The organism is Cylindrospermopsis sp. CR12, assembly GCF_001432185.1.
Classification (GTDB): domain Bacteria; phylum Cyanobacteriota; class Cyanobacteriia; order Cyanobacteriales; family Nostocaceae; genus Raphidiopsis; species Raphidiopsis raciborskii.
Map to the genome: position 1 here is coordinate 57,672 of NZ_LMVE01000042.1, position 54,955 is coordinate 112,626.

Genomic DNA, 54,955 nt, shown 5'->3' on the forward strand with positions numbered 1-54,955 from the left:
AGAACTAAATTGACGGGGGAAGCAAACGGAATGGAACCTTTGAGAATCTTTCTACCTAACCAAGCAGTGAAAGGATTAAGACTATAAACAACTACTTGAGGAACATTGGCCAGGGCCAATTCTAAATTGGCCGTCCCCGATTTAGTAATTGCTAAGTCAGCAGCAGCAAAAATTTCCCTCTGATTCCCAGAAAATATTCTGGCCTTTAACCCATATTCCCTAATTGCTCTGGTAATTTTTCCCCGAAATTTTTCTAAAGATAAGGGTATAAGAAAACTTACTTTTGATAGTTGGGATTGTATATTTTTCCCAGCTTGAAAAATTGCAGGTAGTAAGTATTTTAACTCTTGATGACGAGAAGCAGGCAAAAGAGCGATCGCCAATTCTTGCTCCTTAATACCCAATATTTTTCTGGCACTTTCACGACTGGGTGTGTTCGCCATTTTATCTACTAAGGGATGGCCCACCCAATTAACATTAGCTCCGTTTTCCTCATAATATCTCGCCTCTTGGGGAAAAATTGCCAACAACTTATGAGTAAAACTAACGATTTTCTTAGTTCTATCTAAACTCATTGACCATACCCATTCCTGGGGAGCAATGTAATATACTATGGGAACCTGAGGAAAATGCTGCTGCATATAACTACCAATTCCCATATTTGGTGTCATATAGTCAATTAACACTGTTATATCCGGGGGATTTTTTTTTAAATAGGCGATCGCCTGTCTTTGCACCCTAATAGTTGGTATAATATATGGCAATGCCTCAACAATTCCCATGGAACCAATACCACTAGTATCTCCCAAAACTCTCGCCCCAGCTTTAGCCATTTGGGATCCACCTAGTGCTACTATCTCTAATGGCAAGCCCAAAGTAGCAGCTTGATTTTTCAGTGCTGTAATTAACATAGCACCCTGTAAATCTCCCGAAACTTCCCCAGTACTGATAAATACTCGCATGAACTTTAGATTTTAAATGAGGTAGACATTCTAGGTGCTCTGGCATTTCAGCCAAATGATGAGTACTTATTAAAGTTTATGAATATAAGTAAACTCATCATTCATAATTTGTCAAGACTAGCTAAATAGCCAATCACAACTCATTATTGTCACTACCTTTGGTGGCACTTTTCCCTGGAATCAACCCCCTTCTTCCTGGCATTTGTGAAAGTAGCAAGAAACGACGTAAATGTTTTAGCTGTGATGTATCCCCCAATAGTTCCAACTCAGATAAAGCATCCTTAAACAACACATTAGAGCAGTAGAGAATACGAAAAGCCTTTTTCAGTAGTTGAAACTCATTCATCGGCATTCCTGACCGCTTTAATCCCACCAGATTGAGTGATCGGATGCGGGATGGATTTCCCTCCACTAACATATAGGGAGGAACATCCCGATCAATACGTGTCATACCTCCAATCATGGACATACCACCAATGTGGACAAATTGGTGCACACCCAAAACCCCACTAAGTCTAGCTCGGGACTCAATATGTACATGACCAGCCAAAGCTACAGAGTTAGCAATAATAACTGAGTCTTCAATTATACAATTGTGACCCACATGGACGTAAGCCATTAGCAGATTACCATTACCAATAACGGTGGCTTCACCATGACCGGTAGCCCTGTTAATAGTCACATACTCACGAATGGCATTATTATCACCAATCTTAACCCAAGATAGTTCCCCCACATATTTCAGGTCTTGGGGTTCCATACCGATTACAGCGCCTGGAAAAATGTGATTTCCCGATCCAATTTTACATGGTCCTTCCACCACCGCATGGGCACCAATAACGGTTTCTGGTCCGACTTGAACATTCGCTCCAATCACAGCATAGGCACCTACTTGCACCGTTGAGTGGAGTTCCGCGTTAGGATGTATTACAGCAGTTGGATGAATAAGTGTCTTCAAGGGTGACTCTCCAGAACTGGTTTCATAGAAAAAGTGTCGGGCAAAATAAGTGATGTGTGAGGAAGGCGAATTTGAGATGTGAATGAGATTTGAAATTAGGGAGCAGGGATGACAAAATATTTATTAATTAGAATGATGCACTTCACGGCTGCATCTAAATACGCAGGTTTTTATCGATCCGAATTTTAACTAATTAAAGAAAACATTAGTTCTCCCTCGGCGGCGAGATTTCCGTCAACTTCAGCTCGACCCTGCATTTTTCCAAACCGACGTTGTTTGACAGATAACAGTTCCACAGTCATAATTAATTGGTCACCGGGTACCACCTGACGACGAAACCGCACTTTGTCAATACCTACAAATACAAATAGTCCTTCGGGCATATTAGGCATTTGACTCATAACAACCCCTCCAACTTGAGCCATAGCTTCCACGATTAGAACCCCTGGCATTAGGGAACGTCCGGGAAAATGTCCCTGGAACTGAGGCTCGTTAAAAGTAACATTTTTGATACCTACAGCTAACTTTCCCGGAATATAGTCAACTATTTTGTCTACTAGTAAAAACGGGTAGCGATGGGGTATTAGTTGCTGAATCTCTTCTATGGTGAAAGTTGTTTTAGTTGCTGATGTATTAGTGGTTTGGTCTTCTCCTTGAGATGTAGTCACTTGGATAAAATTGGTTTGGCTGAGGGTTGACATTGGCAATGGATTTGATTGAGATGTGGGAAGCTAAATTAGCCTAGATAATAGCGTATAATCTTAAAGTTTACTTAATTTTTAGCACAACTTTTCAGACACTTTCTAAAATTTTGCGTGCTAACTGGATATGGAGGTGATGACTAGCTTTGTAGGCTAGAAAGTGGCCCTTGGGAAACTGTCCTAATAGGCTGATATCACCTACCAGATCGAGGATTTTATGTCTGACTGGTTCATTTATAAACCTTAATGGTGGATTTACCCAGCCATCCATTCCGCAAACCAGGGCGTTTTCTAGACTACCACCTTTGATTAAACCAGATTTTTGCAAGTGTTCAATTTGATGTAATAGGCCAAAGGTTCGAGCTGGGGCAATTTCGGTGACAAAGGAATGGCAAAGGACAACACTGTGCCATTGATTGCCAATTGCTGGCACGTCAAAATCAATTCCGTAGCTAAAACGTGTATCCTCTCCGGGTAGGACACAAACAAATGCGTCCTTTTCATAAACGTAGATAGGTTCCTTAATTACTATGGCTAAATATTCATTACTAACAGGTTGTGAAGTTATTCCTACAGCAGCAATACTATTAGTCCATACTTGGGCAGAACCATCTAAAAGGGGCACTTCGGATCCGTCAATTTCAATCCGGGCATTATCTACACCCATAGCAGCCAGGGATGCTAGTAAATGCTCTACTGTGCGTACATGGGCATTTCCCGTGCCTAATTCAGTAGAGAGAAGAGTTTGATTAACTGCGGCGATTTCAGCGGGAATAATTGGCAAATCAGGTAAATCTACCCTTACAAAGTAGCGTTTGCTCCCGATGGGAGCTGGTAGTATTCGCACGGTACTATTTACACCACTATGAAGTCCCACACCCGTTTGGCAAATTTCAGCAGCTAAAGTATGTTGGTGCATTTGTAAACGCCAGATAAATTCCAGTTAGTTATGATAGGATCAAATTATCCCTTAGAACCGCTCCAGATGATTGACTGATGGATGGTGTGGGGGTGGGAACCGGGGATTTTTTTTCTCGCTTGGGCCAGAATCCTAAAAATCCGGCCGCCAAAACTACAGCCAACAAAATTAATAGCTGTATGGGGATTTTGCGGTTATGATCCTTACTATATGGATTTTCAGGAATCACCCGAGTTGATTGGGGGAAATAATTTACATCCCTTGCTTGGGAATTACTACCCGTTATATTCACTGTTTTACTGAAACTAATGGGCGGAATTTTTGCCTCTAGCACTGTATTGGGCTCTTGATATTGAACTTGATAATGTAACAGAGCAATAGTGACATTATCATGCCCATTCTTAGTATTGGCAATTTCTACCAGTCGAGACGCCGTAGTTTCTAAATTAGACTCCCCGCGCAAAACAGGTAGAATTTCGGTTTCCCAGTAGTCTTCTACCCGATCAAAATCCGTCAGTCCATCGGAACTGAGGAGAAAAATACCATCCTCATCTAGAATAAACCGCTCACAGGTGGGAGAGAGTAAAGCGCTATTACCCATACCCAATGCCTGAATTAAGGAACCTGAACCACGATGTTGTATGGCTTCACGGTAAGTAGCATAACCTAAACGCACCTCACGAGAAGCCACATCATCATCCAGAGTCACTTGATAACAACCATGATGGGTAATCCAATAAGCACGACTGTCTCCCACATGGGTAATGTACATCTGATGAGCAATGGGTATGGCCATGACTAGGGTGGTTCCCATTCTCTGACGACCTTGACGGTGATCAATATCGTTCTGCTGGCTGATCTTATCGTTTGCTAGTGCTACTCCTTGTTCTAACATTTGGACAACTGTTGATAAATCTCTATAGTTGTCTGCACTTTCCTGGATTGTTAATATTTCCTCTACTTGTGGTACAATGGTTTTTACTGCTAAATCGGATGCTACATTTCCCCCCTCATGTCCACCAATACCATCACAAACAATAGCTAAACCATCCTTGGGGGAAGATGGACTAACTACAATGCCTGGAGGCGGATAGCAGGAGTCCTCGTTTCTTTGACGACTTGGACCTGGATCTGTTTGAGTCAAAATCTTTGTGTCAATGCTTGAAGTGTTTTTTTGCAACTTATCTATTTGTGATAGCGCTTGGTCCAAAGTTATAGTTAAATGTTCAGACGAACTAATTTCTTCTTTAATCAAAGATTCACAAACTTGCTCGAGCAAGTCCACTAAGCATGGTTGAGCACTTGCTAAAAGTTGTTGCCAATTTTTCCCTAACTGTGACAGGTTTATCGGTAATCTGTCACTGCGTAATTCTAGGAGTTTAACTAAACCCCCTTGTACTCTAATTAAGTCCCAGCTTAACAAACTACTAGCAACCCCTTGCTCGTACAAGGGTTGCCACAGTTTCGCCATTTGCCACAACCAATTGATTTGTCGTATAGAAGAAGCTTTACCCCAAGCTGTGATTAGGTCACTCCATAAATGTACTCGCTGGTTTTTGTTATCATGGATTAGGGGTATGGCTTCTAAAAGTATTGTATTGGTTCTAGGTTCTTGTTCAGTTATAGAAAGAACCCCATAAATCTGTGGTACGTGCAGGCGGTAAGGGATGAGTTTTAGATAGGGTTTTATTTGATCTAAATAAACTAACTCAGGTGCTTGGGGTGGTAATCCAGGTTTGAGGTCCAAAATTATCGACCTCTCAATGATTACATAACGGTCTCCCACAATTTCACCCGGATTACCCAGATCATGGACCCCCACCGTCCACAGATAACGCTTAGGCAAGGGTGTGGAGCATCTCTGACAAAACCTGTGGTTTAGAGGATTGGGGGCTTGACAATATTCGTTTGGGCAGAAAAGCATTGCTACTTCATTTTCCATATTTCTCGCACCAAGCAGCGACTAGCAATTATTCAAGAGTATGGTTAGGAGATGGTACACCCAACTTTTTAGAGCCTGGTTTTACCAGAGCCCTAATTTTGTTGATGGGTTAGAAACTTTCATTTACCTTAACTCATCAACCATGAATGGAAGCAAATTTTTATCTCATGGATTGTCATTCGCTGCAACTTGGGGTAGTCCCATGCTGTAGTTGGTGACGCGAGCAGCAAGATTGTAGCTAATCTCACCTTTTTGTAACAGCGATCGCACAAAATGCTCTAAATCTGAACCAATCCGACGTAAATTATAGTCTGTTAGGTCTACACCTTCTGAAGATTCTACAATTTCATCAAATTTACGATATACTTTCTGTAGTGCATCTTCGCTCCAGTTAAATTCGTTATCTGGATCAACGTCTAAAGTAAGAACCTGGTTACTAGGGACTAATTCCTCTTGGTTTATTTCCGCCGCAAAAATGCGGATATGACGGGTTGTGGACTTGAGCAGTATTGGGTTATCCATAATTAGGTCTAGGATTTTGGTTAATCACACTGCAATTATTTTAACTGCTGTGCCCGATCTTAATTGTTTGGATTTGCCAAATAGATTGATTAACAGAATCGGTAGGACTTCGCTTATATATATCAAATATTGCTAGGTTTGATGTTACTTTTATTACAAATTTTAATACATGTACCAAATGACACTGATTTTGTTTAATAAAACTGTTCTTAGACATCAAATTGTATTACCTGTATAGACTTTAAAAAATGAATTTAAATATAATTACTAGTTGATAAAGTGATATATTTTCCCAGTATTGACGTTTGGATAAAGTTGTTGTACAAACTTTTAAAAAGGTAGGATGAGTTCTTGCAGAACCTAAATTATGTAGAACTTAAAAATCCCATCATGCTTTACTACTTCAACATACAACACTACACAAGGAGGGGTAAAATTGGAACAGTTAAAAGCGATTTTTCATCACTATGGAGGGCGGAATGGAAAAGAAATTTAGCGGATGAGTAAACTAAAATTACCTCTTCGCTGTGTTTGAGAAAATATTGAGAAAATATAAAGATTTTTTTGGTGGATATTTTGGCTCCCCACCTGTATGAACACCGTTTCTAACCCAGTAAAGGAATCCTCACAACTATGAACTCCAAAGCATTACCATGCCAGGTCAATAATCTCGAAGTCGGTGTTTATGAATGTGAAATTCACCTTAAGTTTCGCTTAATAGAAGAAAAAAGTTTGTTGGGAGATCGTGAACAGCTTCTACAAGTCTTCTTAGACGCACTTACAGAGGGATCGGATGAATTTTTGGAAATGCTACAAGCATCTGTTAAAGCTCAGGAGATCTCTGAATTTAAGGCCTCTCCTCAAATGAGAAGACAACTGATGCGGTTGAGAAACTCTTTGGATAATACCCAGCAGTAGCCAAAACTCAAGGACAGGTTGCACCTCACCACAATTATTATCACTGAATTATCACCCATAAATTAGTTTAAGTGATAACCTTTATGACCAAGCAAGCATCTACAATTATTAGAGTATTCATTAACATGGCAAACGGGGGACAGGCGATTCAGTCCCCAGGTTCTTTGATACTAACTTACTTTTTTTTAGCAGCCGCTTTTGCTGTTTTTGCCGCTTTTTTGGCTGCTTTTTCTGCTTCCATTGCCGCTAATTTAGCTTGTTGCTTTTCTTCCTCGATCTTAGTCAGATAGTAGTGATAATCTCCTAGATAAACTCGAAATTCTCCATCTCGAATTTCTACAATTTTATTTGCCACCTGGGAGATAAAGTAACGGTCATGAGACACTACTATAGCTGTACCATCATAGTTTTGTAGTGCTTCTTCCAGCATTTCTTTAGCGGGAATATCTAGGTGATTAGTGGGTTCATCCAAAATGATCAAATTAACTGGGCATAATAGCATCTTTGCCAATGCCAGTCTTGCTTTCTCCCCTCCGCTTAGGGCCCCTACTTGTTTGAAAACCGTATCCCCGGCAAATAAAAACCTTCCTAGCAACGTACGCACTTCCTCATTTTTCCAATCAGGAACTTCATTATGAATAGTCTCCATGACGGTTTTATTTAGATCCAGGGCCTCCGCTTGATTCTGTTCAAAATAACCTGGAATAACATTATGGTCTCCTAGTTTAACAGTTCCTTCCGTGGGAATTTCCATACCCGTAATTATTTTTAACAAAGTGGATTTTCCTGCTCCATTGGGTCCTAGGAAGGCGATCCTGTCTCCCCTTTCAATAAGTAAATTCGCCCCTAGAAACAGGATTTTGTCTCCATAGGTGTGGGTAAGATCTTTAATTTCTACCACTTCCCTACCACTGCGCGGTGCAGGTGGAAAACGAAAATGTAGGGTTCTCACCCCTGTAGTTGGTGCTTCAATTCTTTCAACTTTCTCCAACTGCTTTTCTCTGCTTTTTGCCTGGGTGCTGCGAGTAGCACTAGCGCGAAATCTGTCTACAAATGCTTGCTGCTTTTCTATTTCCTTTTGTTGACGTTCAAAGGCACTTAACTGAGACGCTTCATTCTCAGCCTTTTGTTGGAGATATGCAGAATAGTTACCTAGGTAGGTAGTAGAAACCCCTCGTTCAGTTTCCACAATTTGTGTGCAAAGTCGGTCTAAAAACTCCCGGTCATGGGAAACAATTACCATGGGGGTGGTCAAACTCCTGAGGTAATTCTCTAACCATTCAATGGTTTCTAGGTCTAAGTGGTTTGTCGGTTCGTCTAGTAGTAATAGGTCTGGCTTTTGTAAGAGGATTTTGCCCAAACTCATGCGCATTTGCCAACCCCCCGAAAAAGCACTCACCAGACGATCCCCATCTTCTACCTGAAAACCCATTTCTGGCAGAATTTTACCAATGCGAGCATCTAAATTATAACCATCTAGAGACTCAAACTGACGTTGTAATTTGTCTAACTTATTAATTAGTTTGTCTAATTGTTCTACGGTCGCTGTTTCCATGTCACGTTGCACTTCATATAGTGCTAACTGCACCGCATTAGCTTCTTTGAAAACAGTCCAAAACTCTTCCTGAACTGTTCGTGTGGGATCTACTTCAAACTCCTGGTTAAGATAGGCTATGTGCAAACTAGCAGGACGAATTATCTGACCAGCAGTGGGCTCTATTTCCCCAGAGATAATTTTCAATTGGGTAGACTTTCCCGCACCGTTAACGCCCACTAAACCAATGCGATCGCCCGGTTTGACTTCCCAGTTAATATCTTGTAGAACTTCACCTGTCGGGTAAATTTTACTAATGTGTTCCAGTCTTAACATGAAATATCTCTCGAATAAGGAATAGAAGATCAAAAAAGCGAAACTTTGAGGTCATTTTCAATCTTAACAAAAGTTAACAACATATTGATTGGTTTGATTCTCAAGGTCAGAATTGACCAGATCACTGGTGGGGGAATTTGGATAATGTAAAAGCTACAACACACCCAAATCACTGACATACCAATTCAAATTACAACAATGAACAATCCGATCAGTAATAAGACCCGTTTTTTATTTTATATGTTTAGGCTGCAAATGTTGAGTTTGTTTACGCTGTTCACTCTTAACGGTTGGATGGAGTTGGCGTTAGCCAATTTATCCCCTAAAGCTACGCTCTATAAGTGGCTATTTCATGTCAAATCACAACAGATAGAAATAAACCTTTCTAACAAGACTAAACCGGAGTACTTCTACCTTGAACAACCTTCTCGGTTGGTGATAGATTTACCTAATACCCAACTGGGCAATGTGGAAACCCAAAAAACCTATTCTGGTAGAGTTCAGAAAATTCGCCTTTCCCAATTTAGCTCTCAAATTACCCGTATGGTGATTGAATTTAAGCCCGGGACAGTGGTGGATATGAACGCTATGGGGGTGCAGAGCGGTCACCAGTCCAAACGCTGGATATTACGCCCGGTATTTTCCCATGATCAAACCACCACCAAATCTTTCCCCTCTTCTAGTTTGCCATCAGCAATTACTAACCCGACGCTTAATCACCAACAACCCTTTATTATGGTGCCGCCTCCCAATCGAGGCACTTCTGCACCTTCTCAATTCTTGATTATGCCCTCTAACACCAAAACGACCCCTTCAAATCAAGGTTTTCAAGTTCCTGTTATTGAATTTGGTCAACCAATACCTTTCTTGAGGTAAAAAAATAACTATCAATCAATAACTAGAATCGGTCTGTTTCCTGATTAGGCGCTACTGCACCTGGTTGAGATAAGAAGAAATTTTGACCCGCCTCATTTTGATATATACATCTAATATCGGGCTTTTCACTGTCCAAATTGCCGGTAAATCCAAAAGTATTCAGACGATTTTTACACTCTCTTACCTGATCAGATGTGACCAATTTCTTGTTTTCTAAAATAGCCCAGTTATTTTGGCGGATTACACACCCAGGACGAATATTTGGTTGTGATACGTAGACATTAAATGGGTTAAGAGTGACAAATAATCGGGCATCCATCACCATTGCACTGGCCCCATACTGAACACAAATTTCTGGATTTGGGGCTTTTAAATCAATAAATTCACGGCTAGCTACGTTTGAGGGCGCAAGGGTGGTGGTAGAGCTAAAAGCAATGCCAATGCCAATACCCAAGACCAATACTCCCCCTAAAATAGCAATGGTGGTTAAATTAAATATGGGAGATTGAAAAATAGAGGGTTTGGAACTTGTCGCCGTTCTAGGAGTTGATTTACGTCTCATTTTTACTTAACCACTTGCTTCAATTTGCGGATCTGGACCCGAACCTGGCCAACGGCGAATAGGTTCGCCGGTAATTAAATACAATTAAATGTGATTAACTGCAATTAACTGGCAAGTAAGGTTTTTTCTAGGGGAGTCCAACGAAAATAGCGATCGCCACCCCTTTCAATCACTACCTTGACCCGTGGTTCCAACCGGGGTAAATTGGTGAAGTATTCCACTTCCTGATCGGAAAGAATATTGCCCTCAATTACCCACAATAACAATCCTTTGGAATTGGGGGGTAGTTGGGCTAAATGGGAGGAGATTAACGGAGGTAGATATTGTACCTCACCTACCGCTGCACCATTGCTGGTACTCTTTTTGCCCAAATGGGGAGGTCTAATTCCGTGAACCCCCATCAAATAGGCTGCTACGTCTCCTAAACCTCTAGCCGTAATATGAAGGTTAACATATCCTGCAGCCCTGAGACGACGACGATAGCGACCTTCATATCCTCCTTCCAAGGGAACAAATACACCCAAGGAACCAAATTTTTCCAAATCCCGGATGAAACCGCTGCCAGTGGTAATTAGTGCCATAGATTTTTCTCCCACCTATATATTTCTATATATTTCTATTATTCACCTTAATGGTAGATTAGGATAGGTTGGGAAATTGGATTTTGGCAATATTAACCATTTATTCGCTGCCAAAATATCTTTGATTAACCACTGGACAAAACCAGGTTTATGGATTATACTATTAGATCGTAACTAAAACCTCGCCATTAGTGGTCTTCTCAATTTAGCCGCCTTGGAAAAAAGCACCGCAAAACCTTGAGTCTTTGTGGTGAAAAAACCAAAAAGCTGCTAAAATGGAGACAATTTAGGTAAGACTAGGTAAAACTCAAGCGAAGGCCCCTAACCCACAGCCAAAACGAAGTTGAGTTAACAAAGTTGAGTTATAGTTCGCTCCGGCCAGCCCTAAAAGGGCAGATCCTCAAACAATAGTTTAAGGTGTTAAGAGCAACCTGAAAGTTATCAGGAAATGGATACTGAGCATCACTGCTTAAGTCCTGTTGCGAACGGAGAGTGCCAGAGCAGTGAAACAAAGTAACCCATTGCTGCACAAAAGCAAAGCTACAAGCTTTTGCACTGATACCAGAAATAATGCCTTGCAATCAAAAAGGTAATTATCACTGTTCTGGTGGATAAAAAAGAGAAACAATAGACGGATTCACCAAACAGTAGGCTCACAGTTTGTTACGTCACTAGTAAATTGCACTGTCTAATGTCAGTACAATTTTGTTATGGACGTAGTAAAATCCTCTGAAGATCCGCTCCCAAGGTCAGCAACTAGATTAAGGAGAACCAGTTACTGTGTCTGTAGGTATTCTCGGCACCAAGCTGGGCATGACCCAAATTTTTGATGAAGCGGGAGTATCCATTCCCGTGACCGTCATCCAAGCTGGTCCATGCACTGTTACACAAGTTAAAACCCAACCCACGGATGGTTATTGTGCCATTCAGGTTGGCTATGGGGAAGTAAAACCGAAAGCGTTAAACAAACCCAAGTTAGGTCACCTGGCAAAGTCATCAGCAGGTCCAGTGCGGTATTTAAACGAGTATCGGACTGACGCGGCGGGTGATTATGCCCTAGGACAGGAGATAAAGGCAGATATTTTCAGCGTAGGTCAGATTGTAGATGTGATTGGGACGAGTATCGGTCGTGGTTTTGCGGGTAACCAGAAGCGCAATAACTTTGGCAGGGGACCAATGTCCCATGGTTCCAAAAACCATAGAGCCCCTGGTTCCATTGGAGCGGGTACAACCCCTGGTCGTGTTTATCCTGGTAAAAGGATGGCAGGAAGATTGGGAGGTAGTCGCGTCACCGTTCGTAAACTGACCGTGGTGAAAGTAGATGCGGAACGTAACCTGATATTAATCAAGGGAGCAATTCCTGGCAAACCCGGTGGCTTAGTCAACGTAGTGCCCACGACTAAAGTTGGTAACAAATAGTTTTAGTTGATTAGCTGTCAGTAAAACTGACAACTGACTACTAACAAAGGACAAAAAAATGGTTGAGAGTACAGTTAAGAACTGGCAAGGAGAAGAGGTTGGTCAAACCAGCTTCGAGTTGCGAGTTGCCAAGGAAGAGACAGCGTCCCACATAGTGCACCGGGCCCTAGTTAGACAAATGACCAATTCTCGCCAAGGTACAGCCAGCACCAAAACCCGTGCAGAAGTGCGAGGAGGCGGTCGCAAACCTTGGAGACAGAAAGGTACTGGTCGCGCCCGAGCAGGTTCTATTCGTTCACCATTATGGCGTGGCGGTGGTGTGATCTTCGGACCAAAACCGAGGGATTTTAACATCAAGCTTAATCGTAAAGAGAGACGTTTAGCACTGCGCACAGCTTTTGTTAGCCGTAGAGAAGATTTGATAGTTGTAGAAGAGTTTACAGACCAACTACAACGTCCTAAGAGTAAGGAATTGGTGGCAGCACTAGCTCGTTGGGGAGCAACAGCGGATCAAAAAACCTTACTAATTTTGTCAGAAATTGGGCAAAACACGGAGACTATCAGTCTTTCAGCCCGTAATGTGGAAAACATTAAGGTGATTGCGGCTGACCAGTTAAACGTATTTGACTTGTTGCACGCTGACAAGATTGTAGTTACATCTTCAGCATTAACCAAAATTCAAGAGGTGTACAGTGCCTAAACTTGAACCCCGCAACCTACCAGACTTAGTGCGACATCCCATCCTGACGGAAAAAGCCACCATCATGATGGAGCAGAACAAATATACATTTGAGGTCACTCCTAAGTCTACTAAGACCCAGATTAAAGCAGCCATTGAAGATTTGTTTCAGGTTAAAGTCGTTAAAGTAAATACTGCCCTACAACCCAGGAAAAAGCGTCGTGTTGGGAAGTTTACTGGCTTTAAACCTCAGTACAAAAAAGCTGTGGTGACTGTTGCATCTGGGGATGAAGTAAAAATCAGACAAGTTCTGTTCCCAGACGTTTAAGAATTTGAGATTGGATTTGAAGCTGAGTAAGTTACGTCTAATATCTAATAGATGTACTAGATATATTTAAGCAGCAATTAAAAATCCCCATCCAACTCAAAAGCCTCCCATACTAAAATCCAAAATCCAAAATCGTTTATGGGTACTCGTTCCTATCGCCCTTACACCCCTAGCACTCGCCAAGTCACTATTTCAGACTTTGCGGAGATCACAAAAACCGAACCTGAAAAATCACTGACTGAATCAGTGCATAGACCCAAAGGTCGGAATAATCAAGGGCGGATAACTAGCCGTCGTCGGGGGGGCGGACACAAACAACTATACCGGATTATCGACTTTAAAAGAGATAAGCGGGATATAACCGCCACAGTTATAGCAGTTGAATATGATCCTAACCGGAATGCGCGGATTGCCCTAGTAGAATACGAAGACGGCGAGAAGCGGTATATATTACATCCCAATGGCTTGAAGGTGGGAGCAAAGATCACTGCTGGGCCCCAAGCACCTTTTGAAGACGGTAATGCCCTACCCCTAAGTAATATTCCCTTGGGTACTAACGTACACAATGTGGAAATGACACCAGGAAAAGGTGGGCAAATAGTGCGTGCAGCTGGAGCAACAGCCCAGTTGATGGCAAAAGAAGGTAACTATGTCACCTTAAAGCTGCCATCCGGGGAAGTGAGAATGGTGCGCCGGGAATGCTACGCCACCATTGGCCAGGTGGGCAATACGGATGCCAGAAACCTGAGCGCAGGAAAAGCTGGTAGAAATCGCTGGAAAGGTCGTCGTCCCAAGGTCAGAGGTAGTGTGATGAACCCTGTAGATCACCCCCATGGTGGTGGAGAGGGTAGGGCACCTATTGGTAGATCGGGTCCGGTTACCCCTTGGGGTAAACCAGCTCTGGGTGCTAAAACCAGAAAGCGTAAAAAAGCTAGTAGTAAATTGATTGTACGTCGTCGTCGTAAGTCTTCTAAACGGGGACGTGGCGGTCGTCAGTCTTAGGATGTAAATCCAACAAATCCAAAATCTGAGATTGAACTATGGGTCGTTCTTTAAAAAAGGGTCCTTTTGTCGCTGATCACTTACTCAGCAAGATTGAAAAGCTCAACGCCAATAATGAAAAGCAAGTTATTAAGACTTGGTCGAGGGCTTCTACAATTCTGCCACTTATGGTAGGTCATACTATTGCAGTTCACAACGGTAAACAACATGTGCCAGTGTTTGTGAATGAGCAAATGGTGGGACACAAGTTGGGAGAATTTGCTCCCACTCGTAGCTACAGGGGCCACGGAAAAACTGACAAAAAATCGGGGAGATAGTTATGTCATTAGTCATTGGCCCCAAAAATAGCTGGTGACAAGTGGCCCTAAACGGAGTGAATTATGGCAACGTATACTACAGAAGTTAAAGCGATCGCTCGATACATCCGCGTTTCTCCCTATAAAGTGCGGCGGGTGTTAGATCAAATTCGGGGGCTATCTTATCGGGAGGCACTAATTATCCTGGAATTTATGCCTTATCGTGCTTGTGAACCAGTGTTAAAGGTATTAAGAAGTGCCGCTGCGAATGCTGAACATAACGCTGGATTAGACAGGGCGAGTCTAGTAATCACCCAAGCCTATGCGGATCAAGGTCCAGTCCTGAAAAGATTCCAGCCTAGAGCCCAGGGGAGAGCTTACCAGATTCGTAAACCGACCTGTCATATTACTGTTGCTGTGGGAGAAGCTGCTCAATGAGTCAGATAAGGTTACAACCACAGCTACAAATAATTGGGTTGTGTGAGTACAGTCAGAAATTTTAGAGGAAGCATTTGTGGGACAGAAAATTCATCCAGTCGGGTTTCGTCTGGGTATAACACAAGAACATCAATCCCTTTGGTTCGCAGTTCCCGGTCGCTATCCGGAACTGCTGCAGGAAGACCACAAACTCCGTCAGTACATAGAACAAAAGCTGGGTAGAAACGCTCAAAATAATGCTGGTCTCTCGGAGATCCACATTGAGCGTAAAGCTGACCAAGTTGATTTAGAGCTGCGGACGGCCAGACCCGGTGTGGTTGTAGGCCGGGGTGGACAGGGTATAGAAGCCCTGCGTACTGGACTCCAGCAATTGTTGGGCAGTCACCGACAAGTGCGCATCAACGTTGTAGAAGTGCAAAAAGTAGATGCGGATGCCTATTTAATTGCTGAATATATTGCTCAACAGCTGGAAAGACGCGTTTCTTTTCGTCGCGTAGTTCGCCAGGCGATTCAAAGGGCCCAAAGAGCAGGAGTACAGGGAATCAAAGTGCAGGTGAGTGGTCGTCTCAACGGTGCGGAAATTGCTCGGACTGAATGGACTCGTGAAGGCAGAGTACCGTTACATACCCTACGGGCTGATATCGACTATTCCTATTGTACAGCTCAAACGGTTTACGGGATTTTGGGTATTAAGGTTTGGGTGTTCAAGGGAGAGATTATTCCCGGACAAGAAGACATTGTCTCCCAACCAGTGACCAGAGAGCGTGAACCCCGTCGTCGTCAACAACAACGCCGTCGCCAGCAATTTGAAGACCGGTCAAATGAAGCGTAATTAGGTGACTAGAACAAAACCAGTCGCAACCAATTACCAACTACCAATCGACAAACCATGTTAAGTCCTAGAAGAACGAAATTCCGCAAACAACAACGCGGACGCATGGAGGGTCTAGCACACCGTGGTAGCACCCTGAATTTTGGGGATTTTGCCCTGCAAGCCCAAGAACCATGTTGGATCACCTCTCGCCAAATAGAAGCCTCCCGTCGGGCAATGACTCGTTATATTCGCCGGGGTGGTAAAATCTGGATTCGCATCTTCCCAGATAAACCTGTTACCATGCGTCCCGCAGAAACCCGGATGGGTTCTGGTAAGGGTAATCCGGAATTTTGGGTGGCGGTGGTCAAACCAGGTCGGATTCTGTTTGAAATCGCTGGTGTGTCTGAAGAAATAGCTCGTGAAGCTATGCGCTTGGCCGCTTATAAGTTGCCAATTAAAACCAAGTTTATTGTTCGCTCTCAACCACAGGAGCAGGAGTAGGTTATGCCTCTTCCCAAGATTTCAGAAGCTCGAGAATTAAGTGATGAAAAACTAGCTGAGGAAATAGTGAGTTTGAAAAAACGACTATTTCAACTGCGATTACAAAAGGCTACTAGACAGTTGGAAAAACCCCACCAGTTTAAACATGCCCGCCAGCGTTTAGCTCAATTACTAACAGTAGAGACAGAGCGTAAACAGGCAAGTAGTCAACCGACCCAAGAAAGCAACTAGAAGATTATGGCAATCAAAGAACGAGTTGGCTTGGTAGTTAGCGATAAAATGCAAAAAACTGTGGTGGTCGCCGTGGAAAACCGGTCTTCTCACCCTAAGTATGGTAAAACCGTGGTTAAAACCCGGCGCTATAAGGTTCATGATGCGGAAAACAGCTGCAAAGTGGGCGATCGCGTTCGTATTCAGGAAACTAGACCCCTGAGCAAAACCAAGCGTTGGCAAGTGACGGAAATCCTCAATGTCAAGGCTTGATGAATGGTTGTTGTTTAGGTTGTTATTTGATTAACAACTTTTATCGGGAGATTAATTGTGATTCAACCCCAAACCTACCTCAATGTTGCCGATAACAGCGGTGCCCGCAAACTAATGTGCATAAGGGTACTGGGTGCTGGCAATCGCCGTTATGGTGGCGTGGGCGATAGAATTATCGCCGTTGTTAAGGATGCCCAACCCAATATGGCTGTGAAAAAGTCTGATGTGGTGGAAGCGGTAATAGTTCGTACTAAAAAGAGCATTAACCGTGACAGTGGCATGAGTATTCGCTTTGATGATAATGCAGCAGTAATTATCAACAAAGAAGGTAATCCCAAAGGTACACGGGTATTTGGACCGGTAGCTCGGGAATTACGGGATAAAAACTTTACAAAAATAGTTTCTCTTGCTCCGGAGGTGCTGTAATGGCCAAGGTAAAACCCAAGGTATTCCATAAAATGCACGTCAAAACCGGTGATACTGTGCAAGTGATTGCTGGCAAGGATAAGGGTAAAGTAGGCGAGGTGATTAAAGCATTACCTCAAGACAGCAGGGTGATTGTTAAGGGTGTTAACATCAAGACCAAGCACGTTAAACCTCAACAGGAAGGCGAATCTGGTCGGATTGTAAGCCAAGAGTATCCCATTCACAGCTCTAATGTGATGCTCTATTCTACTAAGCAAAACATTGCTAGTCGTGTCTGTTACACTTTTACCGAAGACGGCAAAAAAGTGCGCATGCTGAAGAAAACAGGTGAGATTTTGGATAAGTAGGTGAATGGCAACAACTAGACTCAAAACTTTATATGGCCAAACAATTGTCCCCAAACTAACCCAACAGTTTCAGTATACTAATGTGCATCAAGTACCTAAAGTGCTGAAAGTTACTGTTAACCGAGGTTTGGGGGAGGCGGCTCAAAATGCTAAGGCCTTAGAAGCGTCTTTAAGTGAAATTGCTCTAATTACTGGTCAAAAGCCAGTGGTGACCAGAGCAAAAAAGGCGATCGCTGGCTTTAAAATTCGTCAAGGCATGCCCGTGGGCATTATGGTGACTCTCCGAGGCGAGCGGATGTATGCTTTCTTAGATCGGTTGATTAGTTTGGCCCTACCCAGAATCCGGGATTTTCGCGGGGTTAGTGCCAAGAGCTTCGACGGTCGAGGTAACTACACCCTAGGGGTGAGAGAACAACTAATCTTTCCAGAAATCGAGTACGACAGGATCGATCAAATCCGTGGTTTAGATATTTCAATTATCACCACAGCCAAAACCGACGAAGAAGGTCGTGCTTTGCTTAAAGAAATGGGAATGCCCTTTCGGGATCAATAAGTTCATCTAAAGAGGGAACGATGGCCGCTAACGACACAATTGCAGATATGCTGACGCGCATCCGCAATGCTAACCTGGCAAGGCATCAAACAACGGAAGTGCCAGCAACAAAAATGACTCGTAGTATTGCTAAGGTTCTACAGCAAGAAGGGTTTATTTCCGAGTACACTGAAGCGGGAGAAGGGGTAAAACGTAACCTAGTTATTTCCCTGAAATACAAAGGTAAAAGTCGTCAACCTCTAATCACGACTCTAAAACGTGTAAGTAAACCTGGGTTGCGAGTTTATTCCAACAAAAAGGAACTGCCAAGAGTCCTAGGTGGTATTGGGATCGCGATTATTTCCACCTCTAGTGGAATTATGACTGACCGGGAAGCGCGTCGCCAGAACCTGGGTGGTGAAGTGCTTTGCTACGTTTGGTAAAAATAAGCTCAGGAGTTCGGGAGTAGGGCAACCCAGGCTAATTCCAGATGACTCATACTCACAACTCATAACTGACAAAGGACAAAATTCATGTCTCGTATTGGTAAACGTCCAATTACTATTCCCGCCAAAGTACAGGTGGCAATAGATGGTACAAAGGTGGTGGTTAAGGGTCCCAAGGGGGAGCTTTCCCGTGATCTACCCGCCCACGTCACAGTTTCTCAATCTGGAGAAACATTGTTAGTCACCAGACGTGATGATACACGCACTTCCCGACAAATGCACGGTTTAAGCCGGACTTTGGTAGCCAATATGGTGGAGGGAGTTTCCCAAGGTTTTCAACGCCGGTTGGAAATTCAAGGGGTAGGCTATCGGGCTCAGGTGCAGGGTGCCAATCTGGTATTGAATATTGGTTATAGCCACCAGGTGCAAATCGAACCACCAGCGGGAGTTCAATTTGTTGTTGAAAATAACACTAATGTCATTGTTAGTGGTTATGACAAAGAGGTGGTGGGTAACACGGCAGCTAAAATTCGTGCTGTTCGTCCCCCGGAACCATATAAAGGTAAAGGTATTCGTTATGCCGGTGAAGTGGTAAGACGTAAAGCCGGTAAGACTGGTGGTAAAGGTAAGAAGTAAACATGAAACTTACTCGTAGAGAATCAAAACAACGTCGCCATAGGCGGGTACGTGGTAAAGTTAACGGTTCCCCAGAACGTCCACGTCTATCAGTGTTTCGCTCTAATGAGCACATTTATGCTCAAATTATTGACGATACACAACATTGCACACTAGTAGCAGCATCAACAGTAGACCCTCAATTGAGGTCTGATTTGGCCTCTGGTGCTAACTGTGATGCTTCAGCCCAAGTTGGTAAGTTAATAGCAGCGCGCTCCTTAGAAAAGGGTATTACTAAGGTCGTATTTGATCGAGGTGGTAATCTTTATCATGGTCGTATTCAGGCTTTAGCTGAGGCAGCACGGGAAGCAGGTTTGGATTTCTAAAGTTTTCTGTGGGGAAAAAGTCCCAACTGACAACTGACAACTGACGTTGAGAGAAAAGTGATTATGGCAACGGGTCGTCGTAAGGCAAGTAAAGCGAAAAAAGAAGAAACCAACTGGCAAGAACGGGTGATTCAAATCCGTCGTGTCAGTAAGGTGGTCAAAGGTGGTAAAAAACTCAGCTTCCGGGCAATTGTCATCGTTGGCAACGAACGTGGTCAGGTGGGTGTGGGAGTTGGTAAGGCTTCCGATGTGATCGGAGCGGTGAAAAAGGGTGTCGCAGATGGCAAAAAGCATCTGATTGAAATTCCCATCACTAAGTCTAACTCTATTCCCCATCCCATTGATGGTGTTGGTGGTGGAGCTAAGGTGATTATGCGCCCAGCTGCACCAGGTACTGGTGTAATCGCCGGTGGTGCAGTTAGAACTGTATTGGAATTAGCTGGAGTACGTAATGTTCTGGCTAAACAACTAGGTTCTAATAATCCTTTAAATAACGCTAGAGCTGCTGTTAATGCTTTATCTACACTGCGAACATTTGCTGAAGTCGCTGAAGATCGGGGCATTGCAGTAGAGAATCTCTATATTTAATCATGCTTTATGCGGGATTTTCTAAAGAAAATCCATAGCAAAACCAGAGGATCAATACTAAATCTAAACACCCAAATCAACATGAGACTGAACGATGTTAAGCCTCAAAAGGGCTCTAAAAAACGCCGTAAGCGTGTAGGTAGAGGTATTTCTGCCGGTCAAGGCGCTAGTGCGGGTCTGGGGATGCGGGGTCAAAAGTCCCGCTCTGGTAGCAGCACTAGACCAGGTTTTGAAGGGGGTCAACAACCTCTTTACCGTCGAATACCCAAGCTCAAAGGTTTTCCTGTAGTCAATCGTCGGGTTTACACTACGATAAATGTAGAGAAGTTGGCTTCCCTACCTGCTAACTCGGAAGTAAATCTGGCCTCTTTAAAAGAGGCAGGTATTCTTACCTCCGTTAAAGGACCTTTAAAAGTATTGGGTAATGGGGAATTGGGTGTTCCACTCAAGGTGCAAGCTGCTGCTTTCACCGGTCAAGCTCGGAGCAAAATTGAGGCTGCTGGTGGTAGTTGTGAGGTTTTAAGCTGAAGACATGCTAGTCAACTAGCTGCCCCGGTTCACTATCAAGGTAAGACTTTATGATCAGTCGAGACAAAGCCCCAACGGCTCAAGAAACTTTTATGCAAATGGCGCAAGCAGCTGGACTGAGAGGAAGGCTGCTTGTCACGGTCGGGATTCTAATTTTGGTGCGATTGGGCATCTTTTTGCCAGTTCCCGGAATTAACCGCGAAAGATTTGCAGAGGCCATATCTGGAAATAATGCCATTTTCGGTTTGTTGGATATATTTTCGGGAAGGGGACTATCCACCTTGGGTGTTTTTGCCTTGGGTATTCTTCCCTTCATCAATGCGTCTATTATTATCCAATTGTTGACTGCTGCTATTCCTTCTTTAGAAAATTTACAGAAAAATGAAGGAGAAGCAGGAAGGCGGAAAATATCTCAGATTACCCGATACGTGTCTTTGGGTTGGGGAATTCTTCAGAGTACGGCTTTTTCAGCTTTATTCCTACAGCAGTTTGCCCTCAATCCAGGCCCCATTTTTGTGGCGGAAACCGCAATAGCCTTGACTGCTGGTTCCATGTTTGTTATGTGGGCATCCGAGTTGATTACGGAGCGGGGGATTGGTAATGGTGCATCTTTGTTGATTTTTGTCAATATTGTGGCTTCCTTACCTAAGTCCCTGGGTGACACTATTGACTTGGTGCAGGTCGGTGGTAGGGAAATTGTGGGACGGGTGATTGTTTTGGTGTTGGTGTTTGTAGCCACCATTATTGGTATTGTGTTCGTCCAGGAAGGTATACGCCGAATTCCAATTATTTCTGCACGTCGTCAAGTAGGTCGGCGAGTCCTGGCAGAACAAAGAAGTTTTCTGCCCTTACGTTTGAATCAGGGCGGTGTCATGCCGATTATTTTTGCCGCTGCCATTCTCAGTTTGCCTTTACTAATTGCTAACTTCACTAAGAATGTTGAATTGGCAAATATAGTTAACACCTATTTGAGTCCTAGCGGATCTAGTTCTTGGGTGTATGCTTTGGTGTACATGGTTTCTATTATCTTCTTTAGCTATTTCTACTCTTCCTTGATTCTCAACCCGGTAGATGTAGCTCAAAACTTGAAGAAAATGGGTTCTAGTATTCCTGGAATTAGACCTGGCAAAGCTACTAGTGAGTATATTGAGCGGGTCAGCAACCGCTTAACTTTTTTAGGAGCTATGTTTTTAGGACTGGTGGCCATTATTCCTACCGCTGTGGAAAGCACTTTAAATGTACCAACTTTTAGAGGTTTGGGAGCCACTTCCTTGTTGATTTTAGTGGGTGTGGCCATTGATACGGCAAGGCAAATCCAGACTTACGTTATCTCTCAACGCTATGAAGGAATGGTGAAACAATAGTGACGCGATTAATCTTCTTGGGACCACCAGGTGCAGGTAAGGGAACTCAAGCCAAGGTTTTGGCTGATTTTTTGCAGGTTCCTCACATTTCCACTGGGGACATCTTACGTCAAGCTATTACTGACCAAACAGCTCTAGGTGTGAAAGCTCAGGAGTATATGGATAAGGGTGATTTAGTCCCTGACCAGCTGGTGCAAGATATGGTGGAAGAAAGACTGCAAAAATCGGATGCCCAAAAAGGCTGGATTCTTGATGGTTTCCCCCGCACAGTATCTCAGGCAGTTTTCTTGGGCAATCTTTTAGACCAGATCCAGGGTGATTCAGAAAGGGTGGTTAATCTCGATGCACCCGATGAGATTGTCGTCTCTCGCTTGTTAGGAAGGGGTAGAAAAGATGACTCGGAGGATGTTATTCGCCATAGACTAAATGTTTACAGGCGAGACACTGCTCCCCTAATTCAGTATTATGGCGATCGCCAGAAGCTCTTGACTGTTAATGGTAACCAATCCCAAGAAGAAGTCACCAGCGCCTTAAAAATGGCTATCACTGTTTTAAGGAAATGACCCCAGTTTCTAATCTATTTTCCTTCTTCCCTTTTAGCTAAGATATATTAATAAGCTGTTGATATATTCCACATTGGTTCCTTGTCAAGATTGCATTTGTCCTGGAACGAATAATTACCGAGTTGAGGAAAAACCTTGTCTAAACAAGACTTGATTGAAATGGAAGGGACTGTAACCGAATCATTGCCCAACGCTATGTTTCGAGTTGACCTAGATAACGGGTTTAATGTCCTGGCACACATTTCTGGGAAAATCCGCCGTAATTATATCAAAATTTTGCCGGGGGACCGGGTCAAGGTGGAGCTGACCCCCTATGACTTAACTAAGGGTCGTATTACCTACCGACTACGGAAGAAGTAAGACCAGCAATCTTAATCATAAAATCTGCGGATTTTCCCTTCGTAGTGACTGAAATAATTTTTCGGGAAATGTTATAATTTACCATTTGGAGTTCAACAAAAAGGGCATGAAAGTTAGAGCCTCAGTCAAGAAAATCTGTGATAAGTGTAACGTGATTAAACGTCGTGGTCGCGTTATGGTTATTTGTGAAAACCCTAAACACAAGCAACGGCAAGGCTAAAACTGTCAATGAAATTTGCAGTTTCAGTACGCTGACAAAGAAAATGACCAAAAAAAGAGGGAGAGATTAATTGTGGCACGGATTGCAGGAGTAGACCTACCGCGTGATAAACGCGTAGAGATCGGTCTAACTTACATATATGGGATTGGACTGAGAAGGTCGCAGGATATTTTAGCGGCCACAGATGTAAACCCAGATACCCGGGTTAAGGACTTGACTGATGCTGATTTAGCGGCTTTAAGAGCTGAGATAGAAAGCAACTATCAAGTGGAAGGGGATCTGAGACGTTTAGAGGCCATGAATATCAAGCGTCTAGTTGATATAGGCTGTTATCGTGGTCGTCGTCATCGTATGGGTCTACCTGTGAGGGGTCAAAGAACCCGTACCAATGCCAGAACCAGACGCGGTAGAAGACAAACAGTGGCTGGTAAGAAAAAGGCCCCTGGTAAATAAGTGAACAAGTTTTAGTCTAAATTCAGCTAAATTCAGCAAACAAACATGGCAAGACAACCAACCAAAAAAACCGGGAGTAAAAAGCAGAAGAAGAATGTACCTAATGGCGTTGCCTACATTCAATCTACTTTCAACAATAGCATTGTCACCATTACGGACCAAAATGGAGATGTAATCTCCTGGGCCAGTGCTGGTTCCAGTGGATTTAAGGGGGCAAAAAAAGGTACTCCCTTTGCCGCCCAAACCGCAGCTGAAAGCGCCGGTCGTCGCGCTATTGACCAGGGAATGCGTCAAATTCAGGTGATGGTTAGTGGACCAGGAGCAGGAAGGGAAACGGCAATCCGAGCTTTACAAGGGGCAGGATTAGAAATTACCCTGATTCGCGATGTTACTCCTATTCCTCATAATGGCTGTCGTCCACCTAAACGCCGTCGGGTGTAAATATGGTGTAAATATCTAGCTTTGGTATTAATGGTCAACAGGATTCCCCCTTGATGGGCTTTCCTCAAGGGGAGCGGAAAACTCTAGATAACCAATTGGGAAGGTTAAACTTTTATCACTGGAAAGATTGGTTAAAGATTGGTTTAAATTATGGCACTTTGATCCACCAAAATCACAGATCAAGGCATAAAGTTAATTCGAGGGGCAAATTTTTGCCAGCAGCACCTTAAAGGGGAGGCTACTCCGTGGCGCAGTTTCAAATTGAATGTGTAGAGTCTAGTACCGAGGAAAGTCGTAATCATTATGGTAAGTTCGTCCTAGAACCCCTGGAAAGGGGTCAGGGAACGACGGTAGGTAATGCGTTACGACGGGTTTTGTTATCTAATTTAGAGGGAACAGCAGTTACTGCAGTAAGAATAGCTGGTGTTACCCATGAGTTTGCCACAGTTCCCGGTGTGCGGGAAGATGTGATGGAAATCATCATGCGGATGAAAGAGGTGATTCTTAAAAGCTATTCCCATCAACCGCAAATAGGAAGGTTGCTGGTTACCGGTCCCACAACGGTTACCGCAGCCCATTTTGATTTGCCTGGTGAAGTAGAGGTGATTGATCCTACCCAGTATGTAGCTACTTTAGCAGAGGGCGGCAAACTGGAAATGGAGTTTCGCATTGAAAGGGGTAAGGGCTATCGCACTGTAGAAAAGGGAAGAGAAGAGGCCACATCCCTGGACTTTTTGCAGATTGACTCAGTATTTATGCCAGTGCGAAAAGTTAATTATAGCGTGGAAGAATCCCGTGGTGATGGTAGCTTAAAAGATCGGCTTTTGTTGGAAGTTTGGACTAATGGGAGTATTTCACCCCAGGAGGCCCTGTCTTCATCTGCGGCAATTCTGGTAGAATTATTTAACCCTCTTAAGGATATCTCCTTGGAGCCTACGGACATGGGCTTGGATATGCCAGATGATCCCACTGCCCAAATTCCTATTGAGGAGTTACAGCTATCTGTTCGTGCTTACAACTGCCTGAAACGCGCTCAAGTTAATTCTGTAGCAGATTTGTTGGATTATACCCAAGAGGATTTGTTAGAAATCAAGAACTTTGGTCAAAAATCGGCAGAAGAAGTGGTGGAAGCCTTACAGCGTCGTCTAGGTATTACTTTACCACAGGAAAGAAGTTCTAAACAAAGCTAGTCCGATTGTTTTTCATACTAATAGGTCCCTATTATGCGTCACCGTTGTAAAGTAAAAAAACTTGGTAAACCAGCAGATCAGCGTCGTGCTTTATTGCGATCGCTGACTACGGAGCTTATACGTCATGGTCGTATTACTACCACTCTAGTTCGTGCTAAGGTAGTACGCAGTGAAGCTGAAAAAATGATAACTTTGGCAAAGGATGGATCTTTATCAGCTCGTAGAGAGGCATTGGGTTATATCTACGATAAGTCCCTAGTCAAGTCATTGTTTGAGCAAGCACCAGATAGGTATGGTAATCGTCAAGGTGGTTACACCCGTATTTTGCATACTGTGCCCCGTCGGGGCGATCATGCCGAAATGGCGATTATTGAACTAGTGTAGGGAATAGGGAACCCCAACCCATCCAACCCATGATGTCAGATAGCCGCCAGTCCACCCCAACTTACCGAGTTGCCTTAGTTATTCAGTATCTAGGTACTAACTTCCATGGGTGGCAACGGCAAAAAGCCCAACGTACAGTCCAAGAAGAAATAGAAACAGCTATAGCCAGTGTTCTAGGGTATCATGTAACACTACATGGTGCGGGAAGGACTGATGCCGGGGTTCATGCAGCTGCTCAGGTTGCCCATTTTAATGCTACAGGGCATATACCGGCGCACAAGTGGGCAACCGTTTTGAACAGTTACTTACCCCCGGATATACTAATCAGGGCTTCTGCTGGTGTAAAAGAAAGTTGGCACGCTCGATTTAGTGCAACGTACCGACGATATAGATATACAATCTATACTGAAGCTCTACCAAACTTGTTTGTGAGTCCGTTTAGTTGGCATTACTATTATGCTCCCCTGGAAGAAAAGTTGATGCAAGCGGCTTTAACTCCCCTTGTGGGAAAACACCACCTAGCAGCTTTTCACCGTGCTGGATCAGCGCGATCGCATTCCTGGGTAGAAATACAAGCTGTAGAATGTGGTCGTCAGGGTTCATTAGTGCATATAGAGATTCAAGCCAATGGATTTTTGTATGGCATGGTAAGGTTATTAGTGGGGATGTTAGTGCAGGTAGGAAGCAAACAGAAGTCCCTAGAGGATTTCACAAACATTTGGCAAACAGAAGACCGAGAAAAAGTGAAATATGCAGCACCACCTCAAGGTCTATGCTTACTAAGGGTTGGATATAGTGACTTTCCGTTTTCCCAGGAAATTTGGTATGAAACTCAACCCTATTTAGTATTTGGTCATCGGACCGATGACGAATCAATTAAACCCGACAAAGGAAAAAATAATGAGTAGTAAAACTTATCTTCCTCCAGAGGAAGAGATTAAACGTGACTGGTATGTAGTAGATGCCGCAGACAAGCGTCTGGGTAGGCTAGCAAGTGAAATTGCCATGGTTCTCCGGGGTAAAAGAAAAGCTGAATATACGCCCCATTTGGACACAGGAGACTTTGTGGTAGTAATCAATGCGGAAAAAGTAGTAGTTACGGGCAAAAAACAGAGTCAAAAACTTTACCGTAGGCATTCCGGTCGTCCCGGGGGGATGAAAACAGAAACCTTTGCTAAATTGCAACAGCGCCTACCAGAAAGAATAGTCGAGCATGCTGTAAAAGGTATGTTACCTAAAAATAGCTTAGGTAGACAGTTATTCACCAAACTGAAAGTTTATAGTGGTGCGACCCATCCTCACACAGCACAAAAACCTAAAGAACTAATTATTAACACTATTCCCGGAGAAAACTAATCATGGCAACAGTAGCAGAAACTAATAGTGGTCGTGCCCTGTATTGGGGCACGGGTCGACGTAAGTCCGCAGTTGCGCAGGTACGTCTAGTGCCTGGAGAGGGTAAATTTGTGGTCAATGGCAAAGAAGGGGAATTGTACTTCCAATACAATCCCAACTACTTAGGAGTCATTAAAGCTCCTTTAGAAACTTTAGGGTTGGAAAACGAGTACGACATTTTAGTAAAAGCCAAAGGTGGCGGTCTAACTGGACAAGCGGACTCAATTCGTTTGGGTGTAGCTCGTGCTCTATGTCAATTGGATCCGGACAATCGTTCACCCTTAAAAATTGAGGGCTATTTAACTCGGGATCCACGAGCTAAAGAGCGGAAGAAATACGGATTACATAAAGCTCGAAAAGCTCCTCAATACTCAAAACGATAGTTGACGGAAAAGCTGTCGAGTTGCAAAGCTATAAAAGCTATAATTTTGATAAACACCAAAAAAGGAAAAATGGCTAAACCTGATATTCATCCCCAGTGGTATCCAGAAGCTAAAGTCTATTGTAATGGTCAGGTTGTGATGACCATCGGTTCAACCAAACCCGAATTACACGTAGATGTTTGGTCTGGAAACCATCCCTACTACACTGGTACTCAGAAAATTATTGATGCTGAGGGTCGTGTGGAACGCTTTCTTCGTAAGTATGGCATGTCTAGCGAGCAAGGTAACAAAAAGAAAAAGTAGCTGGTTGGCTGTAGCTTGTACTACAGGGGCCCTGCAGTTGTGCGCAGGGTCACTTGTTGTTTTTACCTTGGGCCAACTTGTGATTTTTTAGGAGCTTGTTTACTAGTTATGGCTGAATTATATTTGTTGGAGAAACTCAAATCTGTTGAACAAACCTTTCACGAATTAACTCGTCGCTTAGCCGATCCGGACACGGCAAAAAGTCCTGATGAGTACCAGAAAATTGCCAAGTCCCGTTCCTCTTTAGAAGAGGTAGTAATTGCCTACGAAACATGGAAAAACTCTCAAGAGGAGTTAGTTGGAGCACGGCAGATACTAAAAGAGTCTAATGGAGATCCGGAGTTGCATGAAATGGCAACCATGGAAGTAAAAGACTTGGAAAACAAGATAGAACATTTAGAAGAGCAGTTAAAAATATTACTACTGCCCCGTGATCCTAACGATGAGAAAAACATCATGTTGGAAATCCGCGCTGGTACTGGTGGAGATGAAGCTAGTATTTGGGCTGGAGATTTGCTGCGCATGTATTCCCGTTATGCTGACACCCAGGGTTGGAGGGTGAAACTAGTTAGCGAATCTCCAGGAGAGATGGGTGGATTTAAAGAAGTAATTCTAGAAATTCAAGGTGATAGCGTTTATAGCAAGTTAAAGTTTGAAGCGGGAGTCCATCGTGTTCAGCGGGTTCCAGCAACGGAGGCGGGTGGTAGAGTTCACACTTCCACAGCTACAGTGGCGATTATGCCCGAAGTTGATGATGTGGAAGTACATATTGACCCAAAAGATATTGAAATGACTACCGCCCGTTCTGGTGGTGCTGGTGGGCAAAACGTCAACAAAGTGGAAACAGCAGTTGATTTGTTTCACAAACCAACTGGTATACGCATTTTCTGCACCGAAGAGCGCAGTCAGCTACAGAATAAAGAACGAGCAATGCAAATTCTTAGGGCCAAACTCTATGAAATCAAACTGCGGGAACAACAAGAAGCGGTGACTTCTATGAGGAGATCTCAAGTTGGTACTGGCTCTCGTTCAGAAAAGATCCGCACCTACAATTATAAGGATAGTCGAGCTACTGACCATCGTTTGGGGCAAAACTTCACCCTCAGTCCAGTTTTGGAAGGGGATTTGGAAACTTTAATTCAATCTTGTATTTCTCAAGATCAACAGGAACGTTTAGCAGAACTAGCTACTGCTAATAACTAGAGTTACCTAACTACAATTGCAGGTTGTGGAAATTATTGCTGCAATCTTTAGGGAGTAGTGCTATTATTCGGTTATTAAAAAAGTAAAGGGCAATTTTACTATGACCAAAGCACCTGTTAGTCCTGTGGTGCTAGTCATTTTAGACGGATGGGGCTATTGTGAGGATAAACGTGGAAACGCGATCGCAGCTGCTGAAACTCCCATTATGGACGGTTTATGGGCAGGTTATCCCCACACCCTCATCCGCACATCAGGAAAAGCCGTAGGGTTGCCAGAGGGTCAAATGGGCAATTCAGAAGTTGGTCATTTGAACATTGGCGCTGGAAGAGTGGTTCCCCAAGAACTGGTACGCATCTCTGATGCTGTAGAAGATGGTTCTCTAGCTACTAATTCCGCACTTCTCAACATTTGCCAAGAAGTGAAATCCCGAAATGGCAAGTTGCATCTAGTTGGCCTTTGTTCTAATGGAGGGGTACATTCTCATATTACCCATCTGTTAGGCTTGCTTGATTTTGCTAAATCACAGGAAGTTTCGGACGTATGTATTCACGCTATTATGGATGGGCGTGACACCCAACCAGTGGATGGAATCAAAACCATCCAACAATTGCAAAACTATATAGACCGTGTGGGAGTAGGAAGAATAACTACTATCAGTGGTCGATATTATGCTATGGACAGAGACCGTCGTTGGGACAGGGTTCAACTGGCCTACGATGTAATGACACAAGAGGGTGCTGGTAAAGGAAAAACAGCTGTAGAGGTTTTGCAGTCTCTATATGCTGAGGGGGTAACCGATGAGTTTATCCTTCCTGTGAGAATTGCTCCTGGTGCAATTAGTCCTGGTGATGGGGTGATATTCTTTAATTTTCGCCCAGACCGGGCCAGGGAATTGACTCAGGCTTTTGTCAGTCGTAATTTTGAGGGTTTTCCACGGGAGCAAATTACACCCCTGTCCTTTGTGACCTTTACCCAATATGATCCCGAGTTGCCTGTATCTGTAGCATTTGCCCCCCAGAACTTACAGAATATGTTGGGTGAGGTGATTGCTAATCATGGTCTCAAGCAGTTTCGCACTGCAGAAACTGAAAAGTATGCTCATGTCACCTATTTCTTTAATGGGGGATTAGAGTATGCTTATGAAGGTGAAGACAGAGCAATGGTAGCAAGTCCCCAGGTTCCTACATACGATAAGGAACCCCAAATGTCTGCTGACGCTGTGACAAGTTTGGCTATTTCCGCTATAGAGAAAAGAATTTATTCTTTAATAGTGATGAATTATGCCAACCCTGACATGGTAGGACATACGGGGAAAGTGGATGCTACCGTGGTGGCCATTCAAACTGTTGATCGATGTTTGGGCAAACTGGTAGAAAGCGTGGGTAGAGCAGGTGGCACATTGATCATTACAGCTGATCATGGCAATGCTGAGTATATGGTAGATGAAAATGGCAGTCCCTGGACAGCTCATACTACTAACCCAGTTCCCTTGATTTTAATCGAAGGAGAAAAGCTGAAAATACCAGGATATGGTGCAAATGTTGATTTGCGTAATGATGGCAAACTATCGGACATTGCTCCCACCATTCTGGATATTTTGAAACTACCTCAACCTCCAGAAATGACTGGTAAATCCCTCTTGAGAGCGCCCGAATATGATTTACAATTCCCTCGTAGACCTGTACAAGTGGGATTGTAAGTAAGTTATACTTTTTCGTATTTCCAAGTAATAGCGATTCCAGGTCGCAATAGGGATAAAACCTGCACTTGCAGGTTTTTATCACATCATAGTTATTTGGAGAACTTACAATTTTTGGTTAACGTCATTATTCAAGTTCAATTTCACACCATTTTCACATGAACATTAATAACATTCTACAAGGAATTTGGGCTTTTTCCGCTTTGGGTTTAATTGTTTTAGTCTTGCTACATAGTCCCAAGGGTGATGGTATTGGAGCTATTGGTGGACAAGCTCAACTTTTTAGCAGTACTAAAAGTGCTGAAAATACACTCAATCGTGTCACTTGGGCCCTGGCAGTAATTTTCCTGGGTTTAACAGTGGTTTTAAGTTCTAACTGGTTGCCAAAATAGCGTACAATTGGTAGGAATTCACCAGTTTCCAACCGATTCTCTCCCGAAATATGGCTTACTACATCTCTACCCGGTTTTTGGACAAAATAGCCCGCCCTTAAGTCTGGTAACTCTAGACACTCAGGAGAAAATTCGTCAGGTTTTATCCCAGGGTTATAAGATCACTGTGGAATACGTTGACAAAAGACGATTTTCTATGGGATCTTGGCAAACTTGTGGCAATTTACATATAAGTGATTATGCACAAGCAGTTTTCGCTTTGGAATCTTGTTTGTTGGAACACGCCGGTGAATATGTACGCTTGGTAGTTATTGATCCTAAATTGAAGCGTCGAGTAATAGAAACTATTATTCAGCGCCCCTAGAAAAAAATCCAGGTTGCTATGGTAATGCTGGTGTAGGTTATAGGCTGTACAAGACTCATGTAGCTTTTGGTAAAACCCCATGATAAAGCTTTTCTAAACTGGTTATATTGTCACTGAGAGTATATTTTTCCAAAACGCGTTTTCTTGCTTTTTGACCTAATAGGGCAGTTAACTCTGGATGATCTTGAAATAAGGGTAAAAGAGTTCTAATTTGAGAGCGCACGGATCTCGTACTGATTACAACACCTGCTCCCTTTTCTAAAACTTCCCCATCTGCACCCACATCAGTAGCAAGACATGCCAAACCGCAGGACATAGCTTCTAATAAAGATAGAGATAAGCCTTCGACTAAAGAAGGTAAAATAAATAAATCCGCACCTCTTAATATTTCTATACGGCGCTCCTCACTAGCAACGAAACCTAACCAGATAATACCATATTCGGAATCATAAAATGGCTCCAGTGAAGATCTCAAAGGACCATCGCCAACTATTAACAGCTTGCTAGTAAGTGACATGGTTGACTGTTTCCATGCTCTCAGTAGGGATTCGACGTTTTTTTCCGGTGCGATACGACCTTGATAAACAAATAGTCGTTCTGCATTAAATTCATCTTTTACCTTAGATTTACCAGGAGAGTATTTCACAGTATCTACCCCATTAGGGATAACAGCAATTTTTGCCTCCCTAACTCCCATTTTTACCAATAATTCTTTTTGAATTTGGGAAAATACAATCACCCGATGATAGTTGTCCAAAAAAGGAGCATATAACTGGTACGCTAGTAGTTGAGTACCGGAGATCAATTTAGCACCTTTACCCGCAAAAGGAGTATGGAAAGTGGCCACTAGGGGAATATCTAGTTCCTGACAAATTTCGGGTAAAACAAAGTCAAGGGTAGATAAGGTTAAGGAAGCATGAACTATTTGGGGTTGTATTTCCCGTAGCGCGTCTTTTAAAACTTTAGTTGCATTAAAAGCGGGAAGTGTGTAAACTTGCGACTTATAAATAAATGGTAAGGGAACTTCCTTAAAATTTGGCCAGTTATCAGGTTGAGATTCTTCCTGGGCAAAGTGTAAAAAACTTACATCATGTCCCCTGTCTAACAGACCATTTGTAATTTCCCTACTGTAAGTAACATTGCCACAAAAGGGTGATTTTTTTCCAATCCAGGCTATACGCATTCTTTATTTGGCTACGAAAAATTGAGAAATTATGTTGTAAACAATTGTAGCACAAAACTTAGTGGTTTTTGAGCTGTTAATTAACTTTTATCAACTAATGATTGCTTGAATTATACCAGGTAATTATTCCTCCGCCAAATACAATGACGGATAAAAGCAAAAAAACTGACCTTAACCCAATAAAATTCTCCGCTATACCAGCTAAAGCTAGAGGTAGGGTTAGAGCAATGTTAATCACGTTATTTTGCAGTCCAAACACTTTACCACGCATTTCTGCTGGGGTTTCGGTTTGAATAGTCGTTTGCATGGGAATACCGACCAAAGCCCCAAAAACACCTAGCAATGCTATAAATAGCAGTACGGGCCATAGTTGGTTTGTGAAGATAGCAAGACCAATCAAAGATCCCGACATTCCCAAGGAACCCCACAAACTCAACTGTCCATAAGTAAAACTGCGACCGAACTGTCCCACAATTGTAGCACCAGCAGCAATACCCACACCACCTGCGGCTAGTAAAAAACCAAATTGGGAGGCCTTTAAATTGGGGATAATTTCTGCCATGCGAACTGCTAAAACAGTAAGCGCTGCAAATACGGAAAATAATATGGTTAACTGTAGCATGGCATTTCTAATGCTGCGATTGGACTTGAGGTAGTTCAAACCATCCCACAAGTCAGATAAAAGATGGGGAAATTCTGTTTCTGGAGGATGAGGTTTTTCCTTAGTTTGAATTAGGAGTAAAATAATACCAGCAACACCATAACTACCGCCAACTAAAATTTCCTTGCCCAGTCCACCAGGACCACCGAATTTTGCCCAGAGACTATCAGCTAAAACTAAAACTGGTTCACCTACTGCAAAACCAATAATTACCGATGCCATCATTGTAGTTGTGTACAGGGAATTGGCGGAGAGTAAATATTGTTCTTCCACCACCAGAGGAATAGTGGCCTGTTCTGCAGGGGCAAAAAATTGGGTGAAGGTAGAAACTAAAAAGGTTACCAGTAAAATCATTAAAAAACCTACTGGCAAAGCGCCTATAGGATGCCAATCATGAGTTAACCAGATTAAAAAGGGAATGGCAATAACTAGAACACCACGCCAAATATTAGATGCTACTAGTACAGCTTTTTTTGACCAGCGGTCTACAAATACGCCAGCAACAGAACCAAACAAAACTGCGGGAATGGTAAAAATCATCATTAGGGCTGAAACCCAACCACTAATACTTTGACCCCTTTGTTGAAACTCACTGTTGATTAAGGCAATCATGAGAACTAGATATACTTTGTCCGCTAATTGACAAAAGATTTGTCCCCCCCAAAGTGCTAGAAAATTGCGATTTTTTAATACTGGGAAAAATCCTTCTTTTTCATGCTTATTACTAGCTTTTAGATCTGATCCAGAACCGTCTTTATCTTCTAGGTCTAGTTGTGGTGGTGTCTCTTCTAAAACTGCTTTTTCTTTTTCATGAATGGTCTCAACAGATCCATTAATAGGATTTACCTCCAGAGGAAGATCCGAGTTGGTGGGAGGTGATTTTGGTAAATCACTTGTCTTGGTTTTTTCCATGGAAAATCCCTTCACGGATCTTTGCTGGTGATTACCTTGGTATGATTTCACCCTATTCTTGAGTTTAACTTTGGGTGATAAGGGCTGGTTGTTTCTATCTAAATCAGACGATTGCATCATGGTTGGGAGCAAAATAGGAATCTATCAACGTAGCAGAGCGAATAGGAAAACCCAGGTGGTACTGAGTATAATGGCGCAAGATCTGCTCAACAGATAACCAGCTATCATCATAGGCTGAATCTATTTGTATTATCCCTGGTTGGGATAAATATTGGAGCATCATTAATTCTTTTGCTCCCAATCGACGGGAAATTTTTGGTAACTCTTGGTGGTGCAAAACCCTTTCAAAGTCATTTTCTGGGATTTTTGGCTCATGAAAGTTTTCCTGTTTTTTGAAGTTTTCCCAGGTTTGTAGGCAAATTGTTCCCCCCGCTGTTGTACTGAAACCAGCTTGCCATTTTGGATTGCTTAAATCCGGTATTAAGGGTTTTTGGGTTAAACAGCACACTTTGATCTGTGGGCTTATTCCAGCTAATTTTAACATATCAAAGACTCCCTTAGCTAAATGTGCTACTATGGCAATCTGGGGAATTGGGGGGAGGGAATCTAAGGTGTCCAGATGTTGATTTAATAGGTCATATAGCTCTACTTGGGTATGCTCCTCCAATGCTTGATGGAGGGCAATTTCTGCTAGGTATTGACTCGCTGCCAGTTTTCCTAAACTTTTGGTGAGTCCAGGATAGGTCTTGAGGGTCTGTGCTTGGTTAATCTTATAAAGGTTTGATGTTTGAGTAGGGTTAGATTTGCCAAGGGAAATCAACAATTCATTCACTGTGAATATTCCACTTCTACCATTTAGGCTGGATTGGTACTTTCTGGAACCAGGGGCGATCGCCTTAATTAGGCCCAACTCCCTGGTTAACACGGTGAGTATTTTATCCGACTCACCTAGAAACTGGCTTTTGAGATTGATTCCCCTTACGTGATAACTCCCGTTCATTAGTAATTACCCCTGTGATTTTTCTGTATCCAGGCGCTGATGGAGTAAGTCTATTCCACGAGATGTACCCAGTCTGGTTGCACCGGCCATAATTAGATCTATGGCGTCTTGGTGGGTACGAATTCCTCCAGAAGCTTTTATTCCCACCCTTTCTTTTGTTATTTGTTTTAAAAACTCCACGTCTTTCACTGTTGCTCCACCATTCCAACCCGTACTAGTTTTTAAAAATGCAGCACCCGCATCCATAGCTATTTCAGCAGCCACTTTTTTTTCTGTATCTGTCAGTAAACTGGTTTCTAAAATTACTTTGACTGGTTTCCCAGTTTCTTCGCAAATTGTGGCAATTTCTCGGTGTAATTGCTCAGTCTTGCCGATTTTTAACCAGCCTAAGTTAATCATTAAATCCAACTCCGTGGCACCATTTTCTACCGCCTCCTGTGCTTCATATAATTTGACTGTTGAGGTGGTCAACCCTGTGGGGAATCCAATTACAGTACATACTTGTGGCTTTTTGTTGTGTAATAGCTCCGCCGCTTGCTTAACATGGGATGGGTGAATACAAACTGCAGCAAAGTTAAATCTATACGCATCCTCACACCACTTTTCTACCTGGGGTTCTGTTGTGGTAGGTAAAAGCAGGGAGTGATCAATAAATGGGGCAATATCAATTTTTGGGTAGTCTGTTGTCATATCACGATTCTACCTCAATTTTGTGCCTAAGAACATCCTCGGCTTCTTTTGCAACTGCTTCTACTGAGTCAGTAGCCAACACTTCTAGAACTTTCCTAGCCTCTTTTCCACCTAAATTGGCTAAAGCATGAACTAAGCGATGACGTACTTGCCAATCTGGGTTTTCAGTATAGGGAGCTAGAATAGTTACTGCATCTGGGTTACCCAATTCACCTAGGGAACTAATGGCCGCACTTTGGACTAAACCATTATCTGATTCCAGAGCTTTTTTGAGCAAATCTACTCCCCTTGGATCTCCCAGGGATCCAAGGGTGGCAATTATGCTGAATTTTACTACCCATTCTGGGGTCTCATGGTAAAGCTTTTCTAAATCGGGAAAGGCTACTTGTAGTTTTAGCGCCCCCAAACAATCAGCTGCTGCTGCTTGTACATCCGCTTCAGGATCATTTAGCAACTCTCTTAAAATATTTAGGGAAAAATCTAAATCCTCCGTCCCTAAGGTGTCTAATTGACTTACAGCACAATAACGCACTCTCGAATTTTGATCTTTAATGGCAATTTGTAATAATTCTAAACCCTGTGCGGGTTCCAATTCCCGAATTTGATTCACACCACGAAGGCGATCGCCTAAATTTTCAGAAATGAGTAGTTCTTTAACCGTTTTATAAGATATGTGAGCCATTGTTTTTAAATTTGAAGAGTATAATTGGGATTTTGGTGTGACCGGGTAGGTAAGTAATCAGTTGTAGGATTTTAGAAAGGGTAAAACCCCAACAATTGGTGGTTTTTGCCAACTGATAGTGGAAATTTTGCCAGGGAATACAAAAATTGACCCCTTTTTTGCCAAGATAGAAATAATGGAAATATTATTCTGTAAAAAGCTACTTGGCAAAAATCAGCATGACTCAAACAAACATGGAAAACTACGGCAAAAGTTTTCTCGTAATCATTGCGCCAATTTCTTTTTTGATTATTGTCGTTCTCAACACCTGGAAGTTTTTACTCATAGGGTTATTCCTCATGATGAGTCTTCATCTGTGGCAAAAGTATAGGTGGGAAAAATGGTGTGATCAGGTAAATCCTCTGTTTTATGAGTTAATTGAGGAAAATCAGGGAAAAATCTCCTCGGTTGACCTGGCCATCAGGGGAAATTTTCCAGGAGACGACGCAAAACGCTACCTAGAAAAGAAAGCCAAGGAATTTGGTACTAATCCGGTAGACTCAGAAACCGACAGTCCATACTACTACTTTATCACTGGGAGTATTCTGGGTGAGATTTTAGATGGTAGCGAATCAGATATGAAACCAGTTGGTAGAGCAGTAACTAAGGAGGCCAGATCTCTACTATCTCCACCTGTACTTGTTTTAGAAGGTAAGGAAGGAAATAAAGAAGGTCAAATCACTAATCGCTTGGAAACCAAATCCCTGGAGAAACAGCTAGCTTTTGGTTCCCTAATCCAGTCTGAATTGGCCCAGCGCTTAGGTGTTTATTCAAGTACAGTCTACAAACGACGCAATGATCCTGATTTTTCGGAATGGACTCGTAGTCGAGACCCAGATGGAATTGCTTGGTCTTACTCCCGCAAAAATAGAGAGTTTTTCCCCATGGATAAATAACCGGTGGTGACTTTAACTATTGATTCCCACCGCATCACCAATGGAACCCAAGCCGTGATTTTGCAGTTTTGCTAATAATCCTGTCAAGACTCGGCTTGCCATCATTGGTCCCTCATAAATCCATCCAGTGTAAACTTGGATTAAACTTGCACCTGCTGTAATTTTTTCCCAGGCGTCCTCTGCGGTAAAAATCCCTCCCACACCAATAATTGGTATTTGACCCTGGCTTTGTTTATAAATAAAACGTATAATTTCTGTGGAGGGTTGACGTAATGGCAATCCGCTAATTCCTCCAGGTTCTGCTTGGGGTGGGTTACCAGTTTTTTCTATCACCTGGGTTTTTAGTCCTTCACGACTAATAGTAGTGTTAGTGGCAATAATCCCTGCTAGTTTATAGGTTTTGGCAAGATTAATAATGTCTACTATTGCTTCCCATTCCAGGTCAGGTGCTATTTTGACAAATAATGGCTTGGGTTGGTTTTGCGTACTGTTTTCTGTTTGAATGACCTCCAATATTTGACTGAGCATGGGTCTATCCTGAAGCGATCGCAGTCCTGGAGTATTAGGAGAAGAAACGTTGACCACAAAATAATCACCTAAGCTATTTAGCAACCGAAAACTTTGTAGGTAGTCTGTTGCTGCTGCTTCTAAGGGGGTGATTTTAGATTTACCGAGGTTTATGCCTATAGGTATGGCAGGTAGCTGTTGTTGATAAAGCAAAGTTAGTCTTGCAGCCATAGCAGCAGCACCGGAATTATTGAAGCCCATACGGTTAAGAGCTGCTAGGTCCATGGGTAAACGAAACAAACGAGGTTGGGGGTTTCCTGCTTGTCCGTGATAAGTGACAGTACCTAACTCAGCTAAGCCAAAACCGAACATAGACCAAAGGTGAGATCCCATACCATCTTTATCAAATCCTGCGGCCAAACCCAGCGGGTTAGGAAAATTCAAACCGAATAGGTTCTGTTTTAACCTATTGTCATGGACACATAAAGAATCCCCGACAAAAGATTTCAACCATCTAGCACGATGAGGATGGGAAGGTTGTAGAAACCAATCTATGCCACTTATTAGTCCATGATGCAGCCACTCTGGATCTGCTTTTACTAGATTAAATAAGAGGGGAAGAATTACTGCCTTATAAATATCCAATTAATATCCAAAAAAGTTGTCAAGTGATTAACTACCTAATTACCTTTTTTTAGGTTACCATAGTGTAAGATTAAAATGGTAACACATTTACAGCAATTTCTAACCTTCCATTTATGGGGCGTAAACTTTCTAAATCTCACCTACCTGAAAAAATTTGCCCTGTATGTCAACTACCCTTCACTTGGAGGAAGAAATGGCAAGATTGTTGGGAAGATGTGAAATACTGTTCAGAACGCTGTCGTCGACGTCGTTCTCAAACTACGTAAAACTTAAATACATACTTAAACTAATAAATGTCTTTATCAACACAAAATCAAGTACAACCTAAACTGATTATTCATGGTGGAGCAGGTAGTTCCCTCCAAAGTAAAGGAGGATTGGCCAGCGTCAGGCGATCGCTCCATAACGTCATAGAAGACGTATACTCAATGCTACTCTCTGGTGTATCTGCCAGCGAAGCAGTGGTTAGGGGGTGTCAACTCCTGGAAGACGATCCTCGTTTTAATGCTGGCACAGGTTCAGTCTTACAATCCGATGGTCAAATTCGCATGAGTGCTTCTTTTATGAATGGCACATCTGGCAAATTTAGTGGAGTAATTAACGTTTCTCGGGTGAAAAACCCGATTGAAATGGCCCTATTTCTACAACAGTCTCCTGACCGGGTATTGTCCGATCATGGTTCCCTGGAGTTGGCACGAGAGTTACAAGTTCCAAGTTATAATGCTTTGACAGATTTACGACTCAAAGAATGGATACAAGAAAGAGAAGACAAATTTAAGAGAACTATGGCTGGAGTAGTTGCCGAACCGGAAACCCCAGATCCTGAAGCTGGGAGGGGAACCATTGGCGTAGTAGCTTTAGATACCTTTGGGCAGTTGGCTGCAGGCACTTCCACTGGTGGTAAAGGCTTTGAACGCATTGGTAGAGTCAGTGATTCTGCTATGCCAGCAGGTAACTATGCTACTAAACATGCAGCAATAAGTTGTACAGGTATTGGAGAAGATATCATTGACGAGTGTTTAGCCGCCAAAATTGCGGTTCGTGTTGGTGATGGAATGTCTTTAAAGGAAGCAATGTGGCGTTCCTTTACCGAAGCCAGTAAAAACCAAAGAGACTTAGGTGCGATCGCCCTAGATTCCACGGGAAACATATCCTATGGTAAGACCAGTGAAATACTATTGGCAGCTTATCACAATGGTCAGAGCATTGGTGATACCCTAGAATGGAATGATGGAGAACTAGTTGGAATAGATTAGGTCGGGGTTGGTAGGGTAAACCCCACCAGAAATTCCCAAACTAGAATAAAATCCAACTAGAATTAGAATATATATTTTCAGTATGTTGACTAATTTGCTCTATGTCAGTTTTAGCAGCGATAGCAGTTTTGGCGACCCTTATCTTAGTACATGAGTTGGGACATTTCATAGCAGCTAGATCCCAAGGGATTTATGCCAATCGTTTTTCCCTGGGTTTTGGTCCTATTTTGTTGAAATATCAAGGATCACAAACAGAATACACAATTCGTGCTTTCCCCCTGGGTGGTTTTGTGGGTTTCCCCGATGATGATCCTGATAGCACAATTCCCCCCAACGATCCCAACCTATTGCGAAATCGTCCTATTCTAGATCGAGCAATTGTCATTAGTGCTGGCGTGATGGCAAATCTGGTGTTTGCTTATTTAGTCCTTGCTTTGCAGTTAGGTGTTGTAGGTATACCAAAGGAATTTCAATATCAACCTGGAGTTTTAATCAAACCAATTAACGAGCAATCAATAGCTTACCAGTCTGGTATTAGAGAAGGTGATATTGTTATTAGCGTTAATGGACGTGAATTAGTGGCTGGTAAAGATTCCACCCTATATCTAACACGGGAAATTCAAAACCATCCCCGTCAACCAATTGATTTGCAACTCCAACGTCAAGACCAGGAAATTGCCCTACAAATCACCCCTGGGGAAAATCCAGAAGGGAAAGGATTAGTAGGTGTGGAACTTGCGCCCAATGGTAAAGCTATTTACGAGCGTCCTCAAAATCCCATCCAGATTTTTACTGTTGCAGGAGAGAGATTCCAGCAGTTATTTGTTGGCACAATTAAAGGATTTGGACAACTGATCACTAACTTTCAACAAACCGCCAGTCAGGTGTCGGGTCCGGTCAATATCGTCAAAATTGGTGCTAAATTAGCAGCAGATAATAGTGCAAATCTCCTTTCATTTGCAGCTATAATTAGTATTAACTTAGCAGTTATCAACATCTTACCATTACCAGCTCTGGATGGTGGACAATTGTTTTTTCTGTTGATTGAAGGTCTATTTGGTAAACCCCTACCTATGAAAATTCAAGAGGGAGTTATGCAAACTGGACTAGTGGTGTTACTAGGACTGGGAATTTTCTTGATTTTTAAAGAAACTCTCCAGTTAAGTTTTATCCAACAAATATTTCAGAAAATGTAATTCCAAATCACCGACTAATCGAATAAAACCGGTTAGTCGCAATGTTAAAATCATCAGAATCCTGCGTCTCCATGGGTAATAAAAAAATCTCCAAACTATCTAAAAGGGGACTAGCTTTAGAAATTCTCTCTCGTCTTTATCGTCTTTATCCTGATGCAACCTGTTCTCTAAACTATCAAACCCCAGTCCAACTTTTGGTGGCCACTATTCTTTCCGCACAATGCACGGATGAAAGAGTTAATAAGGTAACCCCAGATTTATTTGGTCGCTTTCCCGATGTCCAAAGTTTAGCAGAAGCAGATGTATTAGAATTAGAGAAATTAGTTCATTCTACTGGTTTCTATCGCAACAAAGCCAAAAACATTAAATCCGCGTGTATGATGATAGTGAGTGATTTTAACTCAATTGTTCCAAATAAGATGGAGGAACTATTAAAACTACCCGGGGTAGCAAGAAAAACGGCAAATGTGGTCTTAGCTCATGCTTATGGTATTAATGCGGGGGTGACGGTGGATACCCACGTTAAAAGATTAACTCAACGGTTAGGTCTAACAGCAAGTACCGAACCAATTAGCATAGAGAAAGATTTAATGGAACTACTACCCCAACCGGAATGGGAAAACTGGTCAATAAGATTAATATATCATGGTCGTGCAGTTTGTAAAGCTAGATCTCCCAGTTGTGAAAATTGCGATTTAGTTGATGTATGTGCTAAAAAACTTTAATAAAAAAATAAAAATCTATTGTAACTCTCTACTGCATTCTATCTATAGTTCTATATTGAATTGCCTCTGCGACGTGTTGAGACTTTAAGTTTCCCTCATCTGCTAAATCCGCAATAGTCCGTGCTACTTTAAGAATGCGATCGCTCGCCCGTGCGGAAAGTCCTAGTCGTGTAATTGCACTTTCTAACAGCTTACGACTTGTATCATCTAACTTGCACCATTTTTGTAGATGACGACTTTGCATGTGAGCATTGGATTTAACATGGGGTTCAGACTGAAAACGAAGGTTAGCAATAGCTCTGACTTTTTGCACTCTTTCTCTGACAATTTTGGAGGATTCTCCCCTGGTTTCGCGAGTAATTTCCTCTGGTTTCAACCGGTTTACTGCTACCTGTAAATCAATTCTATCCATTAATGGACCCGACAACTTTGCCCAATATTGTTCTCGTTGTCGGGGGGAGCAAGTGCATGGTTGGACTGCATCACCATAATATCCACAAGGACAGGGATTGGTACTAGCAACCAAAGTAAATAGTGCTGGAAAAACTACTGATTGACGAGTGCGAGAAATAGTTACATATCCATCTTCTAAAGGTTGTCTCAAAAATTCCAAAACATCCCTTTTAAATTCTGTTAATTCATCTAAAAAAAGCACACCTCTATGGGACAGTGAAATTTCTCCGGGGCGAGGAAAACTACCACCTCCCACTAGGGATGGACCGGAAGCGGAGTGGTGAGGACTGCGAAAAGGACGCTCGTACACTAATGAACCACGGTTTTTCAATAAACCAGCAACAGAATGAATGCGAGTCACTTCCAAAGATTCAGAAAATTCCAATGGTGGCAAAATCCCTGGTAAGCTTCTGGCCAACATTGTTTTTCCACTCCCGGGGGGACCGACAAAAATCAAATTGTGTCCCCCTGCAGCGGCGATTTCTAATGCTCTCCGGGCGTGGGATTGACCCTTAACATCCTGCAAATCCGCCGAGTTAGAAGATGTAGATAATAGACTTTCCTGGGTGGGTTTTAAACTTACCTTCTTGTGGTTTTTGATGTTATTTAATAAATCCACCACTTGTAAAATGTTAGTGCAACCGTAAACATTTAAACCCTCTACTACTGCTGCTTCTTGAGTATTTTCCATGGGTACTACTAAACTACTAATCCCCAATTTTTCAGCAGCAGCTGCAATGGGTAAAACTCCTGTAACGGGTAGGAGTGTACCATCTAGGGAAACCTCGCCTAAGAATAAAAATTCTCCCAATAAATCAAGATTGACTTGTTCTGATGCGGCCAAAATTCCTATACTAATAGGTACGTCAAAAGCAGGTCCTTCTTTCCTAAGATCTGCGGGAGTCAGATTGATCACTATTTTACGTACAGGAACGTTAAAACCTGCATTTCTCAAGGTTGCTTTTACCCGTTCCTTAGACTCTTGAATTGCTGAATCGGGTAAACCTAAAATGATAATTCCTGGTAATCCTCCACCAGAAATGTCCACTTCCACGCCTACTTTCACAGCGTCTATACCAACAATGGATGCACTCCAGACTCTAGATAGCATTTTACTATGGGAAGAACTTTTGATATCACTCCACTTTATAAAAGCAGATTTGTTCCCAGATTGCCATTGGGGAAATTACGCAAAACTACTCTAAAACTACTTTTGAGATGGCCAGATTTGTCCTAAAATTTACAGACAAACCACTTTAGCAATATTTAACAGCAATTCTTCATGACTTTAACTCCAGACACCATTTTCGGTAAAATCATCCGTCGGGAAATACCCGCCAACATAGTTTATGAGGATGAATTGGCTTTAGCATTTACAGATGTTAACCCCCAAGCACCCACTCACATTCTGGTCATACCCAAGAAACCCATAGTCAATCTAGCTACTGCACAAGCGGAAGACCAGCTGTTGTTGGGACACTTATTATTAACCGTACAAAAAGTCGCCCAAATAGCGGGTCTTGAACAGGGTTATCGCGTAGTTATGAATACAGGACAGGATGGAGGACAAACAGTCTATCACCTGCACATACACATCCTGGGGGGAAGGTCCTTGTCCTGGCCTCCAGGTTGAAAAGACCCAAAATCCCCGAGTCAATCCGGGGGTAGGGAGGCACAATTATTCTTAGGATGGGTTAGTGGTAGCCTAACCTGTGCGGGTGTTGGGTTTCATACTTCAACCCAACCTACGTTCATCTTACTATTTAATTCCACCCACTCCTGGAGGTTTATATTCAAAAACTATTTGATAAACTTATCATAATCAGGAAATGTTATCAGATTTACTAATAGTAAACCCCTTTACAATAGAAGAAGTATCCTTTAAATTAGTATATCAAGTAGGGATAACCGCCTACTTATTATCATATCATAAAGCTCATAAAGCAATCATAAAAAATGACCACTACCTTACAACAGCGCTCTAACGCTAGCGTATGGGATCGTTTCTGTGAATTCATCACCAGCACCGAAAACCGTATCTACGTCGGTTGGTTCGGAGTGCTAATGATCCCTACCCTATTGGCTGCAACCACCTGTTTCATTATTGCCTTCATCGCTGCTCCCCCTGTGGATATTGATGGTATCCGCGAACCCGTGGCAGGATCTTTGATTTACGGAAACAACATCATCTCCGGTGCGGTTGTTCCTTCCTCCAACGCCATTGGTTTGCACTTCTACCCCATTTGGGAAGCTGCTTCCTTAGATGAATGGTTATATAACGGTGGTCCTTACCAGTTGGTAATTTTCCACTTCCTGATCGGTTGCGCTTGCTACTTAGGTCGTCAGTGGGAATTGTCCTACCGCTTGGGTATGCGTCCTTGGATCTGTGTAGCTTACTCTGCGCCTTTGGCTTCTGCTACTGCAGTATTCTTGATCTACCCCATCGGACAAGGTTCCTTCTCCGACGGTATGCCTTTAGGTATTTCCGGTACATTCAACTTCATGATTGTGTTCCAAGCTGAACACAACATTTTGATGCACCCCTTCCACATGCTAGGTGTAGCTGGTGTATTTGGTGGTAGCTTGTTCTCTGCAATGCACGGTTCTTTGGTAACCTCTTCCTTGGTGCGTGAAACCACCGAAACCGAATCTCAAAACTACGGTTACAGATTCGGTCAAGAAGAAGAAACCTATAACATCGTTGCTGCACACGGCTACTTTGGTCGTTTGATATTCCAATACGCTTCATTCAACAATAGCCGTTCTCTACACTTCTTCTTGGCTGCATGGCCAGTAGTTGGTATTTGGTTTACTGCTTTAGGTGTAAGCACCATGGCATTCAACCTGAACGGATTCAACTTCAACCAATCCATNNNAAGTAATGCACGAGCGCAATGCTCACAACTTCCCCTTAGACCTAGCTGCTGGTGAAGTTGCTCCTGTTGCTTTGACTGCTCCTGCAATCAATGGTTAATCTCAAACAGTTTTAATTGATTGAAAATGCCCTCCAGTAATGGGGGGTATTTTTTTGGTTTCTTTTTTCAATTTTTTTAATTCAATATAAATATCCTGATCCATAGGAAATTTAGCAGAAAAGCAAAACATGATTTTAGCATACTTCCTTCAACATTATACTGGGTGACAGTATCGATAATTTCATTTTTTTAGTTAGTTATGTCTATCATTATGTCTAGCTGGAAATCTCAAGACAGGGACGACGATAAATTAAATACTGATAACGCAACAACATCAAAATCAATCTTTCACCATCGTAAACTACCTCTAAATACTGATTGAGAATTTGAAAATTAGAGTTTTATTGGTAGTTAGGTAGTGGTGGAGGAATGCTCACCAAAGCTAATCAGATGGTACATACCTGTCCAAGAAGTTATTTATATTTCTCCAGCAATAATTATTGGGGAGTAGATTGTAATGATATTGGTGCTTATTATGATGATTAAGCCCAATCTTTTCTAAAACCCAATAAGGATGTTTTTATTTGACGACTACCGACAAATAACATAGGAAAATCAACGGAAATGGTTAGAATAAAGTCAGGATTCAACGCTGATGACCAACACCCCATTCAAGCCACTTCAGCAGATATTATTCTGCGCCAACAGCTGGAATACTCTATCAGTCGCTACTTTTATCATGGGTGTGACCGGAATATTCAAAACTTGCTCTCTTACTGTCGTTGGTACATGATAACAGATACTAAAGCTTTGACTTTAGTAATTGAGTGTCCAGACCAGGTAAGCAATTGGCGAATTTTGCAAAAAATTGTCCCCATGGCTAGTTTACTTTACAGTGTGGTTAGCAGTGCCAAAATTCGTATTTGTCCGCCCGATGCTGGTGCTATACCATTTGAAATGAGGGTAGATGAACTCTCTGTTTATCGGGATTGGGCGTAGAACCCGAGATTTATAGGTCTTATAAGTCCTAAGTAAAGTTAGCGTTCTCAATTGTTGTAATTAGTTCTGCAAAAACTAATTGAGCGGAGTGATTAACAGCAGGACTTAAATCTAGACCAAAATCTAGATTTTCCGCTTCAATCAAATAAACAGTCACATCCTGGGGGAAATCATCCGCAAAGATTTTTCTCCCAGCAGCTAGGGCGTGATCCCAACGGAAACCATGCAGGTTATAACCCACTTGGGGTAGACCTTCCAATTCTTTCCCTGGGACTCTAAATATAGCACCAGGTTGGGAATTCGTGCAACTAGCATCCACAATAATTAATTTTTTGCTTCCTCTAGCTTGGAACATCACTTCTATTCCCCCAGTACCACAATCAAAAATCCTCACCTGGGGGTGGGGATTTTCCGCCACATATTGCTGTAATTTCTGGGCAATGATTACCCCCACACCGTCATCATTACGATTGAGATTTCCGCATCCGATGATAGTTAACATGGAATGTTGATCTTATTTTTGCCAATACTTATATGCTGCATAGGCCAATGTCACGACTCCGGTAATAATTGCAGAGTCATCTACCTCAAATTGAGGATGATGTAAGGGATGATTGATAATTCTGTCTTTATAACCCACCCCGAGACGAAACATGGAACCAGGAGCATAATCCAAATAAACAGAAAAATCCTCTGCTCCTAGGGAGGGTTCTGGTAAAACCTGTACGTAATCGCTACCCCATGCTTCTTCCGCAGCAGATTGTAATAATTGGGTTAGGGAATAATCATTTTGCACGCTGGATATACCATGACGGTAATTCACTTGATATTTGGCATTATAACAATTACAAACGTTAGCAACTATTTTATCTATCCATGCTGGCATTTGACTGCGAGTTTCTGGGTGAAGAGACCGCACTGTACCTAGTAACTGAACTCTATCGGCAATTACATTTGGGGCTCTACCACCACTAATTTTACCAATGCTCAATACTACAGGACGTAAGGGATTTTGAGTTCGACTAATAGCTTGCTGTAGGGCAGTAATTACTTGAGATGCAATCCAAATTGCATCTACTGCTTCATGAGGACGAGCGCCATGTCCAGATTCACCTAAAATAATAATTTCTAAATCGTCTGCTGCTGCAGTTAATGCACCATAACGAATACCTACAGATCCGGCAGAAATAGACGGAAAAACATGAACCCCTAAAATGGCACAAACATCATTCATTGCTCCCTCTTGTACCATCCAACCCGCACCCTGGGCAATTTCTTCTGCAGGTTGAAATAAAAACCTGATTCTCCCTTCTACATGGTTGGCTATTTCCGATAGCACCATGGCTGTTCCTAGACCTACTGTGGTATGAACATCATGTCCACAAGCGTGCATCACTCCATCCCTGGATGAACTATGGTCTAGTCCGGTACGTTCTTGTATAGGTAAGGCATCCATATCGGTACGAATTGCCAAAATCTCCTCTCTCGGATGATTGGTGAGTAATTCCCCGACAACACCAGTTTTACCCACTTCCTCTAAGACGTGCAATCCGCTGGAAGACAACACACCCGCCACAAATGCTGCAGTTTGATGTTCTTGACCACTCAGTTCCGGGTGAGCATGAAGGTGACGGTAAATTTCTCGTAAGCGAGGTGCAATATTATTACTTATTTCCTTAATGCGGTTTAGCATTTTTGAAGTTATTTGGAATGTACTTTGCTAAGCTTCCTACCATGATAGTTGATTAATTGGCTAATTCAAGCATATACAGATTCTTTTTTTATCAAAAAACCAGCCAGGGATCTAGTAAAACCTAGAAATATAAATTTTTTATAAATTTTTGTTAATTGAACTCTCAAGGGGTAGCCAAAATGGAATAGATTGGTTATATTTTACTTAATTGACTATACCGAAAGACTTATAGACTATTCAATATGTGATCCCCCCAGTTTGGAACTAACCTCTCTGGGGGGGTCTTGTTTTTGAGGGAGCTAGGTTCTCAAATCAAGTTTGACAATCATAAATTATATACAATGATATATAATGTAAATTCATATTTGACCAGATGTTTGATGCACTATCTGACCGCTTAGAAGCTGCCTGGAAAAAACTCCGGGGACAAGACAAGATCTCCCAATCTAACATTCAAGATGCCTTGCGCGAAGTGCGTCGTGCTTTGTTAGAAGCAGATGTTAACTTACAGGTAGTCAAGGATTTTATTGCCGATGTTGAAACTAAGGCCCAGGGAGCAGAGGTAATATCTGGAGTACGACCTGACCAGCAGTTTATCAAAATTGTTTATGATGAACTAGTGCAGGTCATGGGAGAAGAAAATGTACCCCTAGCAGAAGCACAAAACCAAACCACCGTCGTCCTGATGGCTGGTTTACAGGGTACGGGGAAAACTACCGCTACTGCTAAGTTAGCTCTCCATTTAAGAAAAACTAATCGCAGTTGTTTGTTGGTAGCTACGGATATATATCGTCCTGCGGCTATTGATCAATTAGTTACACTAGGTAAGCAAATTGACGTACCTGTTTTTGAAATGGGTAGTGATGCTGACCCGGTTGAAATAGCTCGTCAAGGAGTGGAAAGAGCCAGGAATGAAGGGATCAACACGGTAATTGTTGATACAGCTGGAAGGTTACAAATAGACCAGGACATGATGGCGGAATTATCCAGGATCAAATCAACTATTGAACCTGATGAAACTCTATTAGTTGTGGATGCCATGACAGGACAGGAAGCAGCTAATCTGACCCGCACCTTTCATGAACAGATTGGGATTACCGGTGCTATTTTGACTAAAATGGATGGTGATAGCCGAGGTGGTGCAGCTTTATCAGTGCGGCAAATTTCCGGAGCCCCAATTAAATTTATCGGTGTGGGGGAAAAGGTTGAAGCTCTACAGCCATTTTACCCTGACCGCATGGCATCCCGTATTTTGGGTATGGGTGATGTGCTGACCTTGGTGGAAAAAGCACAGGAGGAAATTGATCTAGCTGATGCTGAGAAAATGCAGGAGAAAATTCTCTCGGCCAGGTTTGATTTTACCGACTTCCTCAAACAGCTGCGCCTCATGAAAAATATGGGCTCTTTAGGTGGGGTTATGAAATTAATCCCCGGAATGAATAAAATTTCTGATGAGCAGTTAAAACAAGGGGAAACCCAACTAAAACGCTGTGAGTCTATGATTAGTTCTATGACTAAGCAAGAGCGTAAAGACCCAGATTTGTTGGCTAGCTCTCCTAGTCGACGCAGGCGAATCGCTTCCGGTTCTGGTTACAAAGAATCGGATGTGACTAAATTAGTATCAGACTTTCAAAAGATGCGATCGCTAATGCAGCAAATGGGACAGGGTAATTTTCCGCCAGGTATGTTTGGTGGGGGTAACCCCCTAGCAGCAGGAAATCGTCCCAGTCCAGGTTGGCGGGGTTATCCTGGAGGCGCACCACCTACCACCAAGAAAAAGAAGGAAAAAAAGAAAAAAGGATTTGGCACCCTGTAGGTTTCCCTATTCCTTGATGGCTATGCTATAGTTGGGGTTTAATGCCCAAAAAATGACCACTGATAAATTAACAGGAGAATAAACTCTCAACATGATCAAATTGCGCTTAAAGCGACTTGGTAAAAAGCGGGAAGCAAGCTACCGTATTATTGCCATTAACGACCTATCTCGTCGTGATGGTCGTCCTTTGGAAGAACTAGGATTTTACAACCCCAGAACTGATGAAGTGCGTCTTGATGTTCCTGGTATTGTAAAGCGTCTGCAACAAGGCGCTCAGCCTACGGACACAGTTCGTCGCCTTTTAGTAAAAGCTAATGTTTTTGAACAAGTCAGTGCCAACGCCGCATCATCATAAGCTAGAGACAAAATTATCAACAACCAGTCCTAACTATACGGGACTGGTGAGATTTCTTGTGGAACCATTTTTGGACTCCCCAGGGTCTTTGAGAATCGATTGTGAAATGTCCAATACCCTAAAACGGGCTTGGATTCGCATTGCTTTTGACCCTACGGACAAAGGCAAGGTTTTTGGTCGGGGAGGACGCAATATTCAGGCAATTAGGACTGTAGTTACAGCAGCAGCAGAATTAGCGGGTCAATCGGTATATCTGGACATTTATGGCAATAATTCCCATAGTCCAGATGGAAGTGATGAGGAAGAAAAAATATTCCCACCCAAATCACGGAGTGGAAATACCCCCGGATCTTTTTCTAAACCCCGTTTCCGTCGTTAAGTTATCAACAACCTCATACTGGGATCCTTAACTTCTTTAATGAGGTTAAGGATGTATGTTCCACGAATTTTACAAATATGGCAGGTACGGTTATAATTGGGTTGCCTAATATTCCTAGTGCGATCGCACTAGCAGGATATGGGGAAGCAAATCTGAAATTTCTGTCCCAACAAACGGGAGCTAATTTGGTTCTCAGGGGACAAGAACTTCTGGTTTCCGGTAAGGAACAACATGTGGATCTAGCAGTGAAAATAGTCCAATCCCTAGAAGAGCTTTGGAGTACAGGGAATAATATTGCCAGTGCGGATATTTTAACCGCACGTCAAGCAATAGAGGGCGATCGCCAGGGGGAACTGCAGGATTTACAACGGGACATTCTGGCTAAGAGTCGTCGTGGTCAAGAGGTTCGCGCTAAAACTTTTCGTCAACGACAATATATTGAAGCCATTCGCAAACGGGACCTAACATTTGGTGTTGGTCCTGCGGGCACGGGTAAAACCTATCTTGCTGTTGTGGTTGCTGTACAAGAACTGCTATCTAATCAGTTTGAAAGATTGATCTTGACACGTCCTGCAGTGGAAGCTGGGGAAAGACTAGGATTTTTACCTGGGGACTTGCAGCAAAAGGTTAATCCCTACCTGCGTCCTCTTTACGACGCTATTAATGAGTTTATTGACCCGGAAAAAGTACCCAACTTGATGGAACGGGGAATCATCGAAGTGGCACCTTTGGCGTATATGCGGGGACGTACTTTAAACAATGCCTTTATCATTGTTGACGAAGCCCAAAATACTACACCTTCCCAAATGAAAATGGTGCTAACCCGCTTAGGCTTCGGTTCCCGTATGGTTATTACCGGTGATCTCACCCAAACTGATTTACCCCTCAATCAAGACTCAGGTTTGACCGTGGCCTTACAAATTTTAAAACACGTTGAGGGTATTGCATTTTGTGAGTTTACCCAAAAGGATGTGGTGCGTCATCCCCTGGTGCAAAGGATAGTTTCCGCCTATGAAAAACACCAGAAGTAGGGAAAACCCCCGCCATATAGCTATATAGCGGGAGAGAAATTGCAGTTATAAAGTAATGTAAAATTCAATACCTAAGAAAGCCATTCCAGAACAGCTTCTTCCTTGGTATTAGTATGGCGAGAAGGTGTTTCCCGTTCAAACTTCATGTGAATAGAGCGGGTTTGCTCACCATCAGCAGCAACAGCCAAAATTGGGTAGTCAATCAAACCATCTTGGAAGGACATTTGGAAACGGAATGTACCATCTGGATTAAGTTTAATTGGACGACCACCAATGGTCACCGTAGCATCTGGTTCAGTCGCACCATAGACAATTAGTTCCGCATCAGCAACCAACCAAAATTGTCTAGGACGTACAGGTATTGCGGAAGCAGAGAATCCGACACCGGACATGCCAACACCAGACATATTAACGTTAATGCCAGATGCAGTGGGGACTGCCCACATACCAACACCGGATGGGAAGACATAAGAACTTATAGCCTGTTCTGAACGTACGGAACCAGGTACATGCTGCATAGAGCCAAACAGGGAACCAGCAACTCTTTGTGCTTCCCCTGATTCCGCTAAATCATAGATTTTGTCACGAACTGGATCACCTCCAGGGATTGCAGTAGAAACTCCAATCGCCGCTTTCTTAGCAGGAGGTATTAATTCATACTTGGTCTTACCACGCAGGTCTTCCTCAAAATCCACGGTGATGAACACATCTTCAATCCAATCCGAGGGATATACAGGAGGAATATGAACCCTCGCAGAACGTGCTAGCACCAACCAGCGACCATCGGGAGTACGATAGCCAATATCTATAACATAATCGCGATCGCTCACAGGAATAGGTAAGTACCATTCCCTAGCCAATTCGTCCGCAGGATATTCCTGAAGACTATGAGGACTTTGATGATCTAAATCAACATCGGTGACATCATAAATCCGTAGAGCCAATTGTTGTCCACCTTGGCGACGCAACTCTTGCTTATGCTCATTAGGTATATCCCAGTAGGTGTAAGCCCATTGTGGATCCCGGGGTAAAAGTACGATGCGACTTTCACCATAACCACCTGGTAAATCTCCTAGTCCAGCGTCCACGTCAGACAAAGAACCACCATTACGATCTTCTTGACCTAGTTCAAATTTTGTTGCTTCCACGTTTTCCTGCGCCTCCAGTGACTGAGATGGACTAATCGAAAATTTGCGAGTTTGCACTTCTTGAATTGATGCCAGCAGTTGGGATTTACGCATTCTGCTGTACCGAGATACACCATACTCACTGGCAACTTTACGGAGTTGCCTGAGGGTCATCTCCTCCATAGGTGGGCGTTCTTTTGCCATTGGCTTTAGCCTCCAGTAGTTTGTAGGGCAAATTGCTTCCCCTGATTATAGGAAGGTTCATAAAATGTTACCCATTCTAAATGAATTTTCATTCCTGACTTCTGGTTTTGCCCAGTGTATAAGCGTTTTTATTGTTTTTTTAATTTGTTTACATACTTTCCGATTTTGGGATCGGGCGGTGTGTTTTTCCTGATGAAATACTAACAGGTAATTATGCCTATTGATCAAGGAGTAGAGTGGGTTTTTTACCCATTTTACCTATTTATCAGGTCTTCGGGGATCAATTGTTATCAAATTATAACATTTACTCCCGGTTCAGGGATAGTTTTGTTAGGAAATTATGACATTCTACCCAAACAGCTTTGGATAAATTTGCCGTAGACCCTTTTCATCAATAAAGTTGCCAATCGGAATTTAGTGAGTTGGGGAATAGTAGATAATTGATGGCTTTGATGGTCAAAAAAGTGGTTAATTTCCGATAGGATTACTAAAAGTCGTGCTGTGATGCTTTCAGTTCGATGCTCAGACAAAACTTGATTAGACAAAGTTAAATGAACTGAGGAATCCAATATTTTTATAATGCGTTGTAAATCATACTCAATAGAATAACCAGCTATTTTATAGCAATTAAATGCGGGATCTAAATAATCTGAAAGACCACCGTTAATACTAGAAAAAACCTGACAACCACATGCTAAAGCTTCCATGGGTTGTAACCCAAAGCCTTCAGTAACAGACTGTTGGGCCCAGTATTCCGCAGAGTCATAAAGGTAAATCTTCGACCTATTGAATAGTCCTGGTAAATCTGGAACATAAGAATCCGCTACTAAAACCCGACATTTTTGTTGGAGTGCGGGAATTAATTGCTGGAGTAGATATTCTGAGGACTTGCGAGACTGGACTAGGACATCAATATCCCTGTCTAAATGAAGATTAGTAAACTCGTCAGAAATTTGATTAGGTAAGTAATAAATTAAATTATTGGGTGCTTTTTGTCCCCAGTATCCCATAGTATTGCGACTGACCGCAATAATAGGTATAGAAGATGGCAGATGAAATTTATATCCAGCACTGTGAGCATGATAGACCACATTGTATTTTTGCAGTTTACGTACCAATTTAGGAATGTCAAATCCCCAGCTAACCACAAAAATCACATCCTGCAAATTTGGGTTTGGGAGGAGATCGTCCAAAAACAGTAGGTTTTTTTCCCGTTGTCGATAGGTGACAACTTCTGCATTACAGATGTTGCGGACTAAACTAATGGTTTTTAACTCAGCCCAAAGACCGCCACAGGCGAACTTACCATTTGTTCCCGGTAATAAAAAGTAAAGTTTTCTCATTTTTTTTATAGATGTCCCGTTCATGCTAAAATGCTTCTTTGGATTTATAGGCAGCTTTTTGATAGAGCAAACAGATGTTAGTTTGTCAAATCAATTAGCTGATATTTGAATCCTGTGAACCATTTGAGATATCGTAGTTAGGCAATGTACAACAATTAATATCATTTAAGCATACTTTTCCCCACTGTAAAGCCCAACGTACTAAAGCTACTCGGTTGTCTGTCCTGGTTTTGGTCAAGATATTGCTAATGTGGTTATCAACCGTACGTTTACTAATTTCCAACTTTGCTGCAATTTCTTGGTTAGTTAAGCCTGCGGCCACCAAGTCGATGATTTGCAGTTCTCTATCTGAGAGAGTAACAGGGGTCCGAGACTCACTAGTAGTCATGATTTATATATTTCTCCGTTAGTATTCCAAAGATTAACTCTGTTGGTAGTTAAAAATAGACAAATTTGTTATATTATTGCACCAAATATTCTCAAAGATAGGATAAATTTAAGATATAATTTAGTTGTTTGATCATATTGAACAGACTAAAAATAGTGAACTCTATTGTTTTTGAATCCATTCCTACAGACTCCCAACTAGGTCATTTATCTAAAGTCAGATGAGTAATTCCAGTGTTTTGTGTCTTGGCGAAATTTTATTTGATTGTCTAGCCGATCAAATAGGTCTAAAATTAGAGGAAGTGAACTCCTGGACTCCTTACCCGGGGGGAGCTCCTGCTAATGTGGCCTGTGCTTTGGTTAAACTAGGAACAAAAGCAGGATTTATCGGTGCTGTAGGACAGGATGAACCCGGTGACACCCTGGTAAAACTCCTGGGAGATGTGGGTGTGGATACTAGAGGTGTTCAACGCCATCCCACAGCTCCTACCCGTCAAGTCTATGTGGT

68 protein-coding genes and 3 pseudogenes (2 of these 71 only partly in view) are annotated in these 54,955 nt (G+C 42.5%); 50 read left to right on the top strand and 21 right to left on the bottom strand.

The features are described 5' to 3' along the window. The 6 genes from lpxB to ASL19_RS04685 all read right to left on the bottom strand — a co-directional run. Nucleotides 1–962, bottom strand: the 5' portion of a protein-coding gene (gene lpxB / locus ASL19_RS04655; RefSeq protein WP_057177471.1) for a lipid-A-disaccharide synthase. It extends 202 nt beyond the left edge of the window; 962 of the gene's 1,164 nt are visible here — the first part of the coding sequence; the start codon lies at nucleotides 960–962; its stop codon lies off the left edge, out of view. A 133-nt stretch (nucleotides 963–1,095) separates the two neighbouring features. Continuing rightward, nucleotides 1,096–1,920, bottom strand: a complete 825-nt coding sequence (gene lpxA, locus ASL19_RS04660) for an acyl-ACP--UDP-N-acetylglucosamine O-acyltransferase (RefSeq protein WP_072149089.1) — start codon at nucleotides 1,918–1,920, stop codon at nucleotides 1,096–1,098. A gap of 185 nt (nucleotides 1,921–2,105) precedes the next feature. Beyond that, nucleotides 2,106–2,621, bottom strand: coding sequence for a 3-hydroxyacyl-ACP dehydratase FabZ (gene fabZ, locus ASL19_RS04665; protein WP_006276944.1), 516 nt, complete (start codon nucleotides 2,619–2,621; stop codon nucleotides 2,106–2,108). A gap of 91 nt (nucleotides 2,622–2,712) precedes the next feature. Continuing rightward, a complete protein-coding gene (lpxC, locus tag ASL19_RS04670; protein WP_006276945.1) occupies nucleotides 2,713–3,540 on the bottom strand; it encodes a UDP-3-O-acyl-N-acetylglucosamine deacetylase in 828 nt (275 codons plus the stop codon). A gap of 28 nt (nucleotides 3,541–3,568) precedes the next feature. After that, a complete protein-coding gene (locus tag ASL19_RS04675; RefSeq protein ID WP_330936249.1) occupies nucleotides 3,569–5,386 on the bottom strand; it encodes a protein phosphatase 2C domain-containing protein in 1,818 nt (605 codons plus the stop codon). 261 nt (nucleotides 5,387–5,647) lie between these two features. Then, nucleotides 5,648–6,004, bottom strand: a complete 357-nt coding sequence (locus tag ASL19_RS04685) for an NAD(P)H-quinone oxidoreductase subunit M (RefSeq protein ID WP_057177475.1) — start codon at nucleotides 6,002–6,004, stop codon at nucleotides 5,648–5,650. Nucleotides 6,005–6,637: 633 nt separating this feature from the next. Here ASL19_RS04685 and ASL19_RS04690 point away from each other — a divergent pair. Further along, a complete protein-coding gene (locus ASL19_RS04690) occupies nucleotides 6,638–6,922 on the top strand; it encodes an Npun_R1517 family heterocyst differentiation transcriptional regulator (RefSeq protein ID WP_057177476.1) in 285 nt (94 codons plus the stop codon). A gap of 175 nt (nucleotides 6,923–7,097) precedes the next feature. Here the strand turns inward: ASL19_RS04690 and ASL19_RS04695 are convergent, their stop codons facing one another. Continuing rightward, a complete protein-coding gene (locus ASL19_RS04695; RefSeq protein WP_006276950.1) occupies nucleotides 7,098–8,792 on the bottom strand; it encodes an ABC-F family ATP-binding cassette domain-containing protein in 1,695 nt (564 codons plus the stop codon). A 240-nt stretch (nucleotides 8,793–9,032) separates the two neighbouring features. Here ASL19_RS04695 and ASL19_RS04700 point away from each other — a divergent pair, with 240 nt between their 5' ends. Continuing rightward, nucleotides 9,033–9,668, top strand: a complete 636-nt coding sequence (locus ASL19_RS04700) for an AMIN domain-containing protein (RefSeq protein ID WP_161489549.1) — start codon at nucleotides 9,033–9,035, stop codon at nucleotides 9,666–9,668. Nucleotides 9,669–9,690: 22 nt separating this feature from the next. On the opposite strand, the gene ASL19_RS04705 is transcribed toward ASL19_RS04700, so the two are convergent. Continuing rightward, a complete protein-coding gene (locus ASL19_RS04705; RefSeq protein WP_006276952.1) occupies nucleotides 9,691–10,230 on the bottom strand; it encodes a DUF3172 domain-containing protein in 540 nt (179 codons plus the stop codon). Between the two features lie 104 nt (nucleotides 10,231–10,334). Beyond that, nucleotides 10,335–10,811 carry an NAD(P)H-quinone oxidoreductase subunit N gene (locus ASL19_RS04710; RefSeq protein ID WP_057177477.1) on the bottom strand — a complete coding sequence of 159 codons (477 nt, stop codon included), beginning with the start codon at nucleotides 10,809–10,811 and terminating at the stop codon, nucleotides 10,335–10,337. A gap of 780 nt (nucleotides 10,812–11,591) precedes the next feature. Here ASL19_RS04710 and rplC point away from each other — a divergent pair. The 34 genes and pseudogenes from rplC to ASL19_RS04875 form a co-directional block, all read left to right on the top strand. After that, a complete protein-coding gene (gene rplC / locus ASL19_RS04715) occupies nucleotides 11,592–12,230 on the top strand; it encodes a 50S ribosomal protein L3 (protein WP_006276954.1) in 639 nt (212 codons plus the stop codon). Between the two features lie 58 nt (nucleotides 12,231–12,288). Then, nucleotides 12,289–12,930 carry a 50S ribosomal protein L4 gene (gene rplD, locus ASL19_RS04720; protein WP_006276955.1) on the top strand — a complete coding sequence of 214 codons (642 nt, stop codon included), beginning with the start codon at nucleotides 12,289–12,291 and terminating at the stop codon, nucleotides 12,928–12,930. Further along, a complete protein-coding gene (locus ASL19_RS04725) occupies nucleotides 12,923–13,237 on the top strand; it encodes a 50S ribosomal protein L23 (protein ID WP_006276956.1) in 315 nt (104 codons plus the stop codon). Before rplD ends, ASL19_RS04725 begins: the two co-directional genes overlap by 8 nt. 138 nt (nucleotides 13,238–13,375) lie before the next feature. Beyond that, nucleotides 13,376–14,239 (top strand): 50S ribosomal protein L2, encoded by an 864-nt coding sequence (gene rplB / locus ASL19_RS04730; protein WP_006276957.1) that lies wholly within the window; start codon nucleotides 13,376–13,378, stop codon nucleotides 14,237–14,239. Nucleotides 14,240–14,277: 38 nt separating this feature from the next. Continuing rightward, nucleotides 14,278–14,556 (top strand): 30S ribosomal protein S19, encoded by a 279-nt coding sequence (rpsS, locus tag ASL19_RS04735; protein ID WP_006276958.1) that lies wholly within the window; start codon nucleotides 14,278–14,280, stop codon nucleotides 14,554–14,556. A 63-nt stretch (nucleotides 14,557–14,619) separates the two neighbouring features. Next, the gene (gene rplV / locus ASL19_RS04740) at nucleotides 14,620–14,973 is read left to right on the top strand and encodes a 50S ribosomal protein L22 (protein ID WP_006276959.1); all 354 of its coding nucleotides are present in this window, start codon (nucleotides 14,620–14,622) and stop codon (nucleotides 14,971–14,973) included. Between the two features lie 76 nt (nucleotides 14,974–15,049). Further along, on the top strand, nucleotides 15,050–15,805 hold the full coding sequence (gene rpsC, locus ASL19_RS04745) for a 30S ribosomal protein S3 (RefSeq protein WP_006276960.1): 756 nt from the start codon (nucleotides 15,050–15,052) through the stop codon (nucleotides 15,803–15,805). Nucleotides 15,806–15,862: 57 nt separating this feature from the next. Further along, nucleotides 15,863–16,288, top strand: a complete 426-nt coding sequence (gene rplP / locus ASL19_RS04750; RefSeq protein ID WP_006276961.1) for a 50S ribosomal protein L16 — start codon at nucleotides 15,863–15,865, stop codon at nucleotides 16,286–16,288. Between the two features lie 3 nt (nucleotides 16,289–16,291). Continuing rightward, a complete protein-coding gene (gene rpmC, locus ASL19_RS04755; protein WP_006276962.1) occupies nucleotides 16,292–16,519 on the top strand; it encodes a 50S ribosomal protein L29 in 228 nt (75 codons plus the stop codon). 6 nt (nucleotides 16,520–16,525) lie between these two features. Next, complete coding sequence (gene rpsQ / locus ASL19_RS04760) at nucleotides 16,526–16,771, top strand: 30S ribosomal protein S17 (protein ID WP_006276963.1); 246 nt, start codon at nucleotides 16,526–16,528, stop codon at nucleotides 16,769–16,771. Nucleotides 16,772–16,828: 57 nt separating this feature from the next. Next, a complete protein-coding gene (gene rplN / locus ASL19_RS04765; RefSeq protein WP_006276964.1) occupies nucleotides 16,829–17,197 on the top strand; it encodes a 50S ribosomal protein L14 in 369 nt (122 codons plus the stop codon). Next, complete coding sequence (gene rplX / locus ASL19_RS04770; RefSeq protein WP_006276965.1) at nucleotides 17,197–17,544, top strand: 50S ribosomal protein L24; 348 nt, start codon at nucleotides 17,197–17,199, stop codon at nucleotides 17,542–17,544. The genes rplN and rplX overlap by 1 nt, the downstream gene beginning before the upstream one ends. A 4-nt stretch (nucleotides 17,545–17,548) precedes the next feature. After that, nucleotides 17,549–18,097 (top strand): 50S ribosomal protein L5, encoded by a 549-nt coding sequence (gene rplE / locus ASL19_RS04775; protein WP_006276966.1) that lies wholly within the window; start codon nucleotides 17,549–17,551, stop codon nucleotides 18,095–18,097. A 20-nt stretch (nucleotides 18,098–18,117) separates the two neighbouring features. Then, nucleotides 18,118–18,519, top strand: a complete 402-nt coding sequence (gene rpsH / locus ASL19_RS04780) for a 30S ribosomal protein S8 (protein ID WP_006276967.1) — start codon at nucleotides 18,118–18,120, stop codon at nucleotides 18,517–18,519. Nucleotides 18,520–18,609: 90 nt separating this feature from the next. Further along, nucleotides 18,610–19,158: a 50S ribosomal protein L6 gene (rplF, locus tag ASL19_RS04785; protein ID WP_006276968.1), complete on the top strand. Its 549-nt coding sequence runs from the start codon at nucleotides 18,610–18,612 to the stop codon at nucleotides 19,156–19,158. 2 nt (nucleotides 19,159–19,160) lie between these two features. Next, nucleotides 19,161–19,523 carry a 50S ribosomal protein L18 gene (gene rplR, locus ASL19_RS04790; protein WP_006276969.1) on the top strand — a complete coding sequence of 121 codons (363 nt, stop codon included), beginning with the start codon at nucleotides 19,161–19,163 and terminating at the stop codon, nucleotides 19,521–19,523. 63 nt (nucleotides 19,524–19,586) lie between these two features. Next, nucleotides 19,587–20,111 carry a 30S ribosomal protein S5 gene (gene rpsE / locus ASL19_RS04795; RefSeq protein ID WP_006276970.1) on the top strand — a complete coding sequence of 175 codons (525 nt, stop codon included), beginning with the start codon at nucleotides 19,587–19,589 and terminating at the stop codon, nucleotides 20,109–20,111. 81 nt (nucleotides 20,112–20,192) lie between these two features. Continuing rightward, nucleotides 20,193–20,639 (top strand): 50S ribosomal protein L15, encoded by a 447-nt coding sequence (rplO, locus tag ASL19_RS04800; protein WP_040008799.1) that lies wholly within the window; start codon nucleotides 20,193–20,195, stop codon nucleotides 20,637–20,639. A gap of 50 nt (nucleotides 20,640–20,689) precedes the next feature. Then, nucleotides 20,690–22,003, top strand: coding sequence for a preprotein translocase subunit SecY (gene secY, locus ASL19_RS04805; RefSeq protein ID WP_006276972.1), 1,314 nt, complete (start codon nucleotides 20,690–20,692; stop codon nucleotides 22,001–22,003). Beyond that, nucleotides 22,003–22,566: an adenylate kinase gene (locus tag ASL19_RS04810; RefSeq protein WP_057177478.1), complete on the top strand. Its 564-nt coding sequence runs from the start codon at nucleotides 22,003–22,005 to the stop codon at nucleotides 22,564–22,566. Before secY ends, ASL19_RS04810 begins: the two co-directional genes overlap by 1 nt. A gap of 135 nt (nucleotides 22,567–22,701) precedes the next feature. Next, the gene (gene infA / locus ASL19_RS04815) at nucleotides 22,702–22,926 is read left to right on the top strand and encodes a translation initiation factor IF-1 (protein ID WP_006276978.1); all 225 of its coding nucleotides are present in this window, start codon (nucleotides 22,702–22,704) and stop codon (nucleotides 22,924–22,926) included. Nucleotides 22,927–23,032: 106 nt separating this feature from the next. Next, nucleotides 23,033–23,146, top strand: coding sequence for a 50S ribosomal protein L36 (rpmJ, locus tag ASL19_RS16625; protein WP_071985141.1), 114 nt, complete (start codon nucleotides 23,033–23,035; stop codon nucleotides 23,144–23,146). 72 nt (nucleotides 23,147–23,218) lie between these two features. After that, nucleotides 23,219–23,599 carry a 30S ribosomal protein S13 gene (gene rpsM / locus ASL19_RS04820; protein ID WP_009344494.1) on the top strand — a complete coding sequence of 127 codons (381 nt, stop codon included), beginning with the start codon at nucleotides 23,219–23,221 and terminating at the stop codon, nucleotides 23,597–23,599. Nucleotides 23,600–23,644: 45 nt separating this feature from the next. Beyond that, on the top strand, nucleotides 23,645–24,040 hold the full coding sequence (rpsK, locus tag ASL19_RS04825) for a 30S ribosomal protein S11 (protein ID WP_006276981.1): 396 nt from the start codon (nucleotides 23,645–23,647) through the stop codon (nucleotides 24,038–24,040). A 245-nt stretch (nucleotides 24,041–24,285) separates the two neighbouring features. Then, nucleotides 24,286–25,230, top strand: a complete 945-nt coding sequence (locus tag ASL19_RS04830; protein WP_006276983.1) for a DNA-directed RNA polymerase subunit alpha — start codon at nucleotides 24,286–24,288, stop codon at nucleotides 25,228–25,230. Nucleotides 25,231–25,263: 33 nt separating this feature from the next. After that, the gene (rplQ, locus tag ASL19_RS04835; protein WP_006276984.1) at nucleotides 25,264–25,614 is read left to right on the top strand and encodes a 50S ribosomal protein L17; all 351 of its coding nucleotides are present in this window, start codon (nucleotides 25,264–25,266) and stop codon (nucleotides 25,612–25,614) included. Between the two features lie 32 nt (nucleotides 25,615–25,646). After that, nucleotides 25,647–26,522: a tRNA pseudouridine(38-40) synthase TruA gene (gene truA, locus ASL19_RS04840; protein ID WP_369814499.1), complete on the top strand. Its 876-nt coding sequence runs from the start codon at nucleotides 25,647–25,649 to the stop codon at nucleotides 26,520–26,522. Continuing rightward, a complete protein-coding gene (gene rplM / locus ASL19_RS04845; RefSeq protein WP_006276986.1) occupies nucleotides 26,515–26,970 on the top strand; it encodes a 50S ribosomal protein L13 in 456 nt (151 codons plus the stop codon). The genes truA and rplM overlap by 8 nt, the downstream gene beginning before the upstream one ends. Before the next feature lie 2 nt (nucleotides 26,971–26,972). Further along, nucleotides 26,973–27,392, top strand: a complete 420-nt coding sequence (gene rpsI / locus ASL19_RS04850) for a 30S ribosomal protein S9 (protein WP_006276987.1) — start codon at nucleotides 26,973–26,975, stop codon at nucleotides 27,390–27,392. A gap of 69 nt (nucleotides 27,393–27,461) precedes the next feature. Next, nucleotides 27,462–27,695 (top strand): 50S ribosomal protein L31, encoded by a 234-nt coding sequence (gene rpmE, locus ASL19_RS04855; protein WP_006276988.1) that lies wholly within the window; start codon nucleotides 27,462–27,464, stop codon nucleotides 27,693–27,695. Between the two features lie 108 nt (nucleotides 27,696–27,803). Next, complete coding sequence (prfA, locus tag ASL19_RS04860; protein WP_006276989.1) at nucleotides 27,804–28,898, top strand: peptide chain release factor 1; 1,095 nt, start codon at nucleotides 27,804–27,806, stop codon at nucleotides 28,896–28,898. A gap of 100 nt (nucleotides 28,899–28,998) precedes the next feature. Further along, entirely contained in the window at nucleotides 28,999–30,597 is a 1,599-nt protein-coding gene (gpmI, locus tag ASL19_RS04865) for a 2,3-bisphosphoglycerate-independent phosphoglycerate mutase (protein WP_057177480.1), read from the top strand. 158 nt (nucleotides 30,598–30,755) lie between these two features. Next, nucleotides 30,756–30,989, top strand: a complete 234-nt coding sequence (secG, locus tag ASL19_RS04870) for a preprotein translocase subunit SecG (protein ID WP_006276991.1) — start codon at nucleotides 30,756–30,758, stop codon at nucleotides 30,987–30,989. Between the two features lie 100 nt (nucleotides 30,990–31,089). Further along, nucleotides 31,090–31,353 (top strand): annotated as a pseudogene (locus tag ASL19_RS04875) (ribulose bisphosphate carboxylase small subunit); the annotation flags it as partial. A 55-nt stretch (nucleotides 31,354–31,408) separates the two neighbouring features. Here ASL19_RS04875 and ASL19_RS04880 read toward each other — a convergent pair. The 5 genes from ASL19_RS04880 to nblB form a co-directional block, all read right to left on the bottom strand. Beyond that, the gene (locus ASL19_RS04880; RefSeq protein ID WP_006276617.1) at nucleotides 31,409–32,536 is read right to left on the bottom strand and encodes a glycosyltransferase family 4 protein; all 1,128 of its coding nucleotides are present in this window, start codon (nucleotides 32,534–32,536) and stop codon (nucleotides 31,409–31,411) included. Nucleotides 32,537–32,630: 94 nt separating this feature from the next. Next, a complete protein-coding gene (locus tag ASL19_RS04885) occupies nucleotides 32,631–34,229 on the bottom strand; it encodes an MFS transporter (RefSeq protein ID WP_369814496.1) in 1,599 nt (532 codons plus the stop codon). Then, a complete protein-coding gene (gene recO, locus ASL19_RS04890) occupies nucleotides 34,213–35,109 on the bottom strand; it encodes a DNA repair protein RecO (RefSeq protein WP_057177483.1) in 897 nt (298 codons plus the stop codon). Before recO ends, ASL19_RS04885 begins: the two co-directional genes overlap by 17 nt. Before the next feature lie 6 nt (nucleotides 35,110–35,115). Beyond that, nucleotides 35,116–35,799, bottom strand: a complete 684-nt coding sequence (gene deoC / locus ASL19_RS04895) for a deoxyribose-phosphate aldolase (protein WP_057177484.1) — start codon at nucleotides 35,797–35,799, stop codon at nucleotides 35,116–35,118. A 1-nt stretch (nucleotide 35,800) separates the two neighbouring features. Further along, a complete protein-coding gene (nblB, locus tag ASL19_RS04900) occupies nucleotides 35,801–36,481 on the bottom strand; it encodes a phycobilisome degradation protein NblB (RefSeq protein ID WP_057177485.1) in 681 nt (226 codons plus the stop codon). A 218-nt stretch (nucleotides 36,482–36,699) separates the two neighbouring features. Between nblB and ASL19_RS04905 the strand changes: the two genes are divergently transcribed. Next, entirely contained in the window at nucleotides 36,700–37,416 is a 717-nt protein-coding gene (locus tag ASL19_RS04905) for a hypothetical protein (protein ID WP_006276612.1), read from the top strand. A 12-nt stretch (nucleotides 37,417–37,428) separates the two neighbouring features. Here the strand turns inward: ASL19_RS04905 and ASL19_RS04910 are convergent, their stop codons facing one another. Further along, nucleotides 37,429–38,568 carry a quinone-dependent dihydroorotate dehydrogenase gene (locus ASL19_RS04910; protein WP_057177486.1) on the bottom strand — a complete coding sequence of 380 codons (1,140 nt, stop codon included), beginning with the start codon at nucleotides 38,566–38,568 and terminating at the stop codon, nucleotides 37,429–37,431. 113 nt (nucleotides 38,569–38,681) lie between these two features. Here ASL19_RS04910 and ASL19_RS16630 point away from each other — a divergent pair, with 113 nt between their 5' ends. The 4 genes from ASL19_RS16630 to nth all read left to right on the top strand — a co-directional run bounded on the left by ASL19_RS16630 (nucleotide 38,682) and on the right by nth (nucleotide 41,745). Then, nucleotides 38,682–38,834 carry a DUF2256 domain-containing protein gene (locus tag ASL19_RS16630; protein WP_071985344.1) on the top strand — a complete coding sequence of 51 codons (153 nt, stop codon included), beginning with the start codon at nucleotides 38,682–38,684 and terminating at the stop codon, nucleotides 38,832–38,834. A 27-nt stretch (nucleotides 38,835–38,861) separates the two neighbouring features. After that, the gene (locus ASL19_RS04915; protein ID WP_057177487.1) at nucleotides 38,862–39,824 is read left to right on the top strand and encodes an isoaspartyl peptidase/L-asparaginase; all 963 of its coding nucleotides are present in this window, start codon (nucleotides 38,862–38,864) and stop codon (nucleotides 39,822–39,824) included. 101 nt (nucleotides 39,825–39,925) lie between these two features. Beyond that, nucleotides 39,926–41,020: an RIP metalloprotease RseP gene (rseP, locus tag ASL19_RS04920; protein ID WP_057177488.1), complete on the top strand. Its 1,095-nt coding sequence runs from the start codon at nucleotides 39,926–39,928 to the stop codon at nucleotides 41,018–41,020. Nucleotides 41,021–41,091: 71 nt separating this feature from the next. After that, a complete protein-coding gene (nth, locus tag ASL19_RS04925; protein ID WP_006276608.1) occupies nucleotides 41,092–41,745 on the top strand; it encodes an endonuclease III in 654 nt (217 codons plus the stop codon). Nucleotides 41,746–41,773: 28 nt separating this feature from the next. On the opposite strand, the gene ASL19_RS04930 is transcribed toward nth, so the two are convergent. Continuing rightward, nucleotides 41,774–43,309: a YifB family Mg chelatase-like AAA ATPase gene (locus ASL19_RS04930; RefSeq protein ID WP_057177489.1), complete on the bottom strand. Its 1,536-nt coding sequence runs from the start codon at nucleotides 43,307–43,309 to the stop codon at nucleotides 41,774–41,776. 171 nt (nucleotides 43,310–43,480) lie between these two features. Here ASL19_RS04930 and ASL19_RS04935 point away from each other — a divergent pair, with 171 nt between their 5' ends. The 4 genes and pseudogenes from ASL19_RS04935 to ASL19_RS04945 all read left to right on the top strand — a co-directional run bounded on the left by ASL19_RS04935 (nucleotide 43,481) and on the right by ASL19_RS04945 (nucleotide 46,112). Further along, a complete protein-coding gene (locus tag ASL19_RS04935; protein WP_006276606.1) occupies nucleotides 43,481–43,831 on the top strand; it encodes a histidine triad nucleotide-binding protein in 351 nt (116 codons plus the stop codon). Nucleotides 43,832–44,154: 323 nt separating this feature from the next. Further along, nucleotides 44,155–45,071: pseudogene (psbA, locus tag ASL19_RS04940) on the top strand (photosystem II q(b) protein); the annotation flags it as partial. Between the two features lie 3 nt (nucleotides 45,072–45,074). Further along, a pseudogene (locus ASL19_RS18510) lies at nucleotides 45,075–45,172 on the top strand (photosystem II protein D1); the annotation flags it as partial. A gap of 565 nt (nucleotides 45,173–45,737) precedes the next feature. Then, nucleotides 45,738–46,112, top strand: coding sequence for a hypothetical protein (locus ASL19_RS04945; RefSeq protein ID WP_057177490.1), 375 nt, complete (start codon nucleotides 45,738–45,740; stop codon nucleotides 46,110–46,112). A gap of 28 nt (nucleotides 46,113–46,140) precedes the next feature. Here the strand turns inward: ASL19_RS04945 and ASL19_RS04950 are convergent, their stop codons facing one another. Continuing rightward, nucleotides 46,141–46,614: a hydrogenase maturation protease gene (locus ASL19_RS04950; RefSeq protein ID WP_057177491.1), complete on the bottom strand. Its 474-nt coding sequence runs from the start codon at nucleotides 46,612–46,614 to the stop codon at nucleotides 46,141–46,143. A 12-nt stretch (nucleotides 46,615–46,626) separates the two neighbouring features. Next, nucleotides 46,627–47,805: a M20 family metallopeptidase gene (locus tag ASL19_RS04955; protein ID WP_057177492.1), complete on the bottom strand. Its 1,179-nt coding sequence runs from the start codon at nucleotides 47,803–47,805 to the stop codon at nucleotides 46,627–46,629. Nucleotides 47,806–48,178: 373 nt separating this feature from the next. Between ASL19_RS04955 and ffh the strand changes: the two genes are divergently transcribed. The 4 genes from ffh (at nucleotide 48,179) to ASL19_RS04975 (ending at nucleotide 51,386) form a co-directional block, all read left to right on the top strand. Then, nucleotides 48,179–49,621, top strand: a complete 1,443-nt coding sequence (gene ffh, locus ASL19_RS04960; RefSeq protein WP_006276600.1) for a signal recognition particle protein — start codon at nucleotides 48,179–48,181, stop codon at nucleotides 49,619–49,621. Nucleotides 49,622–49,712: 91 nt separating this feature from the next. After that, nucleotides 49,713–49,976, top strand: coding sequence for a 30S ribosomal protein S16 (rpsP, locus tag ASL19_RS04965; RefSeq protein ID WP_006276599.1), 264 nt, complete (start codon nucleotides 49,713–49,715; stop codon nucleotides 49,974–49,976). After that, nucleotides 49,936–50,355 (top strand): KH domain-containing protein, encoded by a 420-nt coding sequence (locus tag ASL19_RS04970; protein ID WP_057177493.1) that lies wholly within the window; start codon nucleotides 49,936–49,938, stop codon nucleotides 50,353–50,355. Before rpsP ends, ASL19_RS04970 begins: the two co-directional genes overlap by 41 nt. Nucleotides 50,356–50,432: 77 nt before the next feature. Beyond that, entirely contained in the window at nucleotides 50,433–51,386 is a 954-nt protein-coding gene (locus tag ASL19_RS04975; RefSeq protein WP_006276597.1) for a PhoH family protein, read from the top strand. Nucleotides 51,387–51,457: 71 nt separating this feature from the next. Here the strand turns inward: ASL19_RS04975 and ASL19_RS04980 are convergent, their stop codons facing one another. From ASL19_RS04980 to ASL19_RS04990, 3 genes are all read right to left on the bottom strand, one after another. After that, nucleotides 51,458–52,717, bottom strand: coding sequence for a DUF4912 domain-containing protein (locus tag ASL19_RS04980; protein WP_057177494.1), 1,260 nt, complete (start codon nucleotides 52,715–52,717; stop codon nucleotides 51,458–51,460). Nucleotides 52,718–53,055: 338 nt separating this feature from the next. Continuing rightward, complete coding sequence (locus tag ASL19_RS04985; RefSeq protein ID WP_057177495.1) at nucleotides 53,056–54,060, bottom strand: glycosyltransferase; 1,005 nt, start codon at nucleotides 54,058–54,060, stop codon at nucleotides 53,056–53,058. A 94-nt stretch (nucleotides 54,061–54,154) separates the two neighbouring features. Continuing rightward, on the bottom strand, nucleotides 54,155–54,448 hold the full coding sequence (locus tag ASL19_RS04990; protein ID WP_006276593.1) for a LuxR C-terminal-related transcriptional regulator: 294 nt from the start codon (nucleotides 54,446–54,448) through the stop codon (nucleotides 54,155–54,157). 220 nt (nucleotides 54,449–54,668) lie between these two features. On the opposite strand from ASL19_RS04990, the gene ASL19_RS04995 reads away from it, so the two are divergent. Beyond that, nucleotides 54,669–54,955: the beginning of a carbohydrate kinase gene (locus tag ASL19_RS04995; protein ID WP_057177496.1), read on the top strand. The gene runs 694 nt beyond the window's last position; only the first 287 of its 981 coding nucleotides appear in the window; the start codon lies at nucleotides 54,669–54,671; its stop codon lies off the right edge, out of view.

What these genes read in the sequence shown, in the direction of transcription:
- rpsQ (WP_006276963.1), top strand. Translation starts at nt 16,526, where the DNA reads ATGGCAATCAAAGAACGAGTTGGCTTGGTAGTTAGCGATAAAATGCAA.
- ASL19_RS04915 (WP_057177487.1), top strand. Translation starts at nt 38,862, where the DNA reads ATGTCTTTATCAACACAAAATCAAGTACAACCTAAACTGATTATTCAT.
- ASL19_RS04935 (WP_006276606.1), top strand. Translation starts at nt 43,481, where the DNA reads ATGACTTTAACTCCAGACACCATTTTCGGTAAAATCATCCGTCGGGAA.
- ASL19_RS04885 (WP_369814496.1), bottom strand. Translation starts at nt 34,229, where the DNA reads ATGATGCAATCGTCTGATTTAGATAGAAACAACCAGCCCTTATCACCC.
- ASL19_RS04905 (WP_006276612.1), top strand. Translation starts at nt 36,700, where the DNA reads ATGACTCAAACAAACATGGAAAACTACGGCAAAAGTTTTCTCGTAATC.
- rpmC (WP_006276962.1), top strand. Translation starts at nt 16,292, where the DNA reads ATGCCTCTTCCCAAGATTTCAGAAGCTCGAGAATTAAGTGATGAAAAA.
- ffh (WP_006276600.1), top strand. Translation starts at nt 48,179, where the DNA reads ATGTTTGATGCACTATCTGACCGCTTAGAAGCTGCCTGGAAAAAACTC.
- rplE (WP_006276966.1), top strand. Translation starts at nt 17,549, where the DNA reads ATGGCAACAACTAGACTCAAAACTTTATATGGCCAAACAATTGTCCCC.
- rplB (WP_006276957.1), top strand. Translation starts at nt 13,376, where the DNA reads ATGGGTACTCGTTCCTATCGCCCTTACACCCCTAGCACTCGCCAAGTC.
- ASL19_RS04990 (WP_006276593.1), bottom strand. Translation starts at nt 54,448, where the DNA reads ATGACTACTAGTGAGTCTCGGACCCCTGTTACTCTCTCAGATAGAGAA.
- ASL19_RS04700 (WP_161489549.1), top strand. Translation starts at nt 9,033, where the DNA reads ATGTTTAGGCTGCAAATGTTGAGTTTGTTTACGCTGTTCACTCTTAAC.
- rplR (WP_006276969.1), top strand. Translation starts at nt 19,161, where the DNA reads ATGAAACTTACTCGTAGAGAATCAAAACAACGTCGCCATAGGCGGGTA.
- deoC (WP_057177484.1), bottom strand. Translation starts at nt 35,799, where the DNA reads ATGACAACAGACTACCCAAAAATTGATATTGCCCCATTTATTGATCAC.
- ASL19_RS04705 (WP_006276952.1), bottom strand. Translation starts at nt 10,230, where the DNA reads ATGAGACGTAAATCAACTCCTAGAACGGCGACAAGTTCCAAACCCTCT.
- rplO (WP_040008799.1), top strand. Translation starts at nt 20,193, where the DNA reads ATGAGACTGAACGATGTTAAGCCTCAAAAGGGCTCTAAAAAACGCCGT.
- ASL19_RS16630 (WP_071985344.1), top strand. Translation starts at nt 38,682, where the DNA reads ATGGGGCGTAAACTTTCTAAATCTCACCTACCTGAAAAAATTTGCCCT.
- ASL19_RS04710 (WP_057177477.1), bottom strand. Translation starts at nt 10,811, where the DNA reads ATGGCACTAATTACCACTGGCAGCGGTTTCATCCGGGATTTGGAAAAA.
- rplX (WP_006276965.1), top strand. Translation starts at nt 17,197, where the DNA reads ATGGCCAAGGTAAAACCCAAGGTATTCCATAAAATGCACGTCAAAACC.
- ASL19_RS04695 (WP_006276950.1), bottom strand. Translation starts at nt 8,792, where the DNA reads ATGTTAAGACTGGAACACATTAGTAAAATTTACCCGACAGGTGAAGTT.
- ASL19_RS04985 (WP_057177495.1), bottom strand. Translation starts at nt 54,060, where the DNA reads ATGAGAAAACTTTACTTTTTATTACCGGGAACAAATGGTAAGTTCGCC.
- rplF (WP_006276968.1), top strand. Translation starts at nt 18,610, where the DNA reads ATGTCTCGTATTGGTAAACGTCCAATTACTATTCCCGCCAAAGTACAG.
- rplD (WP_006276955.1), top strand. Translation starts at nt 12,289, where the DNA reads ATGGTTGAGAGTACAGTTAAGAACTGGCAAGGAGAAGAGGTTGGTCAA.
- secG (WP_006276991.1), top strand. Translation starts at nt 30,756, where the DNA reads ATGAACATTAATAACATTCTACAAGGAATTTGGGCTTTTTCCGCTTTG.
- rplP (WP_006276961.1), top strand. Translation starts at nt 15,863, where the DNA reads ATGTTAAGTCCTAGAAGAACGAAATTCCGCAAACAACAACGCGGACGC.
- ASL19_RS04945 (WP_057177490.1), top strand. Translation starts at nt 45,738, where the DNA reads ATGGTTAGAATAAAGTCAGGATTCAACGCTGATGACCAACACCCCATT.
- ASL19_RS04690 (WP_057177476.1), top strand. Translation starts at nt 6,638, where the DNA reads ATGAACTCCAAAGCATTACCATGCCAGGTCAATAATCTCGAAGTCGGT.
- rpmJ (WP_071985141.1), top strand. Translation starts at nt 23,033, where the DNA reads ATGAAAGTTAGAGCCTCAGTCAAGAAAATCTGTGATAAGTGTAACGTG.
- rseP (WP_057177488.1), top strand. Translation starts at nt 39,926, where the DNA reads ATGTCAGTTTTAGCAGCGATAGCAGTTTTGGCGACCCTTATCTTAGTA.
- lpxC (WP_006276945.1), bottom strand. Translation starts at nt 3,540, where the DNA reads ATGCACCAACATACTTTAGCTGCTGAAATTTGCCAAACGGGTGTGGGA.
- nblB (WP_057177485.1), bottom strand. Translation starts at nt 36,481, where the DNA reads ATGGCTCACATATCTTATAAAACGGTTAAAGAACTACTCATTTCTGAA.
- secY (WP_006276972.1), top strand. Translation starts at nt 20,690, where the DNA reads ATGATCAGTCGAGACAAAGCCCCAACGGCTCAAGAAACTTTTATGCAA.
- ASL19_RS04975 (WP_006276597.1), top strand. Translation starts at nt 50,433, where the DNA reads ATGGCAGGTACGGTTATAATTGGGTTGCCTAATATTCCTAGTGCGATC.
- ASL19_RS04970 (WP_057177493.1), top strand. Translation starts at nt 49,936, where the DNA reads ATGTTTTTGAACAAGTCAGTGCCAACGCCGCATCATCATAAGCTAGAG.
- fabZ (WP_006276944.1), bottom strand. Translation starts at nt 2,621, where the DNA reads ATGTCAACCCTCAGCCAAACCAATTTTATCCAAGTGACTACATCTCAA.
- rpmE (WP_006276988.1), top strand. Translation starts at nt 27,462, where the DNA reads ATGGCTAAACCTGATATTCATCCCCAGTGGTATCCAGAAGCTAAAGTC.
- ASL19_RS04930 (WP_057177489.1), bottom strand. Translation starts at nt 43,309, where the DNA reads ATGCTATCTAGAGTCTGGAGTGCATCCATTGTTGGTATAGACGCTGTG.
- rplV (WP_006276959.1), top strand. Translation starts at nt 14,620, where the DNA reads ATGGCAACGTATACTACAGAAGTTAAAGCGATCGCTCGATACATCCGC.
- rpsE (WP_006276970.1), top strand. Translation starts at nt 19,587, where the DNA reads ATGGCAACGGGTCGTCGTAAGGCAAGTAAAGCGAAAAAAGAAGAAACC.
- ASL19_RS04955 (WP_057177492.1), bottom strand. Translation starts at nt 47,805, where the DNA reads ATGCTAAACCGCATTAAGGAAATAAGTAATAATATTGCACCTCGCTTA.
- rpsI (WP_006276987.1), top strand. Translation starts at nt 26,973, where the DNA reads ATGGCAACAGTAGCAGAAACTAATAGTGGTCGTGCCCTGTATTGGGGC.
- ASL19_RS04880 (WP_006276617.1), bottom strand. Translation starts at nt 32,536, where the DNA reads ATGCGTATAGCCTGGATTGGAAAAAAATCACCCTTTTGTGGCAATGTT.
- gpmI (WP_057177480.1), top strand. Translation starts at nt 28,999, where the DNA reads ATGACCAAAGCACCTGTTAGTCCTGTGGTGCTAGTCATTTTAGACGGA.
- ASL19_RS04685 (WP_057177475.1), bottom strand. Translation starts at nt 6,004, where the DNA reads ATGGATAACCCAATACTGCTCAAGTCCACAACCCGTCATATCCGCATT.
- rpsS (WP_006276958.1), top strand. Translation starts at nt 14,278, where the DNA reads ATGGGTCGTTCTTTAAAAAAGGGTCCTTTTGTCGCTGATCACTTACTC.
- ASL19_RS04950 (WP_057177491.1), bottom strand. Translation starts at nt 46,614, where the DNA reads ATGTTAACTATCATCGGATGCGGAAATCTCAATCGTAATGATGACGGT.
- rplM (WP_006276986.1), top strand. Translation starts at nt 26,515, where the DNA reads ATGAGTAGTAAAACTTATCTTCCTCCAGAGGAAGAGATTAAACGTGAC.
- rpsH (WP_006276967.1), top strand. Translation starts at nt 18,118, where the DNA reads ATGGCCGCTAACGACACAATTGCAGATATGCTGACGCGCATCCGCAAT.
- recO (WP_057177483.1), bottom strand. Translation starts at nt 35,109, where the DNA reads ATGAACGGGAGTTATCACGTAAGGGGAATCAATCTCAAAAGCCAGTTT.
- rpsK (WP_006276981.1), top strand. Translation starts at nt 23,645, where the DNA reads ATGGCAAGACAACCAACCAAAAAAACCGGGAGTAAAAAGCAGAAGAAG.
- rplQ (WP_006276984.1), top strand. Translation starts at nt 25,264, where the DNA reads ATGCGTCACCGTTGTAAAGTAAAAAAACTTGGTAAACCAGCAGATCAG.
- nth (WP_006276608.1), top strand. Translation starts at nt 41,092, where the DNA reads ATGGGTAATAAAAAAATCTCCAAACTATCTAAAAGGGGACTAGCTTTA.
- rpsP (WP_006276599.1), top strand. Translation starts at nt 49,713, where the DNA reads ATGATCAAATTGCGCTTAAAGCGACTTGGTAAAAAGCGGGAAGCAAGC.
- truA (WP_369814499.1), top strand. Translation starts at nt 25,647, where the DNA reads ATGTCAGATAGCCGCCAGTCCACCCCAACTTACCGAGTTGCCTTAGTT.
- prfA (WP_006276989.1), top strand. Translation starts at nt 27,804, where the DNA reads ATGGCTGAATTATATTTGTTGGAGAAACTCAAATCTGTTGAACAAACC.
- ASL19_RS04980 (WP_057177494.1), bottom strand. Translation starts at nt 52,717, where the DNA reads ATGGCAAAAGAACGCCCACCTATGGAGGAGATGACCCTCAGGCAACTC.